At 69.6% G+C, this 57,671-nt stretch carries 47 protein-coding genes, 1 tRNA gene and 2 pseudogenes (1 of these 50 running past the window's edge); 29 read left to right on the plus strand and 21 right to left on the minus strand.

The features are described 5' to 3' along the window. The 4 genes and pseudogenes from EPL04_RS13985 to EPL04_RS14000 all read left to right on the plus strand — a co-directional run. Positions 1 to 118 (plus strand): annotated as a pseudogene (locus tag EPL04_RS13985) (IS6 family transposase); the annotation flags it as partial. A 57-nt stretch (positions 119 to 175) separates the two neighbouring features. After that, complete coding sequence (locus EPL04_RS13990; RefSeq protein ID WP_134671818.1) at positions 176 to 385, plus strand: hypothetical protein; 210 nt, start codon at positions 176 to 178, stop codon at positions 383 to 385. A gap of 53 nt (positions 386 to 438) precedes the next feature. Then, positions 439 to 2,526, plus strand: coding sequence for a DHH family phosphoesterase (locus EPL04_RS13995; RefSeq protein WP_134671819.1), 2,088 nt, complete (start codon positions 439 to 441; stop codon positions 2,524 to 2,526). A 146-nt stretch (positions 2,527 to 2,672) separates the two neighbouring features. Continuing rightward, entirely contained in the window at positions 2,673 to 4,328 is a 1,656-nt protein-coding gene (locus EPL04_RS14000; RefSeq protein WP_134671820.1) for a tRNA uridine(34) 5-carboxymethylaminomethyl modification radical SAM/GNAT enzyme Elp3, read from the plus strand. A 201-nt stretch (positions 4,329 to 4,529) separates the two neighbouring features. On the opposite strand, the gene EPL04_RS14005 is transcribed toward EPL04_RS14000, so the two are convergent. Beyond that, positions 4,530 to 6,650, minus strand: a complete 2,121-nt coding sequence (locus EPL04_RS14005; protein WP_167599484.1) for a PAS domain-containing protein — start codon at positions 6,648 to 6,650, stop codon at positions 4,530 to 4,532. A gap of 131 nt (positions 6,651 to 6,781) precedes the next feature. Between EPL04_RS14005 and EPL04_RS14010 the strand changes: the two genes are divergently transcribed. The 6 genes from EPL04_RS14010 to EPL04_RS14035 all read left to right on the plus strand — a co-directional run bounded on the left by EPL04_RS14010 (position 6,782) and on the right by EPL04_RS14035 (position 12,998). After that, positions 6,782 to 7,651, plus strand: coding sequence for an MBL fold metallo-hydrolase (locus EPL04_RS14010; protein WP_134671822.1), 870 nt, complete (start codon positions 6,782 to 6,784; stop codon positions 7,649 to 7,651). A 62-nt stretch (positions 7,652 to 7,713) separates the two neighbouring features. Beyond that, positions 7,714 to 8,115: a hypothetical protein gene (locus EPL04_RS14015; protein ID WP_134671823.1), complete on the plus strand. Its 402-nt coding sequence runs from the start codon at positions 7,714 to 7,716 to the stop codon at positions 8,113 to 8,115. Between the two features lie 102 nt (positions 8,116 to 8,217). Beyond that, the gene (rqcH, locus tag EPL04_RS14020) at positions 8,218 to 10,314 is read left to right on the plus strand and encodes a ribosome rescue protein RqcH (protein WP_134671824.1); all 2,097 of its coding nucleotides are present in this window, start codon (positions 8,218 to 8,220) and stop codon (positions 10,312 to 10,314) included. A 96-nt stretch (positions 10,315 to 10,410) separates the two neighbouring features. Then, positions 10,411 to 11,166, plus strand: coding sequence for a DUF4013 domain-containing protein (locus tag EPL04_RS14025; RefSeq protein WP_134671825.1), 756 nt, complete (start codon positions 10,411 to 10,413; stop codon positions 11,164 to 11,166). Between the two features lie 52 nt (positions 11,167 to 11,218). Next, entirely contained in the window at positions 11,219 to 11,902 is a 684-nt protein-coding gene (locus EPL04_RS14030; protein ID WP_167599485.1) for a DUF4013 domain-containing protein, read from the plus strand. A 28-nt stretch (positions 11,903 to 11,930) separates the two neighbouring features. Next, a complete protein-coding gene (locus EPL04_RS14035) occupies positions 11,931 to 12,998 on the plus strand; it encodes an mRNA surveillance protein pelota (RefSeq protein WP_134671827.1) in 1,068 nt (355 codons plus the stop codon). On the opposite strand, the gene EPL04_RS14040 is transcribed toward EPL04_RS14035, so the two are convergent. Further along, entirely contained in the window at positions 12,999 to 13,736 is a 738-nt protein-coding gene (locus EPL04_RS14040; protein ID WP_134671828.1) for an MBL fold metallo-hydrolase, read from the minus strand. Positions 13,737 to 14,158: 422 nt separating this feature from the next. On the opposite strand from EPL04_RS14040, the gene EPL04_RS14045 reads away from it, so the two are divergent. After that, entirely contained in the window at positions 14,159 to 16,945 is a 2,787-nt protein-coding gene (locus EPL04_RS14045; protein WP_134671829.1) for an ATP-dependent helicase, read from the plus strand. Between the two features lie 95 nt (positions 16,946 to 17,040). On the opposite strand, the gene EPL04_RS14050 is transcribed toward EPL04_RS14045, so the two are convergent. From EPL04_RS14050 to EPL04_RS14065, 4 genes are all read right to left on the minus strand, one after another. After that, positions 17,041 to 18,423 (minus strand): uracil-xanthine permease family protein, encoded by a 1,383-nt coding sequence (locus EPL04_RS14050; protein ID WP_134671830.1) that lies wholly within the window; start codon positions 18,421 to 18,423, stop codon positions 17,041 to 17,043. 182 nt (positions 18,424 to 18,605) lie between these two features. Further along, on the minus strand, positions 18,606 to 19,151 hold the full coding sequence (hpt, locus tag EPL04_RS14055; RefSeq protein WP_134671831.1) for a hypoxanthine/guanine phosphoribosyltransferase: 546 nt from the start codon (positions 19,149 to 19,151) through the stop codon (positions 18,606 to 18,608). Between the two features lie 128 nt (positions 19,152 to 19,279). Next, complete coding sequence (locus EPL04_RS14060; protein ID WP_134671832.1) at positions 19,280 to 20,716, minus strand: DASH family cryptochrome; 1,437 nt, start codon at positions 20,714 to 20,716, stop codon at positions 19,280 to 19,282. A 30-nt stretch (positions 20,717 to 20,746) separates the two neighbouring features. Then, positions 20,747 to 22,273 carry a cryptochrome/photolyase family protein gene (locus tag EPL04_RS14065; RefSeq protein WP_134671833.1) on the minus strand — a complete coding sequence of 509 codons (1,527 nt, stop codon included), beginning with the start codon at positions 22,271 to 22,273 and terminating at the stop codon, positions 20,747 to 20,749. A gap of 256 nt (positions 22,274 to 22,529) precedes the next feature. Between EPL04_RS14065 and EPL04_RS14070 the strand changes: the two genes are divergently transcribed. From EPL04_RS14070 to EPL04_RS14090, 5 genes are all read left to right on the plus strand, one after another. After that, the gene (locus EPL04_RS14070; RefSeq protein ID WP_134671834.1) at positions 22,530 to 23,000 is read left to right on the plus strand and encodes a DUF4385 family protein; all 471 of its coding nucleotides are present in this window, start codon (positions 22,530 to 22,532) and stop codon (positions 22,998 to 23,000) included. A 175-nt stretch (positions 23,001 to 23,175) separates the two neighbouring features. After that, entirely contained in the window at positions 23,176 to 23,841 is a 666-nt protein-coding gene (locus EPL04_RS14075) for a glycosyltransferase (protein ID WP_134671835.1), read from the plus strand. A 43-nt stretch (positions 23,842 to 23,884) separates the two neighbouring features. Continuing rightward, positions 23,885 to 24,475, plus strand: coding sequence for an FxsA family protein (locus tag EPL04_RS14080; protein ID WP_134671836.1), 591 nt, complete (start codon positions 23,885 to 23,887; stop codon positions 24,473 to 24,475). Between the two features lie 125 nt (positions 24,476 to 24,600). Further along, positions 24,601 to 24,674 (plus strand) — tRNA-Ile (locus EPL04_RS14085). 190 nt (positions 24,675 to 24,864) lie between these two features. Next, positions 24,865 to 25,233, plus strand: coding sequence for a hypothetical protein (locus EPL04_RS14090; protein ID WP_134671837.1), 369 nt, complete (start codon positions 24,865 to 24,867; stop codon positions 25,231 to 25,233). Between the two features lie 21 nt (positions 25,234 to 25,254). On the opposite strand, the gene EPL04_RS14095 is transcribed toward EPL04_RS14090, so the two are convergent. After that, entirely contained in the window at positions 25,255 to 26,814 is a 1,560-nt protein-coding gene (locus tag EPL04_RS14095; RefSeq protein ID WP_245154581.1) for an ABC transporter permease, read from the minus strand. Positions 26,815 to 26,998: 184 nt separating this feature from the next. Between EPL04_RS14095 and solA the strand changes: the two genes are divergently transcribed. The 6 genes from solA to ppk1 all read left to right on the plus strand — a co-directional run bounded on the left by solA (position 26,999) and on the right by ppk1 (position 34,664). Continuing rightward, positions 26,999 to 28,150 (plus strand): N-methyl-L-tryptophan oxidase, encoded by a 1,152-nt coding sequence (gene solA / locus EPL04_RS14100; protein WP_245154582.1) that lies wholly within the window; start codon positions 26,999 to 27,001, stop codon positions 28,148 to 28,150. 164 nt (positions 28,151 to 28,314) lie between these two features. Then, positions 28,315 to 29,808 carry a hypothetical protein gene (locus EPL04_RS14105; RefSeq protein WP_134671838.1) on the plus strand — a complete coding sequence of 498 codons (1,494 nt, stop codon included), beginning with the start codon at positions 28,315 to 28,317 and terminating at the stop codon, positions 29,806 to 29,808. 1 nt (position 29,809) lies between these two features. Next, the gene (locus tag EPL04_RS14110; protein ID WP_134671839.1) at positions 29,810 to 30,517 is read left to right on the plus strand and encodes an ABC transporter ATP-binding protein; all 708 of its coding nucleotides are present in this window, start codon (positions 29,810 to 29,812) and stop codon (positions 30,515 to 30,517) included. 31 nt (positions 30,518 to 30,548) lie between these two features. Beyond that, positions 30,549 to 31,679, plus strand: coding sequence for an ABC transporter permease (locus tag EPL04_RS14115; protein WP_134671840.1), 1,131 nt, complete (start codon positions 30,549 to 30,551; stop codon positions 31,677 to 31,679). 106 nt (positions 31,680 to 31,785) lie between these two features. Continuing rightward, complete coding sequence (locus EPL04_RS14120) at positions 31,786 to 32,526, plus strand: metallophosphoesterase family protein (protein ID WP_134671841.1); 741 nt, start codon at positions 31,786 to 31,788, stop codon at positions 32,524 to 32,526. Between the two features lie 2 nt (positions 32,527 to 32,528). Then, the gene (gene ppk1 / locus EPL04_RS14125) at positions 32,529 to 34,664 is read left to right on the plus strand and encodes a polyphosphate kinase 1 (protein WP_134671842.1); all 2,136 of its coding nucleotides are present in this window, start codon (positions 32,529 to 32,531) and stop codon (positions 34,662 to 34,664) included. 1 nt (position 34,665) lies between these two features. Here the strand turns inward: ppk1 and EPL04_RS14130 are convergent, their stop codons facing one another. Both EPL04_RS14130 and EPL04_RS14135 read right to left on the minus strand, forming a co-directional pair. After that, complete coding sequence (locus tag EPL04_RS14130) at positions 34,666 to 34,941, minus strand: hypothetical protein (protein WP_134671843.1); 276 nt, start codon at positions 34,939 to 34,941, stop codon at positions 34,666 to 34,668. After that, the gene (locus EPL04_RS14135; protein ID WP_134671844.1) at positions 34,938 to 35,945 is read right to left on the minus strand and encodes a DUF7490 domain-containing protein; all 1,008 of its coding nucleotides are present in this window, start codon (positions 35,943 to 35,945) and stop codon (positions 34,938 to 34,940) included. The genes EPL04_RS14130 and EPL04_RS14135 overlap by 4 nt, the downstream gene beginning before the upstream one ends. Positions 35,946 to 36,050: 105 nt before the next feature. On the opposite strand from EPL04_RS14135, the gene EPL04_RS14140 reads away from it, so the two are divergent. The 4 genes and pseudogenes from EPL04_RS14140 (at position 36,051) to arcD (ending at position 40,367) form a co-directional block, all read left to right on the plus strand. Further along, complete coding sequence (locus EPL04_RS14140; protein ID WP_134671845.1) at positions 36,051 to 36,836, plus strand: HAD-IIA family hydrolase; 786 nt, start codon at positions 36,051 to 36,053, stop codon at positions 36,834 to 36,836. Positions 36,837 to 36,873: 37 nt separating this feature from the next. Continuing rightward, positions 36,874 to 38,532 carry a threonyl-tRNA synthetase editing domain-containing protein gene (locus EPL04_RS14145; protein WP_167599486.1) on the plus strand — a complete coding sequence of 553 codons (1,659 nt, stop codon included), beginning with the start codon at positions 36,874 to 36,876 and terminating at the stop codon, positions 38,530 to 38,532. A 92-nt stretch (positions 38,533 to 38,624) separates the two neighbouring features. Further along, positions 38,625 to 38,756 (plus strand): annotated as a pseudogene (locus EPL04_RS19535) (DUF7560 family zinc ribbon protein); the annotation flags it as partial. A 153-nt stretch (positions 38,757 to 38,909) separates the two neighbouring features. Then, entirely contained in the window at positions 38,910 to 40,367 is a 1,458-nt protein-coding gene (arcD, locus tag EPL04_RS14150) for an arginine/ornithine antiporter ArcD (RefSeq protein WP_134671847.1), read from the plus strand. Between the two features lie 48 nt (positions 40,368 to 40,415). Here arcD and EPL04_RS14155 read toward each other — a convergent pair whose 3' ends face one another. The 3 genes from EPL04_RS14155 to EPL04_RS14165 form a co-directional block, all read right to left on the minus strand. Then, a complete protein-coding gene (locus EPL04_RS14155; protein WP_134671848.1) occupies positions 40,416 to 41,204 on the minus strand; it encodes a DUF502 domain-containing protein in 789 nt (262 codons plus the stop codon). 71 nt (positions 41,205 to 41,275) lie between these two features. Then, positions 41,276 to 42,316: a dipeptide epimerase gene (locus EPL04_RS14160; protein ID WP_134671849.1), complete on the minus strand. Its 1,041-nt coding sequence runs from the start codon at positions 42,314 to 42,316 to the stop codon at positions 41,276 to 41,278. Then, entirely contained in the window at positions 42,313 to 43,326 is a 1,014-nt protein-coding gene (locus EPL04_RS14165; RefSeq protein ID WP_134671850.1) for a DUF1611 domain-containing protein, read from the minus strand. Before EPL04_RS14165 ends, EPL04_RS14160 begins: the two co-directional genes overlap by 4 nt. 186 nt (positions 43,327 to 43,512) lie before the next feature. On the opposite strand from EPL04_RS14165, the gene EPL04_RS14170 reads away from it, so the two are divergent. Continuing rightward, positions 43,513 to 44,916, plus strand: a complete 1,404-nt coding sequence (locus EPL04_RS14170; RefSeq protein WP_134671851.1) for a serpin family protein — start codon at positions 43,513 to 43,515, stop codon at positions 44,914 to 44,916. 108 nt (positions 44,917 to 45,024) lie between these two features. Here the strand turns inward: EPL04_RS14170 and gdhB are convergent, their stop codons facing one another. The 3 genes from gdhB to EPL04_RS14185 form a co-directional block, all read right to left on the minus strand. After that, positions 45,025 to 46,311, minus strand: coding sequence for a glutamate dehydrogenase GdhB (gene gdhB / locus EPL04_RS14175; protein ID WP_134671852.1), 1,287 nt, complete (start codon positions 46,309 to 46,311; stop codon positions 45,025 to 45,027). Between the two features lies 1 nt (position 46,312). Further along, positions 46,313 to 46,462, minus strand: a complete 150-nt coding sequence (locus EPL04_RS14180) for a rubrerythrin-like domain-containing protein (RefSeq protein WP_134671853.1) — start codon at positions 46,460 to 46,462, stop codon at positions 46,313 to 46,315. An 82-nt stretch (positions 46,463 to 46,544) separates the two neighbouring features. Further along, on the minus strand, positions 46,545 to 49,409 hold the full coding sequence (locus EPL04_RS14185; RefSeq protein ID WP_134671854.1) for a bacterio-opsin activator domain-containing protein: 2,865 nt from the start codon (positions 49,407 to 49,409) through the stop codon (positions 46,545 to 46,547). Between the two features lie 102 nt (positions 49,410 to 49,511). Here EPL04_RS14185 and EPL04_RS14190 point away from each other — a divergent pair, with 102 nt between their 5' ends. Together EPL04_RS14190 and EPL04_RS14195 are read left to right on the plus strand one after the other, a co-directional pair. Beyond that, entirely contained in the window at positions 49,512 to 50,099 is a 588-nt protein-coding gene (locus EPL04_RS14190) for an NADPH-dependent FMN reductase (protein ID WP_134671855.1), read from the plus strand. 70 nt (positions 50,100 to 50,169) lie between these two features. Then, on the plus strand, positions 50,170 to 51,189 hold the full coding sequence (locus tag EPL04_RS14195) for an NADP-dependent oxidoreductase (RefSeq protein WP_134671856.1): 1,020 nt from the start codon (positions 50,170 to 50,172) through the stop codon (positions 51,187 to 51,189). A gap of 22 nt (positions 51,190 to 51,211) precedes the next feature. On the opposite strand, the gene EPL04_RS14200 is transcribed toward EPL04_RS14195, so the two are convergent. From EPL04_RS14200 to EPL04_RS14225, 6 genes are all read right to left on the minus strand, one after another. After that, positions 51,212 to 51,946, minus strand: a complete 735-nt coding sequence (locus tag EPL04_RS14200) for a competence/damage-inducible protein A (protein WP_134671857.1) — start codon at positions 51,944 to 51,946, stop codon at positions 51,212 to 51,214. Positions 51,947 to 52,007: 61 nt separating this feature from the next. Continuing rightward, positions 52,008 to 53,288, minus strand: a complete 1,281-nt coding sequence (locus EPL04_RS14205; protein WP_134671858.1) for a DUF7405 family protein — start codon at positions 53,286 to 53,288, stop codon at positions 52,008 to 52,010. A 38-nt stretch (positions 53,289 to 53,326) separates the two neighbouring features. Next, the gene (locus EPL04_RS14210; protein ID WP_245154583.1) at positions 53,327 to 54,481 is read right to left on the minus strand and encodes a DUF7350 domain-containing protein; all 1,155 of its coding nucleotides are present in this window, start codon (positions 54,479 to 54,481) and stop codon (positions 53,327 to 53,329) included. Positions 54,482 to 54,485: 4 nt separating this feature from the next. Beyond that, positions 54,486 to 55,376, minus strand: coding sequence for a DUF7282 domain-containing protein (locus EPL04_RS14215; RefSeq protein WP_134671859.1), 891 nt, complete (start codon positions 55,374 to 55,376; stop codon positions 54,486 to 54,488). Between the two features lie 50 nt (positions 55,377 to 55,426). Then, positions 55,427 to 56,929, minus strand: a complete 1,503-nt coding sequence (locus EPL04_RS14220; protein ID WP_134671860.1) for an LVIVD repeat-containing protein — start codon at positions 56,927 to 56,929, stop codon at positions 55,427 to 55,429. Between the two features lie 126 nt (positions 56,930 to 57,055). Next, positions 57,056 to 57,671: the 3' end of a DUF192 domain-containing protein gene (locus tag EPL04_RS14225; protein ID WP_134671861.1), read on the minus strand. It continues 851 nt past the right edge of the window; only the last 616 of its 1,467 coding nucleotides appear in the window; its start codon lies beyond the right edge, outside the window; it ends in the stop codon at positions 57,056 to 57,058.

A 57,671-nucleotide genomic window follows, 5' to 3' on the forward strand; every position in this document is an offset into this window, starting at 1 on the left:
CTTCCGCGAGGTAAAACGCCGGACCTCCTCGTTCAGCAACTGTTTCAGCCACGTCGAACCAGCAACTGCTGAAACATGGCTCCAAGCCTTTGCCGTCTGGCACAATTCCACAAACTAAACACGATGCGTTCGACGCCGCCAAGGTTCAAGGGCCTCGGCGTCGCGACTACTGTCGATGGAGCCAGACGACCCACAGCAGGCCGACCACTACCAGCACGGCGACGGCACCGACGAGATCGTCTTCGCGGTCGAGGAGGGTCGCGTCCTCGCGGTTCGGGAGTATCCGAGCGTCGAGGCGTTCTCGGCGGCGGTCGCCGACGCCGACTACCTCGGCACCCACGACGGCATCGCCGACCTCCCGGGGGTCGAGGCGTTCGAGGAGTAGCCCGAGGATTTCGACAACAGTTTTAGGCCGGGGCTATTTTGCTCGCGTATAAGATGGGTTCGTGTATCATCTGCGGGACTCCTGCCGACGGCGCGATCTGCCAGAGCCACGAGCAGGACGTCCTCTTCGAGTTTGCCGGCGATTCGCCCGATCAGCTGACCTCGGGTCGCTACTACAAAGGAACAGTCGACGGGTTCGCCGAGTTCGGCGTGTTCATCAACATCAGCGACCACGTTACGGGGCTCCTCCACAAGAGCGAGCTCGACCGCCGTCTCGACTCGCTCGACTGGGACGACGGCGAGACCGTGTTCGTCCAAGTTACCGGCGTCCGCGACAACGGTAACGTCGACCTCGGCTGGTCGCTCCGCCAGTCCGAGCGCGGGTTCCGCGGGAAGCTGATCGACGACCCCGAGCGCGGGGCGGTCCCCGCCGACGAGTCCGACGATGACGACGACGGGGCGGTGTCGGCGTCGACTCGCCGCGCCGAGCCCGACGAGACCGACGCCGACCGCGGGACCGACACCGACGAGACCGACGACGCCGACGACGGCCAGCAGGCGACCACCGACGGCGCCGGCGCGAACGCCGTCGGCGCCGACGCCGACTCGGAGACCGAGTCGGCCCCGCCCCGCGCCCAGATCGCGTCGCTTCGCGACCGGGTCGGCGAGACGCTCCGCATCGAGGGCGAGGTCGTCGGCGCCCGCCAGACGAGCGGCCCGACGGTGTTCGAGGTCCGCGACGAGACCGCGACCGTCGACTGCGCCGCGTTCGTCGAGGCCGGCGTCCGGGCCTACCCCGAGGTCGACACGGGCGATTTCGTCCGGCTCGACGGCGAGGTCGAACTCCGCCACAACGAGCTTCAGGTCGAGACCGAGGAGCTCGAGAAGCTGACCGGCGAGGGCCGCGAGACGGTCGAAACCCGGCTCGAAGACGCCCTGCGCGACGAGGCCCGCCCCGAGGACGTCGAACTGCTCGCCGACCACGACGGCGTCGCGGCGGTTCACGACACCATCCGCGACGCGGCCGAGGCGATCCGCCGGGCGGTCATCGAGTCCCGGCCGGTCATCGTTCGGCACAACGCCACCGCCGACGGCTACGTGGCCGGCGCGGCCATCGAGCGGGCGGTCCTCCCGCTGGTCCGCGACGAGCACGCCAAAAGCGACGCCGAGTACCACTACTTCGACCGGCGTCCCTTGGAGGGCGGCGACTACGACATGGCCGACGCCACCAAGGACGTGACCCAGATGCTGGAGAACCGCGATCGCCACGACGAGAAGCTCCCGCTGTTCGTGCTGGCGGCCGCCGGAAGCACCGACGAGTCCCGCGACGGTCTCGAACTGCTCGACATCTACGACGCGCCGCGGGTCACCGTCGACGCGACCTACCCCGACGAGGGCGTCGCCGACCTCGCCGACGTGGCGGTCAACCCCCACCTCGACGGCGGCGACGCGAGCGACGTGACCGTCGGCGCGCTGGGCGCGAACCTCGCGGCCCACGTCAACGACGACGTCCGGAGCGGCGTCTCTCACCTCCCGGCGGTCAGCTACTGGGAGGACGCCCCGCAGGCGTACGTCGACCTCGCCGACGAGGCCGGCTACGACGCCGACCACACCACCGCGCTCCGCGAGGCGGTCGCGCTCGAAGCGTTCTACCAGTCCTACGAGGACAAACGCGAGCTCATCACCGACCTCCTGTTCGAACACGAGAAGCGCGACCTCGCCGAGCACGTCGCCGAGCAGTTCCGCCAGAAGCTCCAGACCGAACTCGACACCGTCGAACCGAACCTCTCGGTCCGGGGCGTCGGCGACGTGTCGTTCACCGTCCTCGACGCCGAGTCGTTCACCCACCGGTTCGACTTCCCGCCGGCCGCCCTACTGGTCGAGGAGGTCCACCGCCGGAAGCTCGGCGCCGAGGGCGCCCCGGGCGAGGACCACGTCACCCTCGGCGTCGACGAGGACGACATCCACATCCGGAGCGACGGTCGCGTGAACGCCCGCGAGGTCGCGGCGGCCGCCGACGAGATCGCCCCCGAGGCCGGCCTGTCGGCGTCGGGCACCATCGACGGCACCATCGACTTCCTCGCCGGCGAGCGCGAGGCCGCCGAGGACGCCGTCGTCGAAGCCATCGCCGACCGACTGTAAGTCGGCCGGTTCGGGTTCAGCTCTCTTTTCGAGCGCGGACTCGGCTTTCGAGGCCCGAGCCGACCCGTCCGCGAGGGCCGAGTCGAGGCGCCGAGCGCACCCGTAGACGACACCCTTATCCCGACGAACCGACCAATTAGCACCTAATGAGTACCGAGACGCCGGACGCCACCGAGACCGAGGCGTTCGAGCGGGTCTGTGAGGAGCTGGTCGAGCGCATCCTCGCCGACGACATCGAGCGCGACGACCTAGAGAGTGCGAAGCTCGAGGTCTGCTCGGAGTTCTCCTCGCCGAAGGTGCCGAAGAACTCCGAACTGCTCGACTACGCGCCCGACGAGCGACGCGAGGAACTCCAGGAGGTCCTCCAGAACAAGCCCGTCCGCACCGCGTCGGGCGTCTCGCCGGTCGCAATCATGACCAGCCCGCACCAGTGTCCCCACGGCAAGTGTCTCTACTGTCCGGGCGGGCCCGGTTCGGAGTTCTCCTCCTCGCAGAGCTACACCGGCCACGAGCCGGCGGCCGCCCGCGGGGTCCAGAACGACTACGACCCGTACGGACAGGTCACCTTGCGGCTCGAACAGCTCCGGGAGATCGGCCACCCCGTCGACAAGGTCGAGCTCATCCTGATGGGCGGGACGATGACCGCCCGGAGCCACGACTACCAGGAGTGGTTCGTCAAGCGCGCGCTGGAGGCGATGAACGACTACGACGTGAACGGCGAGCCCGCGCCCGCCGAGGGCGAGAGCTTCGCCGAGGACCCCGACGAGGTCGAGTTCCGGTACCTCGAAGACGTCATCGCCGAAAACGAGACCAACGACGTCCGCAACATCGGCACTACCTTCGAGACCAAGCCCGACTGGTGTGATCCCGAGCAGATCGACCGGATGCTCGATCTGGGCGGGACGAAGGTCGAGGTGGGCGTCCAGACCACCTACGAGCGAATCAACCGCGAGATGCACCGGGGCCACGGAGTGCAGGCGTCGATCGACGCGAACCGGCGGCTCCGGGACGCCGCGTTCAAGGTCGGGTTCCACATGATGCCCGGCCAGCCCGGCATGTCCCAGGAGATGTGTCTGGAGGACTTCCGGCGGCTGTTCGAGGACGAGAAGTGGCGCCCGGACTACCTCAAGATCTACCCCACGCTGGTGGTCCGCGGGACCGCGACCTACGACTGGTGGCACCGCGACGAGTACGACCCGCTCACCAACGAGGAGGCCGCCGAGCTCGTCGCCGAGATCAAGTCGATGATCCCGAAGTACACCCGGCTCCAGCGGGTCCAGCGCGATATCCCCGCCGACTTCATCGACGCCGGCGTCTGGAAGTCGAACCTCCGCCAGCTCGCCCGAAAGCGCATGGACGAGCACGGCTGGAGCTGTGACTGTATCCGGTGTCGAGAGGTCGGGATGAACGACGAGAACCCCGAGAACGTCGAACTCGACGTCACGACCTACGAGGCCGCGGGCGGCACCGAACACTTCATCAGCTACGAGGATCCCGACAAGGACCTCCTGATCGGGTTCTGTCGGCTCCGGTTCCCGGGCGACCCCGTCCGTCGGGAGCTCACTGACGCCGCGCTCGTCCGGGAGCTCCACGTCTACGGCCCCATGGTCGAAGTCGGCGACGAGAGCCACGACTGGCAGCACAAGGGATACGGACGGAAGCTCCTCGGGAAGGCCGAGGGCCTCGCGGCCGACGCGGGCTACGACAAGGTCAGCGTCATCTCGGGGATCGGCGCCCGGGAGTACTATCGCGAGAAATTAGGGTACCATCAGGACGGGCCGTACGTTTCGAAGCGACTCTGAGGGCTTTTCGTCGACGTTTTGCAAGCGAGAGCGCGACCGGAAGTCGCGATCGAGCGCCGGAAAAGGTCGAGTGCTATCGCGAGAAATTAGGGTACCATCAGGACGGGCCGTACGTTTCGAAGCGACTCTGAGGGCTTTTCGTCGACGTTTTGCAAGCGAGAGCGCGACCGGAAGTCGCACGAGGGCTGTTGACGGGCGAGCTCAGAGACACGGCGGGTCGCGCTCGACGTCTCGGAACTCGAATCGCGCACCGCCGGCGTCGCTCTCGGTCGCGGTACACTCCCAGCCGTAGACGTCGGCGAGCTCTTGAACGAACGCCAGCCCGAGGCCGGTTCCGCCCCCGTCGGCCGCGGTCGTGTAGCCGGCCTCGAACACCGCGTCGCGCTCGTCGGGCGGAATCCCGGCGCCGTCGTCGGCGACGTAGAACCCGGTCTGCAGGTCACCGACCGTCACCGCCACCCCGCGGCCGTCGCGCTCGGCGGTGGCCTCGGCGTCCGGCGGCTGATCCCCCGTCGAACAGTGTTCCACGGTGTCATCGTCCTCCGGACGATTGCTCGTCGAGCCGTGCTCGACGGCGTTCTCGAAGAGGTTCCGGAACAGGTGGCGGACGTACGTCTCGTCCGCCCGAATCGTGCGGTCGACCGCGACTGTGAGCGTCGCGTCCGGGACCGAAAGCTCGTCCCACACGGAGCGAGCGACCGCCGCGAGATCGACCGGCACTCGCTCGCCGACCGCTTCGGTGCCGCGGGTCAACACCAACATCACGTCGATCATGTCTTCGATACGGTCGAACGCCTCGGTGACGTACTCGACCGCCGTCGAGTCGGTTTCGTCGGGGAGCTGGCGGGTGTAGATCTGGCCGATCGTGACGGGGTTGCGGAGCTCGTGTGCGAGCATGCTCGCGAAGCTCTCGAGGCGCTCGTTCGAGGCTTCGAGTTCGTCGACCGCCGCTTCGAGCTTTCGCTCGCGCTCGACCTGCTCGGTGATGTCGCGTCCGACGCCCGCCAGAACGCGGTCGCCCGACGGGCTGTCGAGCGCCGAGGCGACGAACTCGAAGGGGACTCGATCGCCGGCCTTGGTCACGGTCTCGGCCTCGATCTGTACGCTCCCGTTCTCGAACCCCTCCCGGATCGCCGCCGCGACCCGCGTCCGATCCGACTCGTCGAAGAACTCGAGCGGGGACATCGAGGCGATCTCCTCGTCGCGGTAGCCCGTCACCGCGGGCACGCTGTCGTTCCACTGTCGGAACTGTCCGGACTCGTCGAGGATGTAGAACACGTCGTCGATCGCGTCGAGGACGGCGTCGATGTACTCCTGATACCGCTGGAGCCGCCGCTCGCGCTCCTTGCGTTCGGTTACGTCCTGCGACATCCCCAGTGCCGCAAAGACGTCGCCGGCGTCGTCCCGGACCGGGAGGAAGTGAAACCGGTAGGATCGGTCGCCGACCGCGGCCTCGAACTCCGAGGACTCGCCGTCGAGCGCCGCCTCGTAGCCCGGGACGACGACGTCCGCGAGCTCTTCGGGCAGTGATTCCCGGACGCCTTTGCCTTCGAGGTCCGTCCGGGTCAGCTCCTCGGTGCTCTCGGGCGAACCGCCAAAGACCTCGTACCGGAGGTCCGGGTCCACCAGCGCGACGGCGCCGTTCGGGAAGTTCTCGACCAGCGTCTCGTACTGCGAGCGGTACTCCTCGATCTCGCGCTCGCGTCGCTTGCGGTCGGTGATGTCCCGAAAGTAGACCGACAGCCCGGTCTCGGAGGGGTACGCCGAGACCTCGTACCACGCTTCGAGCGGTTCCGGGTAGTAGAACTCGAAGGCGGTCGGCTCCTGGGTCTCCATCGCGGTCCGGTACTCCTCGCCGAGCGTCGAGTCGGTCGCCCACTCGAACACCTCCCAGAAGTCCTGCCCGACGAGACCCGCGTCGCGGTAGTCGATGAGTTCCTCGGCGCGGTCGTTGACGTACGTGAACTGCCAGTCGTCGTCGAGCGCGTAGAACGCGTCGGAGATTCGCTCGAACATCTCGCGGAACTCGCTCTCGAGGCGGTCGGACTCGCCGCCGTCCGGCGGGACGCCGTCGAGGCCGGCCGTCGCGGGCTCGGGCGGCGCGTCGCCGTCGTCGGGGAGCCACCAGACGCGGCTCCGGGCGCCCACCTTCTTGGTTCGGATCGTCCCCCGGTCGGCCAGCGTATCGAGTTTGTTCAGCGCGGTCCGGCGAGTACATCCCACCTCCGCGGCGACCTCGCTTGCGGTCACCGGCTCGTCGCGGATTCCCGCGCGCTCGCTCGCGGCGAGTACCGCCTCGGGGCTGATTCGACCGGGAGTCATTGGACTCTCTCCGCCGGTCAGCGTCAAAAGCATTTCCTTGGAAGGAACGACCACCCAGCGTCCGACGGGTCGGCTCTCGGGGCGGTCGGTCCGGCCACCGAGTTCTTTACCGCGGGTCGGCTACCGGTTCCATGCGTCTCACCCTGCTCGGCTCGGGCGGCGACTCCCAGACCCCGATGCCGACCTGCGAGTGTCGCGTCTGTGACCCCGCCCGCGAGGAGGGCCTTCCCCACGCGAGATACGGCAACGCCACGTTCGTCCACGAGGCCGACGCCGTAGTGGACGCCCCCGAGTCCGTCTGGGCGATGCTCAACCGCGAGGACGTGCGCGACGTGGCGTACATCTTCCTCTCGCACCACCACATGGACCACGTCGGGGGCCTGCGCGTCGTCCAGGCGATCGGTCGCCCGCAGTACCCCCTCGACGACTGGGACAACGAGGACCCCGCCACCGTCGTGATGAGCGAGACCACCTACGACCGCATCGCCGACTCGCTCGATATCGAGGCCCAGTACGACGATCGGGGCTACGCCGAGTTCGAGTTTCTGGCCGACGGCGAGACGATGGCGCTCGGAGACGGCGTCGAAGTGACGGGGCTCGGCGCGCCCCTCGACCCCGGCGGTCCGGCGGACGCCGCGATGGGGTATCTGTTCGAGGAGAGCGACGACTCGGCGCTCGTCTCCCCCGACGAGACGACGTTTCTGGACCTCGAGAAGGTGCCCGAGGACCTCGACCTGTGGGTCAAAGAGTGTGGCATGTTCCGCGAGACGCCCGACGGCGACCCCATCCTGAGCGACGACCTGTGGGCCGACGAGCGCGACCACCAGACCACCTTCGACCAGACGCTCGAACAGGTCCGGACCGTCGACCCCGACCGCACCGTCCTCACCGAAATCGAGGAGATCTACCGGCGCCGCCCCGACGAGTACGCCCGACTGGCGGCCGAGCACGCCGATCTCAGCGTCGAGTTCGGCCGCGACGGGATGGACATCGAACTCTGAACGCCCGGTCCCGGAGCCGGCCGGGGCCGAAGCGTTTTGGCCTCGACGCCCGTTCGGACCGTATGGAGTACTCGGGACTGGTGGTGGGCCGCGACCGGGAGACCACCGAGCGACTGCTGACGGTCGCCGTCGCGGTGTTCGTCGCCGTCTTCGTCTTCCACACCCCGCCGTCGGTTCTGGGGGTCGACCTCGCGGTCCGGCCGAATCTGGCGGTCCTGTTCGGGCTCGCGACGGTTCTGCCCGTCGCCGGGGCGTATCTCAACGACGGGGCGCTGGTCAGCGTCGCGCTCGCGGCGGGACCGGCCCTCGGGTTCTACGTCCCGCTGACGCTGTTCGAGCTTGTTTCCCCGAGCGAGTCGGTCCTGTGGGGGGTCGCGAGCGCCGCGACGTTCGCGGTGCCGCTCGGGCTCGTGGGGTTCGCGGTCGGCGCCGGAGCCCGACGGCTCGTGGCGCTGGCCCTGTGAGGTGCCGTCGAGTGGGTCGAACGGGCGCCGTCGCGCCCGACTCCGGGGGCGACGACCCGACGTAACGATAGGCCTTTCCCCCGCAACGGAAAACGGGTAGGCATGGACAGCAAGCGGGAACTGTCGAGCATCGACCTCGCGGCCGTGGTCGCGGAGCTCGGGGCCTACGAGGGTGCGAAGCTCGACAAGGCGTACCTCTACGGCGACGACCTCTTGCGACTCAAGATGCGGGATTTCGACCGCGGACGGGTCGAGCTCATCGTGGAGGTCGGCGAGAACAAGCGCGCCCACGTTTCCGCGCCCGAGAACGTACCCGACGCGCCGGGCCGGCCGCCGAACTTCGCCATGATGCTTCGCAACCGGCTGTCGGGCGCGGACTTCGCGGGCGTCGAGCAGTACGGCTTCGACCGGATTCTGGAGTTTCACTTCGAGCGCGACGACGAGGACACGACCATCGTCGCCGAGCTGTTCGGTCAGGGCAACCTCGCGGTCCTCGACGAGAGCCGCGAGGTCGTCGACAGCCTCGACACCGTCCGGCTCAAGTCCCGGACGGTCGCGCCCGGGAGCCAGTACGAGTTCCCCGACGAGCGCATCGATCCGCTGGACGTCGACTACGAGACGTTCGTCGCCTACATGGAGGAGTCGGACACCGACATCGTGCGGACGCTGGCGACCCAGCTCAACTTCGGCGGACTCTACGCCGAGGAGGTGTGTACGCGCGCCGGGGTCGAGAAGGGAACCGACATCGCCGACGCTGACGAGACCGACTACGAGGCGATCTTCGACGCCATCGAGCGGCTGGCCGACCCCGTGCGAGAGGCCCAGTTCGACCCCCGCGTCTATCGGGAGGACGGCCGGCCGGTGGACGTGACGCCGCTCCCGCTCGCGGAGTACGACGACCTCGAATCGGAGGTGTTCGACACCTTCAACGAGGCGGTCGACTTCTACTACCACAACCTCGAACCCGACGAGCCCGGCGACGCCGACCCCGGCGACCAGCGCCCCGACTTCGAGGCCGAGATCGAGAAACACCGCCGGATCATCGAACAGCAAGAGCAGGCGATCGAGGGGTTCGACGAGCAGGCCGACGCCGAGCGCGAGCGCGCAGAGCGCCTCTACGGTCACTACGGGCTGGCCGACGACATCCTCACCACGGTCCGGAACGCCCTCGAGGAGGGGACCTCGTGGGCGGAGATCGAAGCCCGGTTCGAGGAAGGCGCCCAGAAGGGGATCGAGGCCGCCGAGGCCGTCCGGCGCGTCGACCCCGAGTCGGGGGTCGTCACGGTCGAACTCGATGGCGTCGAGGTGCCCCTCGACGCCTCGATGGGCGTCGAGAAGAACGCCGACCGGCTCTACAAGGAGGCAAAGCGCATCGAAGACAAAAAGGAGGGCGCGAAGGCCGCGATCGAAGACACCCGCGAGGATCTGGCCGCGGCAAAGCGCCGCAGGGACGAGTGGGAGGCCGACCCCGACGACGAGCCCGACGACGAGGGCGACCGCGAGGACGTCGACTGGCTCTCGCGGCCCTCGATCCCGATCCGCAAACAGGAGCAGTGGTACGAGCGCTTCCGGTGGTTCCGCACGAGCGACGACTTCCTCGTGATCGGCGGCCGGAACGCCGACCAGAACGAGGAGCTCGTCCAGAAGTACATGGACGGCAACGACCTGTTCTTCCACGCGCAGGCCCACGGCGGCCCGGTGACGATCCTGAAGACCTCCGACCCGAGCGAGCCCTCCCGGGACGTGGACGTGCCCGACGCGAGCAAGCGGGAGGCCGCCCAGTTCGCGGTCTCGTACTCGTCGGTCTGGAAGGACGCTCGGTTCTCCGGGGACGCCTACATGGTGACCCCGGATCAGGTGAGCAAGACCCCCGAGAGCGGCGAGTACCTCGAAAAAGGCGGGTTCGCGATCCGCGGGGACCGCACATACTTCCGGGACGTGGCGGTCGGGGTCGCGGTCGGGATCGCCTGCGAGCCCCACACTCGGGTGCTCGGCGGGCCGCCCGAGGCGATCGTCCCGCGAGTCGAGACCCACGTCGAGGTCGAACCCGGCCGGTACGCCCAGAACGACGTCGGCAAGCGCATCTACCGGACGTTCCGCGAGCGCTTCGAGGACACCTCGTTCGTGCGGAAGGTCGCGAGCCCGGACCTGATACAGGAGTTCCTGCCCCCCGGCGGAAGCCGGACGAAAGACGACTGAGGCCGGTCGACTCGCCCGACCCCGCCACACAACGGTTAAGCCCGTCGCGTGCGTCTGTACGTCAATCGAGCCGTTTCTCTCGATCCGGAGCCCACGATGTTCGAAACAGCACTCACGTATCTCGTAGAGAGCGACGACGGCGTCGAAACCACCCTGACCGGGAGTATCCTCACGCTGCTCGCGTGGCTCCTGATCCCGGCGATCGTCGTCGCGGGCTACTTCCAGCGCGCGCTCGCCGCCACGAACGCGGGCGAGCCCGCCCCGCCGTTCGGCGACTGGGGCGGCCTGTTCGGCGAGGGACTGCGAGCGATCGGCGTCGTGGTGGCGTACGCCGCGCTCCCGGTCGTCCTGCTGGGTGCGGTCTTGGCGAGCCTGCTCGCGTTCACGGTCGAGACGACCGTAGTGACCGACGCCGGCGTCGCGACCGATCCCCGGGCGGTCGTCGAGCCGGTGGCCTCGGCCGATCCCGGGCTCCTCGGAGTCGCGGTCGTCTTCGGCGGCCTCGCGCTCGCCGGCGTCACGGGACTGGTGGCGTGGTACGTCCTGCCCGCCGCGCTCGCCCGGCTGGCGGTCGAGGGACGGTTCGGCGCGGCGTTCGAGCTCCGCGAGCTCGCGAGCGTCGTCGCGACCGCCCCGTACGCGACCGGCTGGCTGCTCGCGCTCGCCGTGCTCGTCGTCGACGGCGCCGTCGTCGGCGCGCTGGCGTCGATCCCGTTCCTCGGGTGGGCGCTCGCCCCGTTCGCGATCTTCTACTTCACCGCCGTCGCCGTCTCGCTCTACGGACAGGGCTACCGCGAGGCGACCCGGGCCGGCGGTCGCGAGGCCGCCGGGGATCGCCGGACAGTCGCGTAGTCCGACGACCCCGAGTAGTCAGACCTATCTTCCCGCGTCCGAATGCTCGACCGTGTTCCGCGAGGCGCTCACGTACCCCGGTCGGGCCGACGAGGAGACCCTGCTTGCCGGGGCCGCGCTCGCCGTCGCCGCCGGACTGTTCGCTCGCCTCGGCGCGCTCGCGGTGCTGGCGGTCCCGGCGGTGGTGTTGCTCGCCGGCTACGCGCTCGCCGTGATCCGGACGACAGCCCAGGGCGCGGCCGAGCCGCCCGCGTTCGCCGACCTCCGGACGCTGGCACGCGACGGCGCGCGCGCGCTGGCGGTCGCGGTCGGCTACCTGCTCGTCCCGGGGCTCGCCCTCGGGGTCACGCTCGACGGTGCGGCCGCCGCCGGGCGCCCCGAGACGCCGGCGACGAGCGTCTTCGTCTTCGGCGCGGGGACGGCGTTGCTCTTCGTCTCGGCCGGTCTCGCGTACCTGTTGCCCGCGGCGCTCGCCGCGACCGCCGAGCGTCGGTCGCTCCGCGGTGCGCTGGATTCGAGCGCGCTCCGGACCGGCGCGACCGACGGCGGCTACTTCGTGGCGTGGACGTTCGCGCTAATTCTGCTCGCGGTCGGCGGTACCGCGGGGTTCGCGCTCGCCGGCTTGGGTCGGGTCGGCGAGCTGGTCGGGCTCGCGGTCGGCGCCTACGCGCTCGTCGCGGTCGCTCGCCTCGCGGGGCTGGGCGCGCGGGCGGCCGGCGGCGTCGACCGCAGGTGACTTATCGACCGGCGGCCCACGTCGACACATGCGAATCCAGAGCCGCCAGCGCGTCGAGGGCGGCGGCGAGCGCATCTCGCTCGTCCCCGAGAGCCTCGACGACCTCTGGCATCTCACCTACGTGCTCGAACCCGGCGACCGGGTGTCGGGCGACACCACCCGGCGCATCCAGCGCAACGACGACCAGATGCGCGACACCGGCGGCGAGCGCGAGCACATGTACGTCACCATCGAGGTCGACGACGTGGAGTTCCACAAGTTCGCCAACCGGCTCCGGGTGAGTGGCACCATCGCCGACTGCTCGCGGGAAGACCAACTCGGCCAGCACCACACCCTCAACGTCGAGGAGACCAAAGAGATCGAGATCGAAAAACGCTGGAAGCGCGACCAGCTCGACCGACTCGAAGAGGCCGAGGCGGCCACCGACAACCCCGACGTGGCCATCGCCACCGTCGAGGAGGGCAAGGCACACATCCACGCCGTCACCCAGTACGGCGCCGACGAGCAGGGGGAGTTCTCGGGGACGACCGGCAAGGGCGAGTACGCCCGCGGTCGCGACGAGCTGTTCGCCGAACTCACCGACGCGCTCGCGCGGATGGACGTCGACGCGATCGTGCTCGCCGGTCCGGGGTTCACCAAGCAGGACGCCTACGACTACATCGAGGAGAACGCGCCCGACCTCACCGAGAAGATCTCGACGGTCGACACCAGCGCGGTCGGCGACCGGGGCGTCCACGAGGTGCTCAAGCGCGGCGCGGTCGAGGAGGTCCAACAGGAGACCCGGATCGCCGAGGAGGCCGAACTCATCGACGAACTCACCAAGCGCATCGGCGAGGGCGCGAGGGTCGCGTACGGCATCGATCAGGTCGAGAAGGCCGCCGACTTCGGCGCGATCGAGCACCTCCTGATCCTCGACGAGCGACTCCGGGCCGAGCGCGGCGGCGAGGGCGAGTGGGACCTCGACGTCAACGACCTCATCACGTCGGTCGAGCGCAAGGGCGGGGACGTGACCGTCTTCTCCAGCGAGTTCGCCCCCGGCGATCAGCTCTCGGGGTTCGGCGGGATCGCGGCGCTGTTGCGCTACCGCCTGGAGTGATCACACCTCGATCGACCGGAGGTCCTCGGCGAACCGCACGTCGCCGTCGTAGGCGGCTTCGATCGACTGGAGCATCTCCTCGTGGCGACCGTCGGTGTGGGGGTAGAGGTGGGTCAGAAACACCGTCTCGACCCGGGTCTCCGAGTCGGCGAGCGCCCGGCCGAGCTGGGTCGGCGTCGGGTGGTTGTCGACGTCGACGTCGTCGGGGAACGAGCAGTCGTGGACCAGCGCCGAACAGCCGTCGGCGAAGTTCGCCAGCCCCTCGAACGCCTCGCTGTCGGCGCCGAAGGTGACCGCGTCGCCGAAGCGGTAGGCCAGACACGGCACCGAGTGGCGGGTCTCGAACCCTTCGATCTCGAATCCCGCCGCCTCGAAGCCGTGCTCGCCGACCTCCCGCACCTGCAGATCGACCCGGCCCTCGAGGTAGTCGTGGACCCCGAGCAGGTCGTCGACGAAGTCTTTCGTGCCTGCCGGGCCGACGACTTCGAGGTGGTCTTCGCCCGCGAGCCACCGGGCTTTCAACAGCGGCAGGAGGTCCGCGACGTGATCGAGGTGGTGGTGAGTCAAAAGCACCGTCGAGATCGCCTCGTAGCCGACGCCCGACTGCTGGAGGCGGTGGAGGATCCCGCTCCCGCAGTCCACGAGGAGGGTGCGGTCGTCGTCCTCGACCACGAGGCCGGTCTGGTAGCGCTCGCCCGTCGGCATCGCACTCCCGGTTCCGAGAAACGTGACTCGCATGTGGGAACCGGCGGGTCGGACCCGGTTAACGGCTTCGGGTGCGCGCCCTATCGCCAGTTATTCGGGGGCCCGTGGCACGGCCGGCGACCGACGGCCAGCCTGGGGCCCTTTCGCCCGAATCGCTCTCGGTATCCCGGCCTCAGAAACCGGCCCGCTGGTCGCTCACCGGCGCATCGGGGACCGACCCGAATCTCTTTAAGTAGTGCGTGTGATGGGGCGACCGCTCCCAAGCAGAGCAGGAAGCCGTCTCGGTTCGGGATACACTTCCACCGGGTGCCATAAATTTAAGTACTATTTTCGCTTGCCTCCTCCGAAGAGGTATCGAACCGAACTCCCCACACCGCAGGCGATCGACCGGTGGCGGTTTCACTTTCACTCCGGTGGCCAAACGGTCTTATGCGCCGGGTCCCAACCGTGGGTAAATGGGAGCCCGCGAGTTGCTGGCGCGCGGGGAGAACGACTTCGACCCGGAATCGGTCGAGATAGACGACGCCCCGGTGCTGGAGTCGCTGGAGCCCGCGGTCCGGGAGTGGTGGGTCGATCGGTTCGGCGAGTTCGTCCCGGAGAACGGCGGCTTCTTCACGCCGCCCCAGAAGGAGGCGATCCCGCTTGTCCGCGAGCGCGAGAACGCGCTGGTGGCCTCCCCGACCGGGAGCGGGAAGACGCTGGCGTCGTTCACGGCGATACTCAACGAACTGTTCCGCCGCGAGCGCGAGGAGGGACTCGAAAACTCCGTCTACTGCCTGTACGTCTCGCCGCTCAAGTCGCTTGCCAACGACATCCACCGGAATCTGGAGGTACCCCTCTCGGGGATCGCGGCGCGGGCCGACGGCGACCCCGAGATCCGCCACGCCATCCGGCACGGCGACACCGAGGACTCGGCGCGCCAGCGGATGCTCGAGGAGACGCCACACATCCTGAACACGACTCCCGAGACGCTCGCGATCTTGCTCAACTCCCCGAAGTTCAAGCGGAAGCTCGAAACCGTCGAGTACGTCGTCGTCGACGAGATTCACAGCCTCGCCGGCGGCAAGCGGGGCACCCACCTCGCGGTGAGCCTCGAGCGACTGGAGAACATGACCGAGTCGTCGCCGACCCGGATCGGCTGTTCGGCGACCGTCGAGCCCCTCGACACCATCGCGGAGTTCCTCGTCGGCCGGGAGTCGAGCGCTGGCGCGGACGACGGCGACGGCGCTTCGACCGCGCCGGTCGGACCGCCCCGCGACTGCGAGATCGTCGACACCCGGTTCCTCCGGGAGTTCGACATCGAACTCCGGTGTCCGACCGACGACCTCGTGAACACGCCCCGGGAGGTCGTCACCGACCGGTTCTACGACCAACTCCACGATCTGATCGGGGAGCACACCAACACGCTGGTGTTCACCAACACCCGGTCGGGGGCCGAGCGCGTCCTCCAGAACCTCCGGGAGCGCTACGACGCCTACGACGAGTCTAACTCGGGCTGTCACCACGGCAGTCTCTCGAAGGAGGCCCGCCAGTCGATCGAGGCCGACCTCAAGACCGGGAGCCTCGACGTGGTGACCACTTCGACCAGCCTCGAACTCGGCATCGACATGCCTTACATCGATCTGGTGGTGCAGGTCGGCTCCCCGAAGTCGGTGGCGTCGCTCCTCCAGCGCGTCGGGCGGGCGGGCCACCAGCTGGGCCAGACGGTCACCGGTCGGGTCGTGGCGCTCGACCGCGACGAACTCGTCGAGTGTGCGGTCATGCTCAAGAAGGCCCAAGAGGGGTTCGTCGACCGGGTGTTCGTCCCCGAGGAGGCCTACGACGTCGCGGCCCAGCACGTCTACGGGATGGCGATAAACGCGGTCCGGCCCGAGCGAGAGGTCCGGGAGACGCTCCGGCGGGCCTACCCGTACCGGGGGTTCGACGACGGCCAGTTCGAGACGCTGTTCCGGTATCTCACCTCGGACTACGAGGGGCTCGAAGACAAGAACGTCTACGCGAAGATCTGGCGCGACGACAACGACCCGCCCGACGGCGAGTACCACTACCCCGAGTACGACGTGGGCGAGCCGCTGGTCGGCAAGCGCGGCCGGCTGGCTCGGGTCATCTACATGACCAACATCGGGACCATCCCCGACTCGTTCACCTGCGACGTGTTCACCCGCGCCGACGACGAGTGGGTCGGCGACCTCGACGAGTCGTATCTCGACACCTTAGAGAAAGGCGACGTGTTCGTCCTCGGCGGCCAGAACTTCGAGTTCCGGTACCGACGTGGCTCGAAGGTGTACGCCGATCGGACCAACGCCCGGCCGACGGTCCCGTCGTGGTTCTCCGAGCGACTGCCGCTGTCCTACGACCTCGGTCGGGGGATCCTCGCGTTTCAGGCCGACCTCCTCGATCGCTTCGAGAAGCGCGGTCGGCCGGCGGTCCGGGTGTGGCTCCGGGAGTTCCCGCTCGACGAGAACAGCGTCCGGGCGATCGCCCGGATGTTCGACGAGCAGGTCCGGTACGCCGGCCCCGCGAGCGTCGCGACCGACGCGCGGCTCCCGGTCGAGGTCGAACTCGACCGGTCGGAGTACGAGCGCCGGTACTACGTCCACTCGAACTACGGCCGGCAGTTCAACGACGGCCTCTCGCGACTGGTCGCCTACCGGTGTGCCAACGCCGCCAACACCAACGTCTCGGTCGCGGTCGCCGACCACGGTTTCACGGTGTCGATGCCGCTGAACCGGAAAGTCGACGTGGCCCAGATCGTCCGGGACATCGACCCCGACGACGTGCGGCCGGACCTCCGGGCGGCGCTCGGGGGCACCGAACTCCTCCAGCGGTACTTCCGGATCAACGCGACTCGGGCGCTGATGATCCTCAAACGCTACAAGGGCTACGAGAAGTCCGCGAGCGAACAGCAGGTCTCGAGCGAGATGCTCCTCGGGTTCGCCGAGGAGTTAGACGGGTTCGCGGTCGTCGAGGAGACCTACCGCGAGATCGTCGAGGACAAACTGGCGGTGTCGGCGATCGAGGACGTGATCGCCGACGTGCGGGCCGGCGACGTCGAGGTCGTCCAACACCGAGTCGACTCCCCGACGCCGAAGGCGTTCGGACTCGCCACCCTGATGGCGAGCGACGTGGTGCTCGCCGAGGACGAGAGCGCGGTCCTCCAGGAGTTCCACGATCGGGTCCTCGACGAGATCGGCGACGACTACGAGTACGACGCCGGGAGCGGCGCGTCGGCCGCGGAGTGACGCACGAAAAGAAACCGTTCGGCGATTTGGGCCGGTGGGTCGACACGCCGGCCCGACGACGCGGAGACGGGGCGACTCGGTCGAGCGCCGCCCGGTCAGTCGTCGGTCGGGGCGGGGCTCTCGGAGACCTCGTCGACGGTCTCCTCGGGCGGCGCGTCGAACAGCGGACTCTGGTCGCCGGGCGTGAGCGTGTTGAACACCAGCGCCGTGAGCGCGGTCACCACGACGGGCTCGCCGAAGAACGTCTGGGCGGCCTGCGGGAGGCCCTGGAGCGCGTCGGGGCGGGTCGCGACCCCGAGCCCGAGCCCGAGCGAGGTCGCGAGGATGACCATGTTCCGCCGGTCGAGGTCGACGTGGAGAAAGACGAGCCGCGCCCCGCTGGCGGCGACCATCCCGGCCATCAGCAACACCGCGCCGCCGAACACCGCGCTCGGGATGGTAGCGACCGCGGCGCCGACCTTCGGGCTGAGTCCCAGCACGGCGAGGATCACTCCGGCGACGCCGACGACGTGGCGGCTCATCACGCCGGTGAAGTTGACGATGCCGGCGTTCTGGGAGAACGAGGTGACCGGAAACGCGCCGAAGACCGCCCCGATCGAACTCAGCAGGCCGTCGGTGAACAGCCCGCCCCGGAGTTCGTCGTTGTCGGGGTTTCGCCCCTCGGCGGCCGTGATGCCCGACATGTCGCCAACCGTCTCCATCGCCGACACCAGAAACAGGAACGCGAAGGTGACGATCGGGACCGGTTCGAACGCGAAGCCGAACGCGCCCGGCTGGGGCACCGCGACCCACGACGCCGCCCCGACGGGCCCGAAGTCGACCAGTCCGAGCCCGAGCGCGGCGACGTAGCCGACCGCCAGCCCCACCAGCGTGCTCAGTAGGCGCGTGACGCCGTCGGTAAAGAGGTTGAGCCCGACCGAGACGAAAAGCACCAGCGCGGCCAGCCCCACGTTGTGGAGCGCGCCGTAGTCGCTCGCGCCGACGCCGCCGGCCGAGTAGTCCATCGCGACCGGGATCAGGTAGAGCCCGATGATGACGACGACGAGTCCGGTCACCAGCGGCGGAAAGAAGGGCTTGATGCGTTTGAACTGCCAGCCGATCAGCCCCTCGACCGCGAAGCCGGCGACGAGTATCGCGCCGAACACCGCGCCGAGCCCGTAGTTCACGCCGATGGTCGAGGCCGCGCCCACGAAGGTGAAACTGGTCCCCATCACGATCGGGAGGCGCGCGCCGACCGGCCCGACGGTGTACGCCTGTACCACGGTCGCCAGCCCGGAGAACAGCAACACCATCTGGACGATGTAGGCGGTGTTGGCGGCGTCCAGCCCGACCGCGCCCGCGACGATGTACGCGACCGCGGTCGCCGGCACGATCATCACCGCGACGTGCTGTACCCCGAGCAGGAGCGACTTCGCCAGCGGCGGTCGCTCGTCGAGGTCGTACTCGATGTCTATCTCTCCGTCCGTCTCGCTCGACATTGTGTACGCCCCACGAGACGGTCGCCCTCAATAATAGTTCCGCGTTCGAGCGCATATTCGGGCCCTGAATGCAGAGATATGCGCAAATTCGTGCATAATAATCGGGCGACCCGCAGAGACCGACGGCGCGGTTCGCCGATCACCGTCGCGCGCTCGGCGTCCGCGACGGCCGGACCTGCGGGTCAGTGGATGGTCACTTCGTAGTCCTCGACCGAGATGTCGACGAGGCTGGTCGCCTCGTAGTCGGTGTCGTCGAGCGCCGATCCGCCGACTTTCCGGATGACCACCGCGATGTCGGCGATCTCGGCGCCGATGTCGTCGAGCGCGTCGGTGATGCCCGCCAGCGTGCCACCGGTCGACAGCAGGTCGTCGACGATCAGCACGCGGTCGCCCGCCTCGACGTCGTTGATGAACATCTCCGACTCCGAGTAGCCGGTGGTCTGGTGGAGCGCGACCTCGCCGTCGAGGCCGTACTCGCGCTTGCGGATGACCACGAGGGGCACGTCGGTCTGGAGCGACAGCGCGGTCGCGATGTGGATTCCCATCGCCTCGGGCGCGACGATCTTGTCCACGTCGAGATCGGCCGCCTGCGTGATCCCGACCACGACCTCCCGGAGCAGTTCGGGTTCGAGCATCGGCACCCCGTTGCTGATGGGGTGGACGAGGTACTGGTAGCCGTCCTTGTCGACGATCGGTGCGTCGTGGAGCGACTCGCGTAGCTTCTCCATGGCGCGTGTTCGGACAACCGCTCCAAAAACCGTTCGCTCTCCGCCCACGGAGACCGCGGGCACGCGACGCGGTCGGACCTCGTCGGCGACGCCGCGGCGGCAAGCGCGAGGTCGGTCCGCCCCGCCGGTCACTCGTCGGTCTCGTCGGCGGGCGGGAGTTCGATCACCGGGTCGGGGTACTCGACGCCGAGTTCGCGTCGGCGCTCGGCCGAGAGCCGCCACGGTGCGTGGGCGTCCGCCGGCTCCAGGGGCTCGACCGCGGGCACCCAGCGTTTCACGTACGCCGCCTCGGGGTCGTAGTAGTGGGCCTGACCCAGCACGTCGAACTTCCGGTTCCGCGAGTCGTTGCCGACGCCGGCGACGTACGCCCAGTTGCCGTAGTTCGACGCGGGGTCGTAGTCGACCAACCGGGTCTCGAAGTACGCGGCGCCGCGTCGCCAGTCGATCCGGAGGTCGTTGGCGAGAAACGACGCGGCGATCTGGCGGCCCCGGTTCGAGAGGTAGCCGGTCTCGGTGAGTTCGCGCATCGCGGCGTCGACGAACGGGATCCCGGTCTCGCCCCGCTTCCAGCGGGCGAGCGCCGCGGGGTCCTCGCGCCAGTCGATCTCCCGGCGCCGGATCCCCTCCCGCGCGAAGAACTGCGCGCCGTGTTTGGTGAACTGGAACTGGAAGAAGTCCCGCCACAGCAGTTCGAAGACGAGCCAGTAGGTCGAGTCGTTGGCGACGCGTTCGGCCTCGTATCGCTCGACCGCCTCGTGGACCCGTCTCGGGGACAGACACCCTTCGTTGAGCCACGCCGAGAGCTTCGAGGAGTAGTCCCGACCCACCAGTCCGTTGCGCGTCTGTTTGTACTCTTGGAGGCTGTCGGTCGTCCAGAGGTACGTCTCCAGTCGGTCGAGTCCCGCGGTCTCCCCGCCCTCGAAGGCCAGCGCCGCCCGGTCGTCGTCGGTCGCGGGCTCGACGCCGAGTGCCTCGGCGGTCGGGATCTCGCCCGGCTCGAGCGCCGGTCGCGCCGGCACCGCGGGCCGATCGAGGGGCTCCCGGACGGTCGCCTCCGACTCGACGGCGTGTCTGAACGGCGTGTACGTGTCGTCGATCTCCTCGACGCTCGAGGGCAGGTCCTCGGGCCGATAGAGCGTGTGGCCCCAGTACCGCTCGAACGCGACGCCGGCGTCGGCGAGCCGCTCGGCGAGGGCGGTCTCGACGGCGCGCTCTTCGGGCGTCGGGCGGGTGTGTGCGTACACGGCGTCGGCGTCGACGTGGTCGGCGAGGTCGGCCACCGTGGCCGGCGCCGGGCCGACGCGGACGAGGAGGTCACTGCCCGCCGCCCGGAGCCGCGACCGGAGGTCCGCGACGGCCTCCAGACGGAACCGCGTGCGAAACCCGCCGGTCTTCTCGTAGGCGAACGAGTCGTCGCCGCCAAACTCCCGCGTCCCGTAGCGTTCGGGGTCGAACACGTAGACCGGCAGGAGCCGGTCGGCCGCGGCGGCCTCGACGAGGGGCTCGTGATCGTGGGTCCGGAGGTCCCGCCGGAACCAGACCACGGCGGTCCGGGGCCGGCTCATCGGTGCCTCCGGTCGGCGATCGTCGCCATCTCAGACCACCCCGTCGTCGGTCATGCGCCGGACCGTCTCGGCGCGCTCGCGGATCGCCTCGACGTCCTTGTCTTCGAGGTGCGAGTAGACGAGGCCCATCCGGTAGTTGTCGCCCAGGCGCTCTTCGTTCCGATCGAGGAAGTCCCAGTAGAGGGCGTTGAACGGGCAGGCGCCCTCGTCCGTGGTCGCGTCGGGATCGTAGGCACAGCCCCCGCAGTAGTCGCTCATCCCGTCGACGTAGTTGGCCGACGCGGCGTACGGCTTGCTCGCGAACGCCCCCGCGCCGTAGAGGCCCATCTCGACGACGTTGGGCGTGGTCACCCAGTGGTAGGCGTCGACGTAGCCGGCGTGAAACCACCGGTTGAGCCGGCGGGGCTCGACGCCGTACAGGAGCCCGAAGTTCGAAAGCACCATGAGCCGCTGGATGTGGTGGCTGTACCCGCGCTTTCGAACTCCGTCGACCGCGTCCGCGAGGCAGGCCATCTCGGTCTCGCCCGTCCAGTAGAACTCCGGGAGGGCTTGGCTGGCTTCGAGCTGGTTCGCGGTCGCGAGCTCCGGCATCGTCTCGGCGTAGACGCCCCGGACGAACTCCCGCCAGCCGAGGACCTGGCGGACGAACCCCTCGACGCTGTTCAGCGGGACGTCCGGATCGGCCCGGACGCCGTCGAGCACTCGCTCGATGACCTCGTCGGGACCGAGGAGCCCGAGGTTGAGCGGGACCGACAGCAGGGCGTGGTGCATGGCCCACTCGTCTTCGAGCATGGCGTCCTGATACGGCCCGAAGGCCGCGAGGCGCTCGTCGACGAACCGATCGAGCGCGTCGAGGGCGTCGGCGCGGGTGACCGGCCAGCGGAACGGCTCGGGGTCGGCCCAGTCGCCGCCGTACGGCGGCGCTTCGTACCCGCCGTCGAACTCCTCGCGGACCCACTCGGCGACTTCGCGAGTGCGCTCGTCGGGGTCGTACGCCGGCGGGTCGGGCGGATCGTACGACTCGTCGGGGAACTCGCGGTTCTGGTCGTCGTAGTTCCACTCGCCGCCGACCGGCTCGCCGTCGGCCATCAGGTAGCCGGTCTTCCGGCGCATGAACCGGTAGAACTCCTCGTGGCGGTACGGCTGGGTCCGATCGCTCGCGAACGACGCGAACGCCGACCGCGAGCAGAGAAACAGGTCGTTGTCGACGACGTCGAGCCGGCCGCCCTCGCGCTCGACCAGCCGTCGGAGCCGCTCGGCCCCGCCGTGGCTCGACGGTCGCATGACCGTCAGGTCGTCGTTCGGGTGGGCGTCGAAGTGGGTCGCGAGCCCCTCCCGGAACGTCTCGGCGCGGACGTACTCGACCTCGCGGCCCGCGTCTCGGAGCTCGTCGCGGTACGCCCGCATGGCGCCGAACACGAGCGTGAGCTTGTGGGGGTGGTACGGCAGCCGACGGGCGAACTCGCGGGCCTCGATCAACAGCACGCGGTCGTCGGGCCGGGCCGCGACCGGCCCGACCCGCCGCGTGAGCTGGTCGCCGAGCACGAGGACCGTCATCGCGGCCCTCGCGGTCGTCTGTCGCGATCGGACCCCGACGCGGCCGGCCGCGGTCGGCCCTCAGCGGGGACGGACGTGCTGTTCATACCGGCCCTTCGGACGACAGGCCCATGGTTGTTTTGTCGGTCGGCCGGCGGGTGAGCAGGACATTTCACCGACGAACGCGAACTCGAAAGCGTGACACCCGACGACTCGCACCCGGACGAGAAGACGGTCGGAGCGTCCGACGGCGACGAGGCCACAGACTCGCCGCCCGATAAGCGCCGAGGCGACCGCGCCGCCCCACGTCCGCGACGAGGCGGCCCACGACGTCGATTACCGGCGACATCCCGAGCGCTACGATATCGGCCGCGGCGAGGAGGGCGTGTTCAAAGTCCAGCCGTACAAGTCCGAACTCCTCCCGCTGTGGGGGTACGCCGACCGCGAGACCGCCGACGAGGCCGGCGAAGCGATCTACGACCAGTTTCGGGCCTACGGCCGGACCGGCGAGTTCGTCGGGATGGATATGGCGCGCAAGTACCTCCAGATGGGCTACACCCGGGCGATGCGCTACGCCCGGTACCCGGGCGGGCGCAAGTACGAGGACGGCGAGCCTCGCGAGCCGGTCCACTGGGCCGACCACGACAAGCGAGAGGCCGCGCTGGTCTACGCGGTCTGGCTGGAGCGAGCGCGGGCCGACGACCGATACCAGCGGCTCGAAGCGCGTCATCGCGAACGAAACGAGTGAGCCCCGTCGGCTCGAACGGCGTCGGCCTCGGCACTCATAGGGCTCGTCACCGCCGGCTGCCGAGACCGGCTCGGAGCGATCGCCTCGTCATCGGCCGGTCGGTCCTACGACCCCCGGCGGAAAGACCCTTACTCCTCGCCCTCGAACTCCGTCGACCCGAATCGGAGTCCCCACCATGCCCGCAGTCAGCTTCGTCGTCCCCGCGAAAGACGAGGCGGCCTACCTCCCGGACGCGCTGGCGAGCATCCGCGACCAGCGGACCGACCGAGAGTACGAGATCGTCGTCGTCGATGGGGACAGCGACGACGACACCGCCGCGATCGCGCGACGGTACGGCGCCGCGGTCGTCGACCAGCGCGACCCCGGTATCGGCGCCGCCCGCCACCGCGGGGCGCAGGCCGCCGACGGTGAGTGGCTGGCGTTCGTCGACGCCGATACCGCGGTCGATCCGGACTACCTCGACGCGATGTTGGCGTTCGTCCGCGAGAACGGGCTCGCGGCCGCGTCCTCGCGATGTCGCATGCCCGGCTGTCTGCGAGCGACGGCGATGGCGGCGACGATCAACCACGTCTTCCCGCGGCTCGGTCGGCCGATCCTTCCGGGGTTCAACTGCTTCGTGCGCCGGAACGCGTACGCCGACGTCGGCGGGTTCCCGAACGTGCCCAACGAGGACACCGCCTTCAGCCGCGAACTCGCGCGGCGGTACCCGACGGGCTACCACCCCGAGGCGCTGGTCGAGACGTCCCCGCGACGCGTCGAGCGCCTCGGGCTGACCGGGACGCTGGTTCACTACCTCCGTCTCGACTGGAGACGGCTTCGCGACGAAAGCCCTCGCACCTAAAGGGTTTTACCGCGCGAGCGACAATCCGGATCAAGAACGACCGATGAAACGCGCACTCGCCGCGCTCCTCCTCATCCCGCTGCTGGACGCCCTGTTCCTCGTCTTCGTGGCGGCGCAGTTGGGCGCGGTCCCGACCGTCGCGCTCGTGGTGTTGACCGCACTGCTCGGCATGCTGTTCGTCCGCGCCGAGGGCCGCCACACCGTCCGCAAACTCCAGCGGCGCCTCGCCGAGGGCGGCGTCCCGACCGACGAACTCACCGACGGCGCGCTCCTCATCGCCGCGGGCGCGTTCCTGCTCACGCCCGGGCTGGTGACCGACGCGGTCGGGTTCCTGTTGGCCTTCCCGCCGAGTCGCATCCTCGTCCGCGAGGCGGTACAGAAGTGGGTGATCAAACCCTACGTCGAGCAGAAGACCGGCGGGTTCGCCACCGGCAACGTCTACACGTTCGGGTTCCCGAACGCCGAGGACGCGAGCGCGGGGCCGGGCGCAGGCGGCGGGTTCGGTCCCGGCGGTCCCGGCACGGGCGGTGCCGACTCCGGGGAGGCGACGCGCGACTCGTCGACCGACGACGACACCTATCGGATGGACGACGACGCCTACGACATCGACTTCGAGGACGACGAAAACCGGTAGACCGGCGGCTTCGATCGGATCGCCGTGGGGGGCTCGGCGTCGAAAACCCCGTGAGGGCGTACCGAACCGTCGGCGAAAGGAAACGCTTAAACATCCGAGGGGGCAACCAAAGAATGCGCTCACCTGGGCCAATAGCTCAATCAGGTTGAGCGCTCGGCTGATAACCGGGAGGTTCGCGGTTCAAATCCGTGTTGGCCCACCTCCTTTCCGGGCGGGGACTGTCCGTCCGGAAACTGGGGCCGCAACTCCCCAGCCACCTAACTTCGGCACTTATCTTTCGACAGCGTCCCGCTCGTCAGCGCCGGTCGGCGGACGTCGGTCGATCCGGACGAGGCCGACGGTGATTCCGTACCACTAGCTCTAAGTGGGGGTGTTGCCATCTCCAGCGCATGCCGTCTGCCACGGGCGAGCGACTGGCGGGCTACGCGACCGATCAGTTAGGCGACGCCTTACGGACCGTGTTCGTCCTCTTCGAAGACGACTGGAAGCCGATCTACATCCGCGACGACATCCGACAGACCTACACCGAGGACCGCTACGAGCGAGTCGCCGAGTCGTTTCGGATCGACTTCGAGGCGGGGGTTCACGAGCGTCCCGAGACCGAGATCGGATCGAAGGCCGCGATCGTCCACTACCACGACAACGCCTACGTGTTCCAGTTCCCCCACGAGCAGTGTCACAGCGTCCTGTTGAGCGTCGAGCCCGAAGTCGGGTCGAAGCTCTCGTCGTTCATCGACGGGTGTCGCGACCGGCTCTGAGGCCGGCGACCGGGGGCTTGCTCACCGACCGTCGGTTTCGTTGCGAGCGCCCCGTTCGATCTGGATCGACTCGTTGCCGTACACTTCCAGCGTTTCGAGCACGGTGCCGTTATCGGCGACGCGCTGGACGATCATCTCGGGGGCGTCGCCGTCGGTCGACCCCTCGCCGTCGCCGGCGTCGGGCGCGACGGTCGCGCCCCGCAGGAACGCCGACACCTCCTCGGTCTGCTCGACTTCGACGACGTCGCTCGATCGCGCGTTCACGAACGCGATGTACGCGATCCCACTGCTGTCCTCGGGTACCACCCGGACTTCCCAGTAGAACTCCCCGTCAACGACCACCGGGATCGGCTCGGAGGGGGTAAACCGGTTCCAGTCGGTCGTCCGGGCGGCCTGTCGCACGTAGTCGGTCGCCTTCCGGGGCCCGAACAGCGACTCGTTTGGCGAGTACCGCTGGAAGTCGCCGGTCCGGCTGTCGACGGTCCAGACCTCTTTGAGCCCCTGTGCATCGCCGTAGGGCTCGACCGCCACCACGTACTCGGGGCCGTTCTCGGTCAGCACCACGAACGGCTGGTCGTTGTCCTCGCCGGGGACCGGCGCGACCTCGATCTCGTCGCGGTGGCTCGTGAAGGTGTTGACGATGCCGTTGCGGTACTTGGTCGCGGCCACCTTCTGGCGCGCCAGCGAGAGCGGGTAGAGCTTCTGGCCTTCGAGGACCGGATGCGACCGGGCCTCGGCCGGCGAGAGGTCTTCGAGCGAGCCCTCGCTGTCGATCAGCGCGACGCCGCCCCACTCGGGCGTCGTGTGGGGGACCGGCGTCCAGTGAAACTCCGGTTTGGTGTAGGGGACCGCGACGTACTGTTCGCCCTCGTGGACGACCATGAACGGGTCCTCGTAGTCGACGAGGTACTCCCCGTTCTTGACGGTGTGCCACTTGTAGTGGTTGTAGAACGCGGTCCCGATCCCCTTCCGGAGGTCGCCGGTGACGACCTCCGTCTGGGCGTTCTGGCGGGTCATATCGACCAGAACGGTGCCGTGCTGTTGTTTCGTCAGGTGGTTCCACGTCCCGTCGGGCGAGAGCGCGTACGACCAGTGGGGCGTCCCGTTGTAGACGGTGATGTCGCCGCCGCTGATCCGGTACTGGGGGAAGTTCAGCGTGTTCGAGGCGTACCGGCTCGCGACGCTCTTGGTGACGACCCGCGGTCGGTCGGGGTCTACCTCCGAGAGCCCGCCGGTGACCTCGGAGTCGGCCATCGTCGAGGTCCCGAGTTCCTCGCCCGCGAACAGCCCCGCGGCGCCGGTGCCCGCGACGAGCACGACGACGAAGATGCCGAGCGCGGCGTTCGCGGTGAGCGGGAAGTCCCGCCGCCACAGCGTCGCTGTCACCGCGGCCGCGACCGCGCCCGCGACGAGCACCATCGGCGTCGTGTACAGGAGGTAGACGAGCCCCTGGAACCACGGCCTGAAGTACCACCCTATCGCGAGCGCGACGGCCACCAGGACCGCCGCCGCGACCGCGACGCCGCGCGTTATCTCTCTGCCGCCGCCGTCGTCCGAACCGGGAAGCGATTGATCAACCATATTCGAACTCTCCGTTCGGTCGTCTGTGCGTTTACACGTCACGCATAAGTATTAGTCGACGTACATTCCCGGCCGGTCGGTCGTCCCGTTCGCGACCGACAGATTGAGCCCGCGCGAAGCGAGTCGGCCTCGCGACCCTGTCGGACGGGAAAGATATAATATCGCGCTCTCGGGAGTACCGTCAGTGTCTCGCGCGAACGACACCGGCGCGCGCCGCGACGTCATCGTCGTCGGCGTCGGCGGCATGGGAAGCGCGGCCGTTTACCACCTCGCCCGCCGGGGACTGGACGTCCTCGGACTCGAGCGCTACGACGTGCCACACGACATGGGGTCTTCGCACGGCGAGACCCGGATCTTCCGGCTCGTCCAGACGAAACATCCCGACTACGTGGGGCTCGCGAGCCGGGCCGGCGACCTCTGGGACGAGCTGGCGGCCGAGACCGACCGCGACCTCCTGCACCGCACCGGGTCGGTCCACGCCGGCCCCGCCGACGGCGAGTACGTCGCGGACGCGATCGAGTGCTGTGAGGCGAACGACTTCGAGTACGACCTGCTCACCGGCGCCGAACTGTCCGAGCGATACCCCGGCTACGATCTCCCGGCGTCGTACCGCGCGGTCGTCCAGCCCGACGGCGGCTTTCTCGTGCCCGAAGACTGCATCGTCGGCCACGTCGAAGGCGCGCTCGACGCCGGGGCCGAGATCCGCGCCCGGGAGCCGGCGGTCGACTGGCGGCCCGTCGGCGACGGCGTCGAGGTCACCACCGAGCGGGGTCGGTACCGTGCGGACCGACTCGTCGTCGCCGCCGGAGCGTGGACCGGCGAGGTCCTGCCGGCGTTGCGCGAGCACCTCACGCCCGAGCGCCGGGTCATGGCGTGGTTCCGTCCGGAGGCGCCCGAGCGGTTCACCCCCGAGTCGTTCCCGGTCTTCATCGTCGACGGCGAGGACCACCACACCTACGGCTTCCCGATCCACGACGTGCCCGGCATCAAGATCGGCCGGACCCCGGAGGATCCGGAGGCGGTCGACCCCGATCGGATGGACCGCGAGCCGACCGACGCCGAGGCGGCCCGGTTGCGGGCGGCCGTCGAGGCCCAGTTTCCGGCCGCCGCCGGGACCACTCTCGGGCTCAAGACGTGTCTCCTGACCCGGTCGCACGACGGCCACCACTACCTCGGGCGCCACCCCGACCACCCGCAGGTGGCGGTCGCCGCCGGGTTCACCGGCCACGGCTTCAAGTTCTGTAGCGCGGTCGGCGAGGCGCTCGCGGACCTATCAGTGGATGGGGTTGTCGAGCGCGAATACGACCTCGACCTGTTCGCCCTCGATCGGCTGTAGACCGACACTTTCCTGTCTGTATCGTAATAGTTATCCGGCCGCTTTCCCGTGTTACGTCTACACAGGTAGCCGAACGGTTCAGTCGACGGCGCCGAACCACGACCCTCCACACGCGGAGTCGCCGTCTGACGCCGCTTCAACCCCCACGAGATTCACTGTACACAATGACGCGAAAATCCGTCCCAACGTTGCTCGTAACGATTCTCGTCGTCGCGACCGTCGCGCCAGCAGGCGCGGGCACCGCGGTCGCCGACGACGACTTCGTCTCGGTGTCGGTCGACGCCCCCGACTTCCCGTCGCCCGAACAGCCGTTCCGGATCGCGGCCACCGTCACGAACGCCGAGTCGTCGAACACCGCCTACAGCGTGAGCCGGCTCGAACTCCGCGACGGCGAGATGCGAAGCTCGAAGCTCCGCGAGAGTCACCAGCCCGGCCCGACAACGGTCGAACCGGGCGAGACCGAACGCCGCGGGTTCGAGGCCACGCTCAACAACACCGGCGAGCGCGACCTCTACGTCCACGTCGTCCTCGAGAGCCGTGACGGCCAACAGCGGCGGGTCGTCCACCCGCTCACGCTCCGCGTGAACGGCGAGCACCCCCAGCTGTCGCTCGACACCGAGTCAGCGGTCTCGCTCGACGCCCGCACGATGACGGTCACCGTCTCGAACGGCCGCGACGACGCCATCAGACAGCTCTCGGTCGACGTCGACGGCGAGGACGTCTCGATCGAGGAGGACGCCAAGATCCGAGCCCGCCTCGAGAGCGGCGCGGAAACCGACTTCGAGTTCACCGGCGGGGTCGAGGAAGCCGGCGAGTACCCCGTCGAGGTCGAGCTCTCGTACACGACCGCCGACGGCGAGAGCCGCCGGCTGACCCGGCTGTTGCGGGCTGACTTCACGCCGCCGGCCCAGCCGACCGACCACCCCCAGCTCGCGGTCGAGACGGAGTCGGCCGTCGAGGGTGCGTGGCGGTCGCTCAACGTCACCGTCTCGAACGGGATGGAGAGTGCGGTCCGACAGGTCTCGCTCGAAGCCGACAGCGACGACGTCACGATCCGCGAGAACCGCCGGGTCGTTCCCTCGCTGGCCGGCGGGTCCGAGCGGACGTTCTCCTACCGCGCCCGGAGCGCCGAGTCGGGGACGTATCCGGTGAACCTCACCCTGACCTACACCGACGGCGACGGCGTCGAACGCCGGATCACCCGGACCGCCACCGCCGACCTGACTCCGCCCGACAACCCCGGTAACGTCTCGCTGACGGGCGTGAACGCCGAGTGGCAGGGCGACCGGCTCACCGTCTCGGGGAGCGCCGCCAACCTCGGCGGCGAAGCGGTCGAGAGCGTGGTCGTGAGCGTCGCCGACGCCCAGAACGTCCGGAAGGCCCAGCCCCAGCCCGAGTACTTCGTCGGGACGGTCGACTCGAGCGACTTCGTCACCTTCGACGTGAACGCCGAACTCTCGAACAACCGGACGACCGTCCCGCTTCGGGTGAGCTACGTCGTCGACGACGTGACCCGGACTCGGACCGTCGAGGTCGACGTCGGCCCCGCGCCGTCCGGCGACGAATCGAACTCGGGCGGGAGTTCGATCCCGCTGGTCCCGATCGGCGGGCTGGTCGCGCTCCTGATCGTCGCGGGCGTCTGGTGGACCCGCCGGTAAGATGTCGCTGGTCACCGGAACCGACGTCGTCAAGGAGTACGAGACCGGCGGAGAGACGGTCCGCGCGCTCGCTGGCATCGACTTCGAGGTCGAGCGCGGCGAGTTCGTCTCCATCGTCGGCCCCAGCGGGAGCGGGAAGTCGACCCTGCTCAACATCCTCGGGCTGCTCGATGTCCCGACGCGGGGAACCGTGTTGCTCGACGGCGAGGACGTCTCGACGCTGACGACCGCCGAGCGGACCGACCGCCGGAGCGAGACCATCGGGTTCGTCTTCCAGAGTTTCTTCCTCGTGCCGACGCTGACCGCCCGGGAGAACGTCGAGGTCCCGCGACTGCTCGCGGGCGAGCCCAAAGAGACCACCCGGCGGGCGACCGAACTGCTCGAACGCGTCGGGCTGGGCGACCGGCTCGACCACTACCCCGACGAGCTGTCGGGCGGCCAGAAACAGCGGGTCGCGATCGCCCGGTCGCTGGTGAACCAGCCCGACCTCCTGTTGGCCGACGAGCCGACCGGCAACCTCGACCGGGACACCGGCGACGTCATCCTCGACGAGTTCGGCCAGATCTGCGAGGACGACGACGTCGCGGTGGTGACGGTCACCCACGACGACTACGTCGCCGACTACGCCGACCGGGTGGTCGAGCTCATCGACGGCTCGATCGTGTCGGGCGCGGACGCCGAACACAGTCGGGGTGACCGGCGTGCTTGAGCCGCTGTGGCGGCGCGTCCCGACGTTCCTGATGGCCCGCCGAAACCTCGCGCGGGCCCGCACCCGGACCGCGCTCGCGGTGCTTGCGATCGTCATCGGCGTGGTCGCCATCGCGTCGCTCGGGATGTTCGGCGTCGCGTTCAAGGAGGCCCAGCTCGAGACTATCGGCGAGATCGGGAGCGACCTCCAGGTGTACGCGAGCGGCGAGAAAGACCCCGCCTACCTCACCGACAGCGACGTCCAGATCATCGACCGCCTCGCCGGCGACAGCGAAATCGTGCCGCTGAAACAGCGACAGTCCCGGACGGTCGGCGAGGGGTCGGGCGGCGTGACCGTCTACGGAGTCACAGATCCCGAGTCGCTCTACGAGGTCCGTCGGGGGTCGATCCCGGGCAACTGGCGGAAGGGCGCGCTGATCGGCCAGACGTTCGCGGATCGGAACGACCTCGAACCGGGCAACAAGCTCGAACTCCGGCGCACCGTCACCCGCGACGGCCAGCCGGTCGAGGTCACCGAGACCTATCGAGTGCAGGCCGTCCTCCAAGACGAGGGTCAGGCCGCGCCAGCGCGCCCGAACGACGCGGTCGTCCTGCCGGTCGAGCAGTTCGACGGCGAGGGCTACAGCCAGGTCATCGTCCGGACCGACGGCGCGACCGAGGCCAACGCGACCGCGATGGCGATCCGCGACGAGTTCAACGGTCGCGAGGAGCTCATCAACGTCTTCGAGCGCGCCGACGTCTCCGAGCAGATCGATCAGGCGTTCGCACAGATCAACCTCTTTCTCATCGGGATCGGCGCCATCTCGCTGGTGGTGGCGGGGGTCAGCATCACCAACGTGATGCTGATGAGCGTCATCGAACGCAAGCAGGAGATCGGCGTGCTCCGGGCGGTCGGCTACCACCGGATGGACGTGCTCCGGATCATGCTCGCGGAGGCGGCGCTGCTCGGACTGACCGGCGCGATCCTCGGGACCGCGATCAGCTTCGCGGTCGGATCGCTGATCAACGGCGCGTTGCTCGGCGATCCGCTCGCGTTCAGCGCGGAGGCGCTCCGGTACGCCGTGGTCGGGTTCGCCTTCGGCGTGACCGCGAGCGTCGTCGGCGGGCTCTATCCGGCGTGGAAGGCCGCCGAGTCCGAGCCCGTCGAGGCCCTCCGGGGCTGAGATCCCGACCGCCCGCCTCGACCGTCGGTTTCGGACCGCTACCGGCCCCTATATAGCGTTCATAGCAATCCGTTAATACCGGCTCTCCGAACCGCTGGACGATCACATGGGAGTTACACGGACCGAGCGACGCGATTCGGAGATCCGACCGGTGTTCGGCCCCGCAGTCGAGCCCCGCCACGAGCGCCTCGACGCCGACGAGTGGCACAGCGTCACCGTCGTCGGCGACGTCCACGGCTGTCGTCGGGAGCTAGAAGCCCTCCTCGATCGGCTCGACCCCGGCGACGACGACCTCGTCGTGTTCGTCGGCGATCTGGTCCGGAAGGGCCCCGACACCCGGGGCGTGCTCGAACTCGTCCGCGACAGCCCGAACCTCCGGAGCGTGCTCGGGAACAACGAGGCGAAGTACCTCCGGGGAGAGACCGGACTCGACCTCCCCGAGTCGCTCGCGACGTTCGTCGAGAACCTCCCGGTCGCGATCTCGTGGCCGGGCGGGCTCGTGGTCCACGGCGGCGTCGACCCCCGGCGGGCGCTGGCCGACCACGATGCGACCGACCTGCTGAACATGCGCGCGCCCCGGGCCGACGACGCCTACGAGGGCCCGCTCTGGTACGACGAGTACGAGGGCCCGCCCCGGATCTTCTTCGGTCACACCGTCCACGGGCGCGCGACCGAGCGCGAGCACGCGGTCGCGCTCGACACCGGCTGTGTCCACGGCGGCGAGCTGACCGCCTACGACTGTGCGGCCGGGGCGTTCGTCTCGGTGCCGGCCCGCGAGCAGTACCTCGACAGGAGCGACGACAAGGTCGTCGCGCCCGACGGCGACCGCGACGCCGTGATCCCGTAGTCATGGCGGACGACGAGTCGATAGCCGGCGACGCCGAACCACCGGCCGACGACGGGACGCTCGACCGCTTCGATCGGACCGACCCCGACCTCTATCTCAACCGCGAGCTCTCGGAGCTCGCCTTTCAGCGGCGCGTCCTCGCGGAGGCTCTCGACGACGACAACCCCCTCCTAGAGCGGGTCAAGTTCCTCGCGATCGTCACCACGAATCTCGACGAGTTCTTCCGCAAGCGGGTCGGCGGGCTGAAACAGCAGATCGCGGCGGGCGTCGAAGAGCGCACCCCCGACGGCCGCACGCCCCGCGAGCAGTGGATCGAGGTCTTGGAGACGGCTCGGCCGCTCTTCGAGCGCCAGACCGAGTGCTACCGCGAGGCGATCCGGCCCGCGCTCGCCGAGATCGGCGTCGAGATCCTCGAGTACGACGATCTCACCGACGCCGAGCGGGCCGACCTGCGGACGTACTTCGAGAGCTCGGTGTTGCCGACGCTGACGCCGCTGACGTTCGACCCCGCGCATCCGTTTCCCCACATCTCGAACCTGAGCCTGTCGCTCGCGGTGCTGACCCGCGAGGACCCCGGTGCCGATCCGACTTTCTCGCGGGTGAAGGTGCCCCAGAACCGCTCGCGGCTCGTTTCGGTCGGCCACGACGCCGACGACCGGTTCGTCCTGCTCGAAGACGTGATCGCCGACAACCTCGAACTGCTGTTCCCGAACGTCGAACTCGTCGATCACTCGCTGTTTCGGGTGACACGGAACGCGGAGGTCGGCCGCGACGGGGAGGTCGCCGAGGACCTCATCGAGATGATCGAGGAGGTCCTCGAAGAGCGCCGATTCGCCACCGTGGTCCGACTGGAGATCGAGTCCGACGCCCATCCCGCGATCCGCGAGGTGCTCACCGAACAGCTCGGGCTCACCGAGCGGGAGGTGTTCGAACTGCCCGGCCCGCTCGACTTCCGGGACTTCGCGTCGCTGACCGACCTCGAGTACCCGGACCACAAGCTCGCCGAGTGGACTCCAAAGCCCCACCCGCGGCTGGCCGACAGCGACGACATCTTCGCCACGATCCGGGACGACGACGTGCTCGTCCACCACCCGTACCACTCGTTCGGAGGCACCGTCCAGCGGTTCCTCGAATCCGCGGCTCGCGACCCCGACGTGCTCGCGATCAAGGCCGCCATCTACCGGACCGCCAGCGACTCGCGGATTATCGAGACGCTCATCGAGGCCGCGCGCAACGGCAAGCAGGTCGCGGTGATGGTCGAACTCAAGGCCCGGTTCGACGAGCAGAACAACCTGGAGTGGGCGAAGAAGCTCGAATCCGAGGGCATCCACGTCGCCTACGGGACGATCGGCTACAAGACCCACACCAAGGTGTCGCTGGTCGTCCGCGACGAGGGCGATCGGGTCCGGCTCTACTCGCACGTCGGGACGGGCAACTACCACTCCGAGACCGCAAAGCGTTACGAGGACCTCGGACTGCTGACCGCCGATCGGGACGTGGGCCAGGACCTCGTGAAGCTGTTCAACTACTTCACCGGCCACTCGCTCCACGAGCAGTACCGCAAGCTGCTGGTCGCGCCCGGCAACATGCGCGAGCGGTTCGTCGACCTCGTCCGGAACGAGGCCGAGTGTGCGCGTCGAGGCGAGGACGCCCGCATCGTCGCGAAGATGAACCGGCTCGAGGACCCCGAACTCGTCGCCGAACTGTACGAGGCGTCGATGGCCGGCGTCGACGTCGACCTCGTGGTCAGAGACATCTGCCGGCTCCGACCGGGCGTGGAGGGCGTCAGCGAGAACATCGACGTTTACAGCGTCGTCGGGCGATTCCTCGAACACTCGCGGGTCTGGCGCTTCGCGAACGACGACCCCGGCTACTACCTCGGGTCGGCCGACTGGATGAGTCGGAACCTCGACAATCGGGTCGAGGCGGTGGCGCCGATCGAGTCGCCGGCGTTGCGGGCCGAACTGGATCGGCTCCTCGACGCGTTGCTCTCGGACGATCGGAACCGATGGGAGATGGCCGCCGACGGGAGCTACGAGCGAGTCACCCCCGAGGAAGGCGCGTCGACCGGCGCGGCCCAACAGCGGTTCATGCGGGAGGCCGAAGACGCCGCCCGTCGGCTCGACGACCGGCGGTGACTCACTCCCCGCTCAGTCGGCGGACGCTCCACGAGATGCCGATCCCGGCCGCGAGAAGCACCACCAGATTGAACGCGGTCCGGTACAGCGGCTGGTAGCGCCGCGAGATGAACGTGTCGATAGTCGCGCCGACGCTGGCGTAGAGTTGCGCGACCGCGACGACCGCGAGCAGGGCGAAAAGCCCCAGCGCGCCGCGGTAGATGTTGGTCCGCACGTCGAAGCCGGTGGTCGACGGAGCCGGTTCCTCGGTCGCGTTCGGATCGTCTGTCTCGGTCATGTCTGTCTCCGTGCGAGCAGTACCGCGCCGACGAGCGCCGCGAGCGCCCCGACGGCGGTGAATCCGGGGATTCCGCCGCCGCCGCCGTCGTAGCTGGCCTCGGTCGTCTCGCGCCTCGGTGCGTCCTCGCCGCGTTCGAAGTCGCTCACCTCGACGCCGACCTCCCGGACGGTCTCGTTGACCGAGAGGGTCTCGGTCGGGTTCAGGTTCGCCGCGCTCCGGGCGGTGCCGACGACCACGCCGTCCTTCCAGAGCACCGCGTCGAGGTAGTAGTTGTAGCCGTCGGGCACCTCGAGTTCGGCGCTCGGCGAGGCGGTCCGCCCCGGCGCGATGGTGCCGACCCGGACGGTCGTGCGGTCGGCGACGATGTTCGAGTCGGCCTGCCGGGCGGTGAGGACGACCCGGAGCTGTTCGGAGGCGGCGTCGCCGTCGTTGGTGAGGGCGGTCGAGACGTTCAGGACGGTGCGGTTCCCGTCGGTCTCGGCGACGCTGTACTCGACGGCGGGGAGGTCGCCGCCGAGCCAGTGGAATCGCACGTCGGTCTCGGCATAGGCGGGGGTGAGCGTCCCCACGCCCCGGACCGCTTTACTGCCCTCGCCGATGCGCTCGCCGTCGCGGAACACCACGGTCTCGATCCGGTAGCCGCCCGATCGCTCGACCGAGAGGTTCTGGACCACCGACACCTCGCGGTCGCCCGAGATCGGCGGGACCGCGACCTCGTCGGTGGTCTCGACCAGCCCGGAGTCGAGGTGGACCGCCCGGACGAGGACGGTGACGTTCTCGTCGTCGCCGCCACGGTGGTCGAGGCGGGTCTCGACCGACAGCGTCGCCGTGGCGCCCGACACCTCGCCGGGGGTGATCGACACCTCCTCGATGTCGAGGTAGCTCGGGCGGACGTCCTCGGGTTCGGCGTCCGCCACCGCCCCCGGGACCGCGGCGGCCGCGACGACCGACACCGCGACGACGGCGGCGATCGCGACTGCCAGCATCGTCTCGCGGTTCATGTTCGGCCGGTTACGTGTGGCGGGCAAGTACTTTGTGGTCGGGCGATCGGACCGACGCGATCGCGGGCCACAGACCCTTGTGGCGGCGGTCCTAACTCCCGCTCGATGACTGGCTTCGAAAGCGTCGTCCTCGACGTCGACGGCACGCTGGTCCGGGGCGGCGACCCCGTCCCGGGCGCGATCGGCGCGCTCGATCGACTCCGGGAGACCGGGGCCGACGTGTTGCTGTTCTCGAACAACCCCACCCGGGAACCCGCGTCCTACCGCGAGTGGCTCGCCGACCTCGGGTTCGAGGTTCGCCCCGGCGAGGTGCTGACCTCCGGGGTCGTCACCGCCGAGTACCTCGCCGACGAGCACCCCGGAGACCCCGTCTACGTCGTCGGCGAGCAGGGGCTGTGTGACCTGCTCGCGGCTCGCGACCGTGCGTTGACCGACGATCCCGAGACCGCGGCGGTCGTGGTCGGGTCGATCGACCGGGAGTTCACCTACGACCGCCTGCGCGACGGGCTGTGGGCGCTCGACGGCGCGACGTTCGTGGCGACCGATCCCGACCGCACGATCCCGGTCGACGGTCGCCCGTTGCCCGGTTCGGGCGCGATCGTGGCCGCGCTCGCCGGCGCGGCCGACCGCGACCCCGAGGCGGTGCTCGGCAAGCCCTCCGAGCGGGCCGCGACCGCGGCGCTCGACCGCGTCCGGGCGGACGCCGGGTCGTGTCTTGTGGTCGGCGACCGCCTCGACACCGACCTCGCGATGGGCGAACGGGCGGGGATGACGACCGCGCTCGTGCTGTCCGGCGTGGCGACCCGCGAGGACGCCGCGGCCGCCGACCCGGCGCCCGACTACGTGCTGGAGTCGATCGCGGACCTCCCGGCCGCGCTCGCCGACCGGTAGGGCCACGCTTTTGGCGCCGCGACCGGTCTCGATGCACATGCGAGTACTGTTCGTCCACGCCGACCGCGTCGCGTTCGAGGCGACGACGGCGGTCGAGCCGGGGGTCGACGCCGCCGAGCCCGACGGCGCTCCGTCCGCGGGCGAGCTCACCGACTGCGTGGCCGCGTTCGTCGGCGTCGAGTCGGCCGACGCGACCGCCCTCGACGCGGTGGTCGCCGACGCGGCCGACGAGCTTCGGGCCGCGATCGACCGCCTGAACGCCGACGGCGCCGTCCTCTCGCCGGCTGATCACCTCGTCGACGACCCCGCCGACGCCGAGCGCGTCCGGACCGTCCTCCGGGGGCTCGACGCCGCGATCGCTCCCGAGATCGAGGTGGTTCGCGCGCCGGTCGGGTGGCACGCCGCGCTCGACCTCTCGGCGAAGGGCCACCCGTTCGCGCGCCGATCGGTCCGGATCGACCCCGCAGACGCCCGCGAGGCGCCGCCGACCGAGCGCCGACTGCTCGGAGCCGACGGCGAGCTCACCCACCCCGAAGACCTCGACGCGGCGCTCGACGACGCCCGCGCCGTCCTCGACGCCGACCCGACGGGAGCGTTCGCGGGCGACCGCGGCGACGGGCTCGCGGTCGAGCGCCTGCGCGAGTCCGGACTCGCCGACTCGCCCGACGACGACGGCGGGCTCCGGTGGCTCCCCCGCGGCGCGGTGGTCCGGGACGTGCTGGCGGCGTACGCCGCGGACCTCGCCGCCGAACGCGATGGGGCGCCGATCGAGACCGCCGGCGTCGACGGCGTTCGAACCGGCGGGGACGCCCCGTCGGTCGCCGATCCGGGCGTCGAGTCGACCGATCGGCCGGCGTGGCGCTTCGATCCCGGCCGCGAGACGCCCGAACTCCGCGCCGCGACGCGCGACCCCGAGCGCGCCCGCGAGGCGTTCCGAGCCGGCGTCGAGGTGGCGAGCCGGGCGAGCGAGGCGCTGGGCCTCGACGCCCGGCCGATGGTTCGGGCGACGCGGGCGTTCTACGCCGACAACGAGACGTGGCTCGCCGAACTGACCGGGGCGTTCGACGCGCCGGTCCCCGTCGAAGTCTCCGAGAAGAAGCGCGGCTCGCGGTCGCTCGCGCTCGATCTGCTCACGATAGACGCCGACGACCGGGCGCTCGCGACCGCGGGGGTCCGGCTCGACCGCGCCGCACCCGACCGCGATGGCCCGGAGTCGGACGGCCCGGTCAGACGCGTGCGGTGTGCGCCGGTCGGGCGGCTCGACCGCGCGGTCGACGCGCTGGCCGCGAGCGCGGACCGCCGGGACCCGCCGGGGATCCCGACGTGGCTCGCGCCGACGCAGGTCCGGCTCGTCCCGGTCGCCGACCGACACCTCGCCCGGTGCGAGGCGGTCGCGACGGCCCTCGAACCCGGCGGCGTTCGGGTCGATATCGACGACCGAACGGCGACCGTCGGCGACCGACTCGCGGACGCGGCGGCCGACTGGGTCCCGTACTACGCGGTCGTCGGGGACCGCGAGCGCGACCGCGACACGCTCGCGGTGACGGTCGGCCGCGAGGCGACCGAGCGCGAACTGACGGTCTCACAGCTCCGCGAGGCGGTGGCGGCGGCCGTCGGCGACAAGCCCCGCTCCAGACTGTCGACGCCCCGGCGTGTGAGTCGGCGGCCGCGGTTCGCGGACCGAGGAGATCGGTAACTCCGGCTCGATCACGGGCGGGTGGCGGTGAGCACTCAGTCGCCGGGCGTCCGGCGTTCGATCTCGAACCCCTCGATTTCTTCGACTGTTCGGAGTGTACGGCGCAGGTGATCGTCGACGCCGACATCCGATCGGAGTTGCTGACCACTGGGTGCGTCCTGTGTGAGACGCCGGTCTCGTCCGACGCGTTTCTCCGGGCGACCGACGCTTGCCGATCAGAGTGATCGTCGTCGACCCACTCTGAGTGACGCGTGTCGAAATCGCCGCGCCGTCTGGGAACTGTTAGTACGACTTGCGGTACCGACTCACACTTTAAATATTCTTTATACGAATAAAAAGAACGAGTTTTAATACTCTCAGTCATTAGACGGTGGCGAATGCCTTCGCTCGACTTCGAACCGCTGACCTACGAGGAACTGTCGCCGGAGCGTCGGCCGACGCTCTCGCAGGCGCTCGTGCCGGTTCTGGGGGTCGTCGTCTTCCTCGGGATCGGCTCGGGGTATCTGAAGCTCGCGCCCCACGCGCCGTTGCTCTGGAGCATCGTGTTGACCGGACTGGTCGCGACCTACTGGCTGGGCCTGTCGTGGAACGACGTCTACGACGGGATCGCGAAGGGGCTGATGATGGGCCTGCAGGCGGTGCTCATCCTCTTTACGATCTACGCGCTCATCGCGACGTGGGTCAGCGCCGGGACGATCCCGGGGCTGATGTACTACGGGCTGTCGGTGCTCACCCCCGAGGTGTTCCTGCCCGCGACCGCGCTGCTCGCGGCGGCGGTCGCGTTCTCGATCGGGTCGTCGTGGACGACCGCCGGGACGCTCGGAGTCGCGTTCATCGGGATCGGCTCGGGACTGGGCATCCCCGAGCCGATGACCGCCGGCGCGATCCTCTCGGGCGCGTACGCCGGCGACAAGCAGTCGCCGCTGTCGGACACCACCAACCTCGCGGCCGCGGTCACCAACACCGACCTCTACGACCACATCCGGTCGATGCGATGGGGGACCCTGCTCGCGTTGGGCATCTCGGTCGTGCTGTACGCCGCGCTCGGCCTCCGGGCCGGCGGCGCGATCCCCGCCGGACAGGTCGCCGAGATTCAGGGCGCGCTCGCGGGGACTTACGACATCTCACCCCTCGTCTTTCTCCCGCTGGTCGTCACCTTCGGACTCGCGCTGTCCGGCTACTCGGCACTGCCGTCTCTGGTCGCGGGCGTGTTCGCCGGCGTGCTCACGACCGTCCTCCTGCAGGGCCAGTCGTTCGTCGTCGGCTGGGAGATATTCCTCAACGGCACCGAGCCCGCGACCGGGGTAGAACGGGTCGACAGACTCCTGCACAGTGACGGCCTCTCGGGCTCCGCGTGGACTATCACCGTGGTCGTCGCGGCGCTGTCGCTGGGCGGCCTGCTCGAATCGACCGGCATCCTCGCGGTGCTGGCCCACCGCCTCGCCGCCAGCATCCGGAGCCGATCGAGCCTCATCGTCAGCACCGGCGTCGGCGCCATCGTCGTCAACGTGCTCTCGGCCCAGCAATATATGTCGATTGTCGTGCCCGGGATGTCGCTCCGGAACCTCTACGACGAGTACGACCTCGACAGCGAGAACCTCTCGCGGGCGGTCGAGGCCGCCGGGACCCCGACCGGCGCGCTCATCCCGTGGCACGCCGGGGCGGTGTACATGTCCGGCGCGTTCGGCGTGGCGACGCTGGAGTACTTCCCGTACTACTTCTTCGCGTTCCTCTCGCCGCTCGTCCTGTTCGCGATGGGTCTGACCGGCTGGGGGATCACCGAAAAGCGGGTCGACGCCGGCGACGGTCGGTCGGCCGCGGCGGCCGACGACTGACCCGGACGCGTGGTCGCGACGAGCGCCGACGGCCCGGTCCGCGTCCGTTCAGTCGGCTTTCGCCGGGCTGTCCTCGTCGTGTTCGACGCCCGGGATGTTGCCGATCGCGAAGTCGCCGTCGTCGTCCTCGCCGCCGGCGATCCCGGTCGTGACGATCGTCCGGACTCCCTCCTCGACGGTCATGTCGACGTCGTACACCCTGTCTTCGGGGATGTGAGCCAGATAGCCGCCCATCACGGGATTGGGAGCGAACGGCAGGAACATCGCCACGAGCTCGTCCTCGCCGACCGCCTCGCCGATCGCGGGCGGCGACTGTGCCGTCTCGAACCCGAGGACGTACGACCCGTCGCGGGGGTACTCGACCACCTTCACGTCCTCGAAGTTCTCGGCCTCGCTCCCGAGCATCGCGTCGCCGACCCGTCGGACGCTCTGGTAGACCGTCCCGATTCCGGGAATCTCGGCGAGCGCGTTGTCGACCACGACCACGATGCGCTCGCCGTACCTGACGTGTGCGAGGCTCCCGACGCCGACGATACTGCCCACGAGGATGATGACCGCGACCACCTGCGGGAGGTAGCCGAACACCGCTCTGGGAACCGCCATCCCGAGGTCGACCCACACCGACCGGAGGACCCCGACGACGCCTGTCCACTCGAGCGCCGCCACCATCGGCGCGAACGCGCCGGCGATGAACTGGATGACCGTCGCCAGCACCCAGAGTGTCACCACCAGCGGCACGATGATGGCGATGCCTGTTATCGCGACAGTGAGCAGTCCGTCGTAGATCGATTCCCCGCGCTGTCGGGCCGCCTCGGTCGGCGATTCTGCGCGTCCCATCGTACGGTACCGACTCCACAGCCGACAATAGGGGTTGTGGCGGATTCGCGGAAAGCGAGGCCGGCTACCGGCTACTCGGCGCGGACGCCGGTTCCCGGGCGGTCGATCGCTTCGAGGTCGATCTCGCCGCCGTCCATCGGGACGCCCGCGTAGGGGTCCTCGGCGAGCAACAGCGAGCCGTCGAGGTCGGCGTAGTCGAGCAGGGGTGCGAGGTGAGTCGCCGCCGCGATCGAGGCGTTCGACTCGATCATGCACCCGAGCATCACCTCCATGCCGTGGGCGCGCGCGGCGTGGATCATCCGGACCGCCTCCCGGAGTCCGCCACACTTCATGAGCTTGAGATTCGCGATGTCGGCCTTGTCGGCGATCCGGGGGATGTCTTCGAGCGTGACACACGACTCGTCGGCCGCGATCGGCAGGACCGACTGCTCGCGGACGAATCGCAGGCCCTCGGGATCGCCCGCCGGCACCGGCTGTTCGACGAACTCGACGCCGTAGCCGTCGAGCATCTCGACCTTCCGGACGGCCTCGCGGGGCGTCCACCCCTCGTTGGCGTCGACCCGGACCGTCGCGTCGGGCGCGGCCTCCCGGACGGCCGCCAGAATCTCCTCGTCGCGGTCGGTCCCGACCTTCACTTTCAGCGTGGAGTACCCCCGCTCGACGGCGCGCTCGGTCTTTTCGCGCATCCGCTCGGCGGTGTCGATCCCGATGGTGTACGAGCTCTCGATCGACTCGGTCGGGTCGAGCCCCCAGTACTGGTACAGCGACAGGTCGAGGCGTTCACAGACCAGATCGTGGAGTGCGATGCTGACCGCACACCGGGCGGCCGCGTTGCGCTCGACGACGTCGGTCAGCCGGCCCTCGATGCGTTCGAGCTGGTGGGGGTCGTCAACCTCCTCGACGGCCGCCAGCAGGTCGGGGAGCACTGCTTCGACCGTGTCGGCGGTCTCGCCGTAGTGGGCCGAGGGCGCGGCCCCGCCGACGCCCTCGTTGCCCTCGCCGTCCGAGATCCGGACGATCACGTTCTCGGCGACCTCCTGAGTGCTCCGGGAGATGGTGAAGGCGTCTTCGAGCGGGAGCTCGACCCGCTCGAACTCGGTCGAGAGGCTCATAGGATCGCCTCCAGCACGTCGTCGGCGTCGAACCGGACGGGGTCGGTCGCCGGCGCGCCGAGTTCGTCGGCGAACGACGCGACGGCGTCGCGGGCCGCGTCGTCCTCCTCGACCGACCGGGTGTTGAGCGCGCCGGCGACCACCTCGGTCTCGTGGACCGGCCGGGCGAGGTTCTCGTAGAGGTCGACGTACTCCGCGACCGGCGGGAGGGCGGTGTCCTCGTAGCCGTGGATCGCCTCGCGGCCCGCCTCGTGACACAGCACGAGCTCGTCGGCCATCGACCCGTGGAGGATGCCGCAGGTGACCGCCGAGTAGGCCGGGTGGACGATGCTTCCCTGCCCCTCGACGAACAGGTAGTCGTAGTCGTCGCCGCGCTCGACGATCATCTCCTCGACCGCGCCGGCGGTGAAGTCCGAGATCACCCGGTCGATGGGGTTGCCCCACCCCTCGATCATGATGCCGGTCTGGCCCGTCGGGATGAATCCGGCGTCGACCCCGCGGTCGCGGGCGGCTTCGAGTAGTTCTATCGTGGCGGTCATCTTCCCGACCGAGCAGTCGGTCCCGACCGTCAGGACGACCTCCGCGTCGACCTCGTCGGCGACCCCGTCCGCGACCGAGAGGTCGGTCGGCGGGTTTCGCACGTCCCAGATGTCCCCGCCGTGCTCGGCCGCGAGCCCGGCGAACTCCTCGTCGTCTTCGAGGAAGTAGTGGAGCCCCGAGATCAGGTCACAGCCGCGTTCGAGCGCCGTCCGGATGTCCGAGCGCCACGAGTCGTCGAACCCGCCGCCGATCGGCGCGATGCCGACGATGAGCGCGTCGACCTCGGGGGCCTCGTCCATCCCCGCGACGATGGGGGCGTCCTGCACGTCGGCCACGTAGTCGGCGACCCGGCCGCCGGCGGTGTCCCGGTCGAGGACCGCCTCGACGTCGTAGTCGGAGTATCGCAACAGGCCGAGCGCGGTCTTGGCACCGTCCGGGAACTTCTCGTGAGCGAGTATCGCAACTCTCATGTCTCAACCGTCGTAACACCGGGGCTTAAAGCTCCCCGTGTCGGTAACCGCGTTCAGACGCGGTGACACGTCCGGGTTCGGCCGCCCGCCCGACCCGACTCGGCCGCCCGGACCGGAGGACAGATGACTCAAACGCGGGTTTCACCCTACAGAAAGCGTTTAGGACGCCGGACCGAACCGCCGCGCATGCCCTTCCGACGACGCGAGACGCTCGCGCTGACCGGCGCGTTTCTCGCCGGACTCGCCGGCTGTGCCGGCGACGAGCCCCGCGCGGAGACGACCGCGACCTCCGAGACGACCGACCGGCCCGACCCGACCGACACGACGACCGAGCCGACCGGCTTCGACGACTTCGAGGCGCCCGCGTTCCCCGACCCAGACTTCGCGACCGATCCCGATCTGGACGAGGATCTGCTGGCCGACCAGCTCCGCGGGAACGTCGCCTTCGGGCTCGACCTGCTGAGGGTTCTTGGCGACCGCGAGGGCGGCAACGTCTTCGCCTCGCCGTACAGCGTCTCGGTCGCGCTGGCGATGACGTACGCCGGCGCCCGCGGGACCACCCGCGAGGAGATGGCCGGGGCGCTCGACTTCGAACTCGACGGCGAGCGCCTCCACGCGGCGTTCGCCGCGCTGGAGGCCGAGTTCGCCCGGCGGAACGAGGACGGGACGGACGCGGCCGTCCGGACCGCGACGGGCGAGGCGGACGGCGAGGACGCCGGCCCGGCGTTCGAACTCACCGCGGCCAACAGCGCGTGGGGCCAAGAGGGCTTTCCCTTCGGCGAGGCGTTTCTGGACCTGCTGGACGCCTACTACGGCGCCGGGCTCAGGCTCGCGGACTTCACGGGCGACCCCGAGGCCGCCCGCGAGCGGATCAACGGGTGGGTCGCCGACCGGACGAACGACCGCATCGAGGACCTGCTCCCGAGGGGGTCGATCGACACCGCGACGCGGCTCGTGCTCACCAACGCCGTCTACTTCTCGGCGCGGTGGGCGATGCCGTTCTCCGAGGACGAAACCGAGCCCCGTCCGTTCACCGCGCTCGACGGCTCGACCGCCGACGTGCCCACGATGCGACAGGAGCTGAAGACCCGGTACGCCGAGATCGAGGGCCACCAGCTCGTCGAACTCGACTACGCGAACGGCGACACAAGCATGGTCGTGGTCCTCCCGGCCGAGGGGTCGTTCGAGGCGTTCGAGTCGTCGCTGACGGTCGACCGGCTCGCGATCATGGTAGAGCAAGCGAGCCGCGCGCAGGTCACGCTCTCGCTCCCGAAGTTCGAGTTCGAGACCGGGGTCAGCCTCGTGGAGACGCTCCGCGAACTCGGCATGGACGAAGCGTTCACGCCGCGAGCCGACCTGAGCGGGATGAGCGACGACCGGGACCTGTTCGTCGACGACGTCTTCCACCAGAGCTTCGTGTCGGTCGACGAGCGGGGCACCGAGGCCGCGGCCGCGACCGCCGCGGTCATCGCCGAGACCGCGCTCTCCGACCGGGTCGAGATGACCGTCGATCGACCGTTCCTGTTTTACATCCGGGACAAGCCGACCGAGACGCCGCTGTTCGTCGGTCGAGTGACCGAAATAGAGTGATTCGACCGCGTCCCGCCCCTGACCCGGCGCATCGCCGTCCGTGCAAGCAAACCCATGTGAAGCGAACGCGATGCGCCCACCGTGTCGGCGGTTCGCTCCGGGTGCGACCTACGGCCAGAGCCCGCGGGTCGCTTTCGCCTCGCCGATTCGACCGAGCGCGACGACGTAGGCGGCGTCGCGCCAGCTCACGTCGCGGGCTTCGACCTCGGCTCGAACGTCGTTCCACGCCGAGAGCATGTGGTCTTCGAGCTCCTCGTTGACGCGTTCGAGCGACCACTGGCGGCGGTTGATGTCCTGGAGCCACTCGAAGTACGACACCGTGACCCCGCCGGCGTTCGCGAGGATGTCGGGCACCACCGGCACGCCCCGCTCTTCGAGGATCGTATCGGCGGTCGACGTCGTCGGGCCGTTTGCGCCCTCGACGACCACGTCGGCGTCGACGTCGCCGGCGTTGTCGGCGGTGATGACGTTCCCGATCGCGGCCGGGATCAGCACGTCCACGTCGAGTTCGAGGAGTTCCTCGTTGGTCAGCGTGTTCGGGGCGTCGTACTGCATCACGGCCTCGGGCTGTTCCTCGTGGGAGGGGACCGCGTGGGTGTCCAACCCGGTCGTGTCGTAGGCCGCGCCGTTGACGTCGCTGACCGCCACCACGTCCGCGCCCCAGTCGTCGAGCGCCCGGGCCGCGTTGGCCCCCACGCTCCCGAACCCCTGGACCGCCACCGTCGCGTCCTCGATGCGCTTCCCGTAGTAGTCGATGGCTTCCCGGGCGATGATAGCGACGCTCCGACCGGGGGCTTCCTCGCGGCCGTAGCTCCCGCCGATCACGGGCGGCTTGCCCGTGACCACGCCGGGGATCGTCTCGCCTTCCTGCATCGAGTAGGCGTCCATGAACCACGCCATCGTCTGGGCGTCGGTGCCCATGTCCGGGGCCGGGATGTCGCGTTTCGGGCCGATCGTGTCGCGGATCTCGCCAGCGAACCGGCGGGTGAGCCGCTCTTTTTCCTCGGTGCTCAGTTCCTTGGGGTTCACGACGACGCCGCCCTTCGCGCCGCCGAACGGCAGGTCCATCACCGCACACTTCCAGGTCATCCACATCGACAGCCCCACGCACTCCTCGGCGGTGACCTCCGGGTGGAACCGAAGTCCGCCCTTGTACGGGCCCCGGACGTCGTCGTGCTGGGCGCGGTAGCCCGTGTACACCTCGACGCTCCCGTCGTCGCGTTCGAGCGGGACCGCGACCTCCACGACGCGAGTGGGGTGTTTGAGCCGCTCGATCACGCCCTCGTCGGTGTCGACGTGCGCGGCGGCCGCCGAGAGCTGTCGCAGGGCGGTTTCGAGCGCGGATTCGGCCTCGGCCTCGTCGGGTTCGGCGCCCTCTGCAGTGTGGGTCGCCATCTTACTCGTAGGGCATCCGTCGGTTTCGCATCGGACTCGCACACTCCGGACACCCGCCGGGGTGACCGGTGGCGCGCACCGTCTCGGCACACCGGAGACACTCGTACTCGTAGGCGTCGTCGGCGTCGTAGGTGACATCGCGTTGGCTCATGCTCGGTGACTACTGGTATCCGAGCCAGCCACATGGTCGTCGCAGTTGAATAGTAAACCGTGAATATCTCTGACACGGGTTACTATTCAACGTCCGCGGCTCCCGGCGCGGTTTCGAGCAGGGAGGCGAACAGCTTCCGCTGGATGCGGTTGACGTGGTCGTAGAACGCGGTGTGAGAGATGTCGAGCATGGCGGCGACGTCGCGGCCGGTCACGTCGCGCTGGCTGTCGAAGAAGCCGCTGTGGTAGGCCACCTGCGCGACCTCCAGTTGGCGGTCGGTGAGCTCGTCGGCCAACCGTCCGGGCCGCCCGCGGGTGTCGAGCGGACGGGTTCGCTCGCGCTGTGCGATCAGGTCCGCGCCGGGGTAGGCGTTCGAGATCACCTCGTCGATCGACCGGGCGCTGACCGAGTCGGGGACGTCCACCGTCAGCGAGAGGCCCTCGGGCGTCGCGCGCAGTTCGCGGACGAGCGCCCCGTGGTCGGCGAGAGTCCGCGTGAGAAAGTGGTCGCCGACCCGGAGACAGACCAGCCCGCCGTCGTCGGTCTCGCGGAGCGCCTCGACGCTCGTGATCCCGACCGACTCGGCGGCGGCGTCGACCACCCGATCGAGCGGCGCGCCCTCCACGGTGACGAACACGAGCGTCGTGCCGTCCTCGCGGGTCAGGTCGCTCTCGGCGCGCAACGCCGCGCCGGTCTCCTCGGCGAGCCGATAGAGCACCGCGCTCCGGTCGGCGATGCGGTACTCCAGTTCCACCGTGGTGTCGCTCCGGAGCGCCTCGGTGCGCTGGACGGCGTTGATCGCCGACGCCACCGTGTCGCCGAGCTCGCACAGCACCGACCGGACCATCTCGTCGAACGCCGCGGGCTCGTTCGCGTAGACGGTCAGCGTCCCGAACAGCACGTCGTCGTAGGCGAGCGGGATCGACAGGACCGACTGGAACCCTCGGGCCGCCGCCTCCGGACACCACTCGGCGTCTCGGAGGCGGTCGGCGACGTTCGAGACGAACGTCGCCTCGCGTTCGGTCGCGGTTCGGACGCTCGGCTCGACGCCCGCGGCGTCGACGCCGGGCTCCAGCGAGACGCTGTCGAGATAGCCCCGTTCGTCGCCCGCCCACGCCCGCGATCTGAGCGTCGCGTCCGAGGCGGCGGTCTCGCCGATCCACGCGAACGCGAACCGGTCGTCGCTCGTGAGCCTGTCGCAGACCGCCTCCTCGATGGTCTCGCGGGTCCGTGCGCCGACCAGCGCCTGATCTATCTCGCGGATGAACTCGTTCACCCGATTGAGCTGGGAGAGCCGACGGTTCTGTCGCTGGAGGGTCCGGTCGCGCTCCCGGAGTTCGGTCTCGCGCTCGATCCGGTCGAACGCCGCCTCCGCGGTCGCCGCGAGCAGTTCGGCGACCTCCTCGCTCACCTCGTCGAAGGCGTCCGGGTCCGCCGCGGCGGCCACGAAGACGCCGTGGTCGCCGAGCGGAACCGCGACGAAGTCGCCGAACTCCGAGAGCGGCGCGGGGTCGACCCCGTCCCGGTCGGCGTCCGCGCGCGTCGTGGTCTGCTCGTCGACGAACGCCCGGCTCACGGCCGTGGTCCGGTCGGGCGACAGCTCCGCCAGCCCGCCGGCCCGCTCGTCGAGCGCGCCCGCGACGGCGGCCGGCACCAGCGCGTTGGCCTCGCGGTCGAAGCGGTAGACCGCCGCCGCGGGCGTCCGGAGGACCGCGGTCGCGTCGGTCACCACCTCGGTCGCGATCTCCGACTTGGTCTCTGCGTACAGGAGGTTCCGGCTCGTCTGGTGGAGCTGGGTGAGCGCCGTCTCGCGCTGTTTGCGCTTGGTGATGTCCCGACAGCTGTAGAGGGTGGTCCCGCCCTGAATCGAGACCTGCCGGACGTTCACGAGCAGGGTGTGCTCGCGGCCGTGCTTGTCGGTCGCGGTGCACTCGACGTTCGTCAGGACGTTCTCGGCGTCGAGCCGGTCGCGATCGAACAGGTCCTCGCCGAGGAGTTCGTCGATGGTCCCGAACTCGTAGAGCTCCTCGACGCTGTAGCCGAAGATGAAGTGGACGTTCGGACAGACGTAGGTGAACGCCCCGTCGTCGTCGGTGACCAACACCGTGTCGGTCATGTTGTTGAGCGTGACGCGGTGTAGCTCCTCGGACTCGCGGAGCTCCTCTTCGAGCCGGACGCGCTCGGCGACCTCGTGGCCCTCGACGACGAGGCCGGTGACGTCGTCGCCGACCGGCCGGACCGTGAACTCGAAGCGGCTCCTGTCGTCGCCGGCCAGACCCGCCTCGAAGGTGGCGTACTCGCCCGCGGCGCCCCGCCGGACCGCGCGCTGGAGGTCCCGGCGCGAGTCGTCGAAGCTCACCCACGGCAGTCCCCAGAACCGCTTGCCGATCGCGGCGCTCTCGTCGAGCCCGAGCGTGTCGAGGGCCGCCGGGTTCGCCCGGACGACCGTCCCGTCGGGATCGAGGACCGCGACGAACCGGTCCGGGTCGGCGAAGAAGGCTTCGAACCGGCTCGCCTTCGCCGCCCGATCGCGGTCCTCGCGGGCTCGGGCCACCGCGGTCTCACACCTGCTCGCGAGGTCGTCGTCCGCGCCGCCGTCGCCGATCGGGACGTAGCCGTCGACGCCCGCCGCGACCGCCTCGCCGGCGAGCGATTCGGTGCCGTCGATCGGCGCGAGCACGAACGCCACCGACGATCCCGCCGATCCGAGCGCCTCCAGCAGATCGAGCCCCGTCCCGGCGTCGAGGCGGTGGGCGCTGACCACGCAGTCGACGTCGGACGACCGGCCGGTCACCGCCCCGAGCGCCTCCTCGCGGTCGCCGACCGACCGCGCCGCGAGCCCCTCCCCGCCGAGCGCCGGTCTCACCCGCTCTCGCCACGGCTCGGGTCCCACGAGGAGGACCGATACGGGACCGCTCGCGTCCCGAGGTGACCGAGTCGTATCCATCGTTTCCGCTATGGAACTCCCGGCGATAAAGCTTCGTATCGTCGGCGGGAGGCGGGACGCGCCGGGGCCAGCGATTAGTGGATCGCGGGCGAACCGACGGGTATGACCGATTCACCCCGAATCGCCGCACTCTGTGGCAGTCTCCGCGACGAGAGCACCACCCGTGTGGCCCTCGGGCGCGCGCTCGACGGCGTCGAGGCCGCCGGGGGCGACCCCGCGCTTCTCGACCTGTGCGAGTACGACCTGCCCGCGTTCGACCCCGACGTCGACGCGGCGGCGGCGGGCGACGCCGCCGCGCTCGCCAGCGAGGTTCGGGCGGCCGACGCCGTGATCCTCGGGACGCCGATGTACCACGGCTCGTACTCCTCGACGCTGAAGACCGCGATCGACTACTGCGGGTTCGAGGAGTTCGGGGACAAGACCGTGGGACTGCTCGGAGTCTCGGGCGGCCAGTTTCCCATCACCGCGCTCGAACACCTCCGGTCGGTCTGCCGGGCGCTCGACGCGTGGGTCCTGCCGTATCAGGCCGCGGTGGCCCGCTCGCACGCGGCGGTCCGAGACGGCTCGTTCGCCGATCCGGACCTCGAAGCTCGGGTGGTCCGACTCGGTGAGGAGACGGTCAGGTACGCCGACATCGAACCCACCCCGTCGACGATGGAGAGCGAGGAGAACGTCGGGGCGACCGAGTAACCCTCGCCGAGTCGACCCCGAACCTGCCGGGACCGCAGTGCCCTTCCGGCCGGCCGTCCACGGTCGAACCATGAGCGACACCAACCGGAAGTACCTGCTAGCCGAGCGCCCCGACGGCACGCCCGACCGCGAGACGTTCGAACTGGTCGAGCAAGCCGTCCCCGACCCCGCGCCGGGCGAGGCGCTGGTCCGGACGCTGTACCTCTCGGTCGACCCCTACATGCGCGGTCGGATGGACGCCGGCGAGTCGTACGCCGAGCCGTGGGACGTGGGCGAGCCCCTCCGTGCGGGCGTCGTCGCCGAGGTCGTCGAGTCCAACGGCGCGGGCTTCGAGGCCGGCGACGTGGTGACCGGCAACCTCGAGTGGGCCGACTACGCCACCGCGCCGGGCGCCCAACTCCAGCCCGTCGATCCGAGTCTCGGGCCGATCTCGACCGCGCTCGGCGTGCTGGGGATGCCCGGCCGGACCGCCTACTTCGGCACCCGCGAGGTCGCCGACCCGAAGGCCGGCGACACGTTCGTCGTCACGGGCGCGGCGGGCGCGGTCGGCTCGGTCGCGGGCCAGATCGCAAAGCGATCGGGCGCCCGCGTGGTCGGGTTCGCCGGCTCCGACGAGAAGGTCGCGTTCCTCGAAGACGACCTCGGCTTCGACGCCGCCATCAACTACAAGGCGACCGACGACTACCGGGCGGCGCTCGACGAGGCCGCGCCCGACGGAGTCGACAGCTACTTCGACAACGTCGGCGGCCCGATCACCGACGCCGTCTTCTCGAAGCTCAACGTCGACGCCCGGGTCGCGGTCTGCGGCCAGATCTCGCTGTACAACGCCGAGGAGCTACCGACGGGACCCCGGAAGCTCGGCACGCTCGTCGAGACCCGGGCCCGCGTCGAGGGCTTTCTGGTCGGGGACTTCGCCCCCCGGTTCGAAGCCGCGACCCGACAGCTCGCCGAGTGGGTCGCCGACGGCGAGGTGACCTACCGCGAGACGGTCACCGACGGGCTACAGAACGCCCCCGACGCGTTCCTCGGGCTGTTCGAGGGCGAGAACGTCGGCAAACAGCTCGTGAAGGTCGGCGAGCGCGAGGCGTAGCGACCCGACGCCGCCCGCGTGATTACTCCTCGGCGCTGACCTCGACCCGATCGCGGAGCCACGCGGCCGCCGCCGCGACCGCTTCGGAGTCGGTTCCGGTCACCTTCAGCCGGTTCTGTTCCTCGGTCGCGGGGTAGCTCCCCACCGTCACGTCGAATCGCTCGCGGACGCCCGCGACCGCCTCGACCACCGACGCCTCGGGCTGTGGGGTGTACAGCGTGGTCGAGACCGCGTCGCCGCTGAACTCTCCGGCGACTGTTTCGAACAGCGCCTCCATCTCGGCGGGGACGCCCGGGAACGCGTAGACGTTCTCGACCACACAGCCCGGACAGAGCCCCTCGGGGTTCATCAGCGGCCGGCTCCCCGCCGGGAGCGCGGCCCACGCGTCGACGTCGATGTCGAGATCGTGGGCCGCGACCGTCTCGGGGTTCTCGTCGCGGTAGGCCGCGACGGTCGCGACCACGTTTTCGCGGACCGCGTCGTCGACGACGAGGTCGCGGTCGAACGCGTCGGCGACCGCGTCGGCGGTCACGTCGTCGTGGGTCCCACCGAGCCCGCCGGTGACGACCACGGCGTCGAACGCCCGGGCCCACTCGGCGACGGTGTCGCCGACGAGCTCGCGGTCGTCGGGCACCGTGAGGATGCGCGCGACGGTCGCGCCGCCCTCGGTGAGCCGGCTCGCGAGCCACGTCGCGTTCGTGTTCGCGGTGTCGCCCGCGAGCACCTCGTCGCCGACGGTGAGGATAGCGACTTCCATCGACAGGACCCAGGGCGCTCGCGGACAAAAGCGGCGCGGTCGGCGCGCGCCGGCCGGGTCCCTACCCGGACCGCGGCGTCGGGAGCGCTCGCCGGCTCCGGGGCGGGAGGAGGTAGTTGCCCCGGCGCTTGACGAACGTGTACTCGAGGATGCCGTTGTTCACCCGCTGGCGGATCTCGAGGTTGCGGGTCTGCTCGGTGCCGTTCATCGCCTCCCGGGTCTTCACGAAGTCGGCGATCGACCGCTGGAGCGACAGGAAGTGGACCCCGGCCTCGTCGCCGTCGGTCGAGTTGAAGTCCCGCCGGAGGATGATCGGCGAGCCGTCCTCTCGCACCGTCGCGTTCTTCTGGGCGTGGCCGATCCGGCCGTGCTCGCGGGCGGTCGCGTCCAGATCCTCGGGACACTCCTCGACCCGGCTCGAATCGCCGAGTTCCTCGCCGGTCTCCTCGACGAGGCCCTCCTCGGCGTGGAACGGACAGAACATCTCGCCCACCCGTTCGTCGTGGTCCTGCTCGCCGTACCAGTCGTCGAGCCGGAGCCGGATCTGGGAGATCTGCTGGGTGGTTCCGTCGGCGAACGGCCCGGACTCGATCGCGACCCGGTCCTCGCTCGCCTGATTCTTTCGGAACCCCGACTTGAACCCCATGTAGAGCGGGGCGTCCTCCGGGACCGGCTCCGAGTCGGGAATCCCGGCGACGTCCTGATTCTCGGCGGGCAGGCCGTCGCCGATGAACCCCGTCCGGCGGTCGACCCGCTCGAAGGCGTCGGCCAGCGACGCCTGCATCTCGACGTCGCCGAGCGACTCGCGGTCGCCCATCAGCGCCTCCTCGGCCGCCAGCACCGCCTCGCCGTGGTCGCTCGCGAGGTGGACGACCGCGTCCGGCCGGTCGAGCGCCGGGTCCTCGAACGACGAGAGCGCCTCGGGTTCGGGCAACTCGACCGATTCGGGGAGGTCGGCGCCGAACCGCTCGAAGTACGCCGGCGAGTAGCTCACGGTGAAAAGCAGGCCGTCGTTGCTCCACTCGTAGGCGCGTTCGAGGCTCCCGAGCGCCGCCTCGGTCCGCTCGCGGTCGGCGTCGGTCGGCTCGCCCTCGCGGGCGTAGTCGAGGTACAACAGCACGCGGTGGCGGGGCCCGAGGTGGTTGCCCGCCTCGTCGGTCGCGACCGACTCGTCCCACGCGAACTGTCGCTCGGGGAGCGACTGTCCGCCGTCGGGCGGTCGTGCGGCGTCGGGCGCTCCCCAGCGTTCGATGCAAGCGTCGAGTGCGGGCGCTCCCCCGATCGCGACGGCCGTTCGGACGAACGCCCGGCGCGACAGCCCCCGGTTCGCACTCGGTGTCATCGCCCCGTAGGTATGGGACGAACTCCCAAGAGTGTTTCCTACACCGTCAGCTCCATCTCGGGCATGTCGAGAAACGCCGTCTCGTACCCCTGATGGCGGGCGACCTGCGGCGGCGTCGACACCGACAGCGCGACGGTATCGCCGGCCGCCAGCCCCGGGACGGCCGCGCCGTAGTGGTAGCCGGCCTCGGGGTCGAGCGTCCGTTCGAGTCGGCCCTCGAACGCGGTCTCGCCGTCGCGGGTGACGGCGGCCTCGACGCCCATCATCGGCAACACGAGATCGTTGTACGGCGTCCGGGCCGACGCGAGGAGGTACGGCTCGCCGTCGGTGAACCGGCCGGCCTCGTCGGCGGGCACCCGGCTCACCGCGAACCGGGCGTCGCCGCTCTCGGCGGTGCCGACGACCGATCCCGGAAGCTCCTCGGGCGCGGGCGCGCGACCGAGCGGCAGTGCCTCCATCTCCATTGGCCGGAGCGCGCCGCGCTCGCCCGCCTGATCGATCTCTCGAATCCGGATCTCCGAGCGGGTCGCCTCGGTGAATGTCAGTTCGAGCTCCGCGGTCGCCGGCTCGCCGAACCGGCCCTCGAACGCGCCGGTCCGAGGGATCTGGAGCCCGCCGACGCTCACGCGCACGCCGTAGGTGCCGTCGCCGTCGAGCGTGAAGTTCCCGCCGTAGTGAAAGCCCATCCGCTGGGAGAGCATCGGGTAGATGACCTCCTCGGAGACGAGTTCGCCGTCTCGGGTGATCTCGATCGACAGCCCCGCCTCGGGCAGGACGGTGTCGGTCTCGGGGTCCCACACTTGCGCCATGACGTGGGCCGAGGCGTCCGGGGACAGCGGCTGTCTGGACCGGTCGCTCCCGGTCACCGTCCAGAAGACGTGCGGGACGGTGTACAGCAACGCGACCGCGTAGTCGCCGACCTCCGCGGTCCCCTGCATCGACATCGATTCGAGGAACGGCTGGACGTAGACGCCCTCGGGCCGGTCTTCGACCGTCGTGCGCTGGGGACCGGCGGTCTCGTTCCCGGTCGTGGTCTCCTGTCGGTTCGGTCGGTCGCGCGTCGAGGCGCCGCCGACGGCGCCCGAGAGCGCCGTCCCGGCGGCGAGCCCCGACCCGAGAGCGAGAAACGCGCGCCGCCTCATCGTCGCCCGTCGGTCGATCGGTCCGTCGTCTGTGCCGGTGTCGTCGGTCATTGGATTAGCTCTGTGTGGTCTGGTTCTCGGTCGGCGTGTTCACGAGCGACTCCTCGGTCGTCGTCGCGGTCGGCTCGGCGGTGTTGACGAGGCCGCCGTCCTCGCCCGCCTTCCGGAGGTCGAACAGCGACCCGACCGTCGCGTCGCCGACGGTCACGGCCTCGTCGGCCTCGGGGTCGAACTCGCCGTCGCCGTCGTCGGCGTGGATCATCGCGTACAGCCGGTAGCGCTCGTCGAGCGACTCGTAGAACGACTCGTCGATCTCGACGGTCACGTTCTGGTGGACGCCCGGCTCCAGGCGGACGTGACCGACCACGTCTCCCGGCGAGTAGTCGTCTTCGACGGCGTGGATCGCGAGGTAGCCGGGCTCGGCCAGCGACGCGTTCTCGATCGCGACGGTCGGGCCGTCGGTCGCCTGTCGGGCCCCCGACGCGCTCGCGGCGACGACGTACGACCGCCCGTCGTCGGTCTTGCCGACGCTGATCTGCGTGCCGGCGAAGCTACCGAACGACCGGAAGAGGTCGTCGTCGCCGTTGGGCTCGAACTCGCCGTCGCCGTCGTCGCGGTGGAGCGTCGCCCAGACGGTCGTCGCGTTCGTCTGCTCGGCCCAGTACTCGGCGTCGGCGGTGACCGACACCGCGCTCCGGTAGCCCGCCCCGAGGCGCTCGTACCCGAGCACCCGGCCCGGACTCTCGCCGTCGTCGGCGCGGACCGCGAGGTAGCCGCCGTTCTGGAAGAAGAGGTTCTCGACCACCACCGTGCCGTCGCTCGAAAGCTGGGCGTCGGCACTGAGGTGGTTGCCGTGCGCGGTCGCGATGCCGGCTCCGAGCGCGACGGCGCTCCCGACGAGCAGGCAGGCGACCGCGAGTGCGAACGTGCTGTTTGTCGTTGACATTGGGACGAAACTGTGGTCGGACGGGGTCGATCCCGTCCGGTCGAAAGCCGCTACTGGCTCTGTCGGGCCGACCGGAGGACCTGCTGGAGCCGGTCGGTGGTCATTTCGACGTTATCGCCGGCGACCCCCGTGTTGGGTACGGTCTCGCCGTCCTCCCAGTAGGAGATCGCGCGCTGGACGTCGGCCTGGGTCAGCTCGCCGTCGCCGTCGCGATCGAGTTGCTCCTCGACGGTCCGGACCGGCGACTCCTCGTCGCTGACTCGGAACACGTACAGCCCGGTTTCGAGGTCGCTGACCGCGACGAAGTCCCGCTCGTCGTTGTAGTTCGCGCCCCACGCCATCGGGGGGTCGCCGATCCAGTCGGCGCCCTGTGCTTCCTCGGCGCCGTCGATGGTGAGATACTGGTGGGCCGCCACGGGGTTGGTCGGGTCCGAGAGGTCGTAGACGACCGCTCCCTCGTGGTAGCCCCCGTCGACGAGCAGTCGGGTCCCGTTCTTGTAGACGACCTCGTGGTTGTGGGTCGTCCAGTCGTAGAGCGCGAACTCCCCGTCCTGGGACTTCGCGTTCGGCGAGTGGACGAACCCGACGTGGACGGGGTCCTCGAACGAGCCGTCCTGCCACCCGACGTCGAGTACGTGCTTGCCGCCGGGGAGTCCGGTCCCCTTCTCGTCGCCGACGATCACGAGGTCTTCCTCCGGGTCGGGGTGGGCGTAGTGACACAGTTCGAACCCGACCTCGCCGACCTCCGAGTAGTTCGGCCGGTACTTGTAGTCGAAGGTGCCGACCAGCTCTGGACTCCGGGGATCGCTGATGTCGTGGACGGCGTAGCCCACGAACTCCCCGGCGATGAACGCCGAGTGGAGCATGTCGCGGTTCTCGTCGACCACGACGTCGTGGTTCGACCCCAGCGGTTCGACCGTGGTGACCCGTTCGGGATTGGCGGGGTCGCTCGTGTCGACCACCGTGATGCCCGGTGCCGACCCCGATGGGTTCTCGGCGTCGCCCATGTCGTCTACTCGCGAGTTGACCAGATAGAGGACCGGCTCGCTGTAGTGGGCGTCCATGTTGTGAACTCCCGAGGGGCGGTCGACCCGGCCGACCACCTCGGGTTCCGAGACCGACCCGGCGTCGTGGCCGTAGTCGACGACCTCGACGCCGCCCATCCCCTGGTCGTCGTTTGGCTCTTGGGATCGGTAGTACAGGCCGTCGCGGCTGTCGAACTTCACGTCGGCGTTCCGGGTCGAGGCCGACGACGGGAGCCGGTGGGCTTCGGTCGGGTTCGACAGGTCGCTCAGGTCCGCGAGGAACGACCCGCCCTCGCCGAGATAGCTCCCCATGACCGTGTACTGGCCGTCGGCCCGGACGTCTACCTCCGAGAACCCGCCCGGCGGGTCCGACAGCAACGAGTGGGCCTCGAGTTCGAGGACGCCGCTCGTCGCAGTTACTTGCTCCTGACCGCCGGATTGCTGTGCCCCCACTTTCCCCACGCCGCCGACGGCGAGCGCCGTTGCACTAAGTGTCTTCAGGAACGCGCGTCGAGTGTTTTCGACCATTCGACTTCCCAGTGGTAACCCAACACATTCGATAATCAATATTCTCCATTGTTCCCTTCTGCCAGCTATAAAGTCTTAGTGAGGTCGAGCGCGCGGCGGGTCGGCCCGCCGAGGCGCCGACCGCGTTCACGAGTCGGTCTGGTTCGGCTCCAGGGACCCCTCGACGTCGAACTCGACTTGCGCGCCCGGCCCGATGCCGGTCTCGTTAGCGAACCCCTGTTCCATCTCGATGACGTACTTCGCCGGGCCGTCGCTGGCGTAGGTCGCGAGCTCGTCGTCGGACGCCTCGGGCGCCGGCGGGTCGGCGTGCTCGACGTTGCGGACGGTGCCGTTCGCGTCGACGAACACCATGTCGAGCGGGATCAGCGTGTTCTTCATCCAGAACGACCGCTCGTCGGCCTCGCCGTAGACGAACACCATCCCGCGGTCCTCCGGCAACGACTCGCGGTGCATCAGGCCAGTCGCCCGCTCGTCGGGCGAGTCGGCGACCTCCAGCGTCACGTTCGCCACCGCCTCGCCGTCGACGAGGAACGTCGCGTCGACGGTCTCGGTGATGGTTTGGGGCTGGGCCGCCGCTTCGGCCGCGGTCGTTTCGGCTTCTGTCGTCTCGGTCGCTTCGCCCTCAGCTTGCGCGTCGGTCGTCGTCTCGGCCGCAGTGGTCTCCTCGGAGACGGCGGCCGTCGTCTCCTCGCTCGCGGTCGTCTCGGTCGCCGTCTCGTCGGCCGCCTCGGTGACGGTTATC

The organism is Halorussus marinus, assembly GCF_004521895.1.
Classification (GTDB): Archaea; Halobacteriota; Halobacteria; order Halobacteriales; family Haladaptataceae; genus Halorussus; species Halorussus marinus.

Coding starts and splice junctions, on each gene's coding strand:
- EPL04_RS14145 (WP_167599486.1), top strand. CDS start 36,874: ATGCGAGTACTGTTCGTCCACGCCGACCGCGTCGCGTTCGAGGCGACG.
- EPL04_RS14110 (WP_134671839.1), top strand. CDS start 29,810: ATGTCGCTGGTCACCGGAACCGACGTCGTCAAGGAGTACGAGACCGGC.
- EPL04_RS14220 (WP_134671860.1), bottom strand. CDS start 56,929: ATGGTCGAAAACACTCGACGCGCGTTCCTGAAGACACTTAGTGCAACG.
- EPL04_RS14040 (WP_134671828.1), bottom strand. CDS start 13,736: ATGCGAGTCACGTTTCTCGGAACCGGGAGTGCGATGCCGACGGGCGAG.
- EPL04_RS14215 (WP_134671859.1), bottom strand. CDS start 55,376: ATGTCAACGACAAACAGCACGTTCGCACTCGCGGTCGCCTGCCTGCTC.
- EPL04_RS14195 (WP_134671856.1), top strand. CDS start 50,170: ATGAGCGACACCAACCGGAAGTACCTGCTAGCCGAGCGCCCCGACGGC.
- EPL04_RS14095 (WP_245154581.1), bottom strand. CDS start 26,814: ATGGTTGATCAATCGCTTCCCGGTTCGGACGACGGCGGCGGCAGAGAG.
- EPL04_RS14090 (WP_134671837.1), top strand. CDS start 24,865: ATGCCGTCTGCCACGGGCGAGCGACTGGCGGGCTACGCGACCGATCAG.
- EPL04_RS14005 (WP_167599484.1), bottom strand. CDS start 6,650: ATGACTCCCGGTCGAATCAGCCCCGAGGCGGTACTCGCCGCGAGCGAG.
- EPL04_RS14015 (WP_134671823.1), top strand. CDS start 7,714: ATGGAGTACTCGGGACTGGTGGTGGGCCGCGACCGGGAGACCACCGAG.
- EPL04_RS14035 (WP_134671827.1), top strand. CDS start 11,931: ATGCGAATCCAGAGCCGCCAGCGCGTCGAGGGCGGCGGCGAGCGCATC.
- EPL04_RS14050 (WP_134671830.1), bottom strand. CDS start 18,423: ATGTCGAGCGAGACGGACGGAGAGATAGACATCGAGTACGACCTCGAC.
- EPL04_RS14135 (WP_134671844.1), bottom strand. CDS start 35,945: ATGAACCGCGAGACGATGCTGGCAGTCGCGATCGCCGCCGTCGTCGCG.
- EPL04_RS14140 (WP_134671845.1), top strand. CDS start 36,051: ATGACTGGCTTCGAAAGCGTCGTCCTCGACGTCGACGGCACGCTGGTC.
- EPL04_RS14075 (WP_134671835.1), top strand. CDS start 23,176: ATGCCCGCAGTCAGCTTCGTCGTCCCCGCGAAAGACGAGGCGGCCTAC.
- EPL04_RS14210 (WP_245154583.1), bottom strand. CDS start 54,481: ATGACCGACGACACCGGCACAGACGACGGACCGATCGACCGACGGGCG.
- EPL04_RS13995 (WP_134671819.1), top strand. CDS start 439: ATGGGTTCGTGTATCATCTGCGGGACTCCTGCCGACGGCGCGATCTGC.
- EPL04_RS14045 (WP_134671829.1), top strand. CDS start 14,159: ATGGGAGCCCGCGAGTTGCTGGCGCGCGGGGAGAACGACTTCGACCCG.
- EPL04_RS14000 (WP_134671820.1), top strand. CDS start 2,673: ATGAGTACCGAGACGCCGGACGCCACCGAGACCGAGGCGTTCGAGCGG.
- EPL04_RS14180 (WP_134671853.1), bottom strand. CDS start 46,462: ATGAGCCAACGCGATGTCACCTACGACGCCGACGACGCCTACGAGTAC.
- EPL04_RS14130 (WP_134671843.1), bottom strand. CDS start 34,941: ATGACCGAGACAGACGATCCGAACGCGACCGAGGAACCGGCTCCGTCG.
- EPL04_RS14060 (WP_134671832.1), bottom strand. CDS start 20,716: ATGAGCCGGCCCCGGACCGCCGTGGTCTGGTTCCGGCGGGACCTCCGG.
- EPL04_RS14115 (WP_134671840.1), top strand. CDS start 30,549: ATGGCCCGCCGAAACCTCGCGCGGGCCCGCACCCGGACCGCGCTCGCG.
- rqcH (WP_134671824.1), top strand. CDS start 8,218: ATGGACAGCAAGCGGGAACTGTCGAGCATCGACCTCGCGGCCGTGGTC.
- gdhB (WP_134671852.1), bottom strand. CDS start 46,311: ATGGCGACCCACACTGCAGAGGGCGCCGAACCCGACGAGGCCGAGGCC.
- EPL04_RS14120 (WP_134671841.1), top strand. CDS start 31,786: ATGGGAGTTACACGGACCGAGCGACGCGATTCGGAGATCCGACCGGTG.
- EPL04_RS14080 (WP_134671836.1), top strand. CDS start 23,885: ATGAAACGCGCACTCGCCGCGCTCCTCCTCATCCCGCTGCTGGACGCC.
- arcD (WP_134671847.1), top strand. CDS start 38,910: ATGCCTTCGCTCGACTTCGAACCGCTGACCTACGAGGAACTGTCGCCG.
- EPL04_RS14165 (WP_134671850.1), bottom strand. CDS start 43,326: ATGAGAGTTGCGATACTCGCTCACGAGAAGTTCCCGGACGGTGCCAAG.
- EPL04_RS13990 (WP_134671818.1), top strand. CDS start 176: ATGGAGCCAGACGACCCACAGCAGGCCGACCACTACCAGCACGGCGAC.
- EPL04_RS14185 (WP_134671854.1), bottom strand. CDS start 49,409: ATGGATACGACTCGGTCACCTCGGGACGCGAGCGGTCCCGTATCGGTC.
- hpt (WP_134671831.1), bottom strand. CDS start 19,151: ATGGAGAAGCTACGCGAGTCGCTCCACGACGCACCGATCGTCGACAAG.
- EPL04_RS14105 (WP_134671838.1), top strand. CDS start 28,315: ATGACGCGAAAATCCGTCCCAACGTTGCTCGTAACGATTCTCGTCGTC.
- EPL04_RS14200 (WP_134671857.1), bottom strand. CDS start 51,946: ATGGAAGTCGCTATCCTCACCGTCGGCGACGAGGTGCTCGCGGGCGAC.
- EPL04_RS14010 (WP_134671822.1), top strand. CDS start 6,782: ATGCGTCTCACCCTGCTCGGCTCGGGCGGCGACTCCCAGACCCCGATG.
- EPL04_RS14065 (WP_134671833.1), bottom strand. CDS start 22,273: ATGACGGTCCTCGTGCTCGGCGACCAGCTCACGCGGCGGGTCGGGCCG.
- EPL04_RS14155 (WP_134671848.1), bottom strand. CDS start 41,204: ATGGGACGCGCAGAATCGCCGACCGAGGCGGCCCGACAGCGCGGGGAA.
- EPL04_RS14170 (WP_134671851.1), top strand. CDS start 43,513: ATGCCCTTCCGACGACGCGAGACGCTCGCGCTGACCGGCGCGTTTCTC.
- EPL04_RS14205 (WP_134671858.1), bottom strand. CDS start 53,288: ATGACACCGAGTGCGAACCGGGGGCTGTCGCGCCGGGCGTTCGTCCGA.
- EPL04_RS14190 (WP_134671855.1), top strand. CDS start 49,512: ATGACCGATTCACCCCGAATCGCCGCACTCTGTGGCAGTCTCCGCGAC.
- EPL04_RS14025 (WP_134671825.1), top strand. CDS start 10,411: ATGTTCGAAACAGCACTCACGTATCTCGTAGAGAGCGACGACGGCGTC.
- EPL04_RS14160 (WP_134671849.1), bottom strand. CDS start 42,316: ATGAGCCTCTCGACCGAGTTCGAGCGGGTCGAGCTCCCGCTCGAAGAC.
- ppk1 (WP_134671842.1), top strand. CDS start 32,529: ATGGCGGACGACGAGTCGATAGCCGGCGACGCCGAACCACCGGCCGAC.